The organism is Sphingomonas sp. DC5200-1 (assembly GCF_049897245.1).
Lineage (GTDB): Bacteria > Pseudomonadota > Alphaproteobacteria > Sphingomonadales > Sphingomonadaceae > Sphingomonas > Sphingomonas aquatilis.
Genome location: NZ_JAFCVW010000003.1, coordinates 505,739 through 562,876 on the forward strand (window position 1 = coordinate 505,739; position 57,138 = coordinate 562,876).

Below are 57,138 nucleotides of genomic sequence, written 5' to 3' on the forward strand. Positions count from 1 at the left end.
TCGGCATGGGTTACATCCCGATGGAGCGGATCGAGGGCAAGGCGGTCGTCACCTTCTTCTCGACCAACGGCAACTATCGCTGGTTCAATCCGATCAGCTGGTTCACCGCCGCCCGCTGGAACCGCATCGGAGAAGGCTTCTGACCCCCGATCTCGCCAGCTGGATTGCGCAGACCTTCGGCCGGGCACCCGCCGACCTCGCCCCGTTCGCGCGCGCGCTGACCCATGGCAGCCAGGCGGCGGAGAATTACGAGCGGCTCGAATTTCTCGGCGACCGCGTGCTCGGCCTCATCATGGCGGAATGGCTGTGGGAGCTGTTCCCCAGGGAAACCGAGGGCAGCCTGTCGAAGCGCCTGAACGCGCTGGTGACCGGCGCAGTCTGCGCCGACGTCGCCCGGTCGATCGGCGTCCGCGCGCATCTGAAGCTCGGCAAACAGGCGCGCGATGACGGGGCGTATGAGAGCGACAATATCCTGGGCGACGTGATGGAGGCGCTGATCGGCGCCTGGTATCGCGAAGCCGGCTTGGATGCGGCACGCACCTTCGTCCGCACCGCCTGGGGCGACCGCGTCCGCCGCAGCGACAAGGCGCCGCAGCACCCCAAGTCGGCGCTGCAGGAATGGGCCGCCGCGCATGGTCGCCGGACGCCGGAGTATGTCGTCGTCGACCGCTCCGGCCCGCATCATGCGCCACGGTTCACCGTGCAGGCGAAGATCGGGACGTTCGCGGAAGCCACCGCGACGGGGGCGAACAAGCAGATCGCCGAAACCGCGGCGGCCAAGGCTCTGCTGGCAAAGGTGGCGTCGTAAATTCCTCCCTCGGCGCAGCCGGGGGAGGGGGACCGTTCGCGCCAGCGAATGGTGGAGGGGGCGGTTCCACAAACAACCTCTGTGCCGTATCCTCCCCCTCCGTCGGCGCGGTAGCGCCGCCACCTCCCCCTGGCGGGGGAGGAGTGACTTGCCCAACGCCTGCCACCCAACCAAAAGAAGCCCCATGACCCAGACCCAACATTGCGGCCTCGTCGCCGTCGTCGGCGCGCCCAACGCGGGCAAGTCCACGCTCGTCAACGCGCTCGTCGGCCAGAAGGTCGCCATCGTCAGCCCCAAGGCGCAGACGACGCGCACCAAGCTGCTCGGCGTCGCGATCCAGGACGCGGCGCAGATCCTGCTGGTCGACACGCCCGGTATCTTCGAACCGCAGCGCCGCCTCGACCGCGCGATGGTGTCGGCCGCGTGGAGCGGCACCGAAGGCGCGGACATGATCGCGCTGGTGGTGGACGGCAAGGGCGGCATCGGCCCCAAGGTCGAACGCATCGCCGAGGCGCTGAAGGACCGGCCCGAGCCTAAGATCCTGATCCTCAACAAGGTCGACGTCGCGGACAAGCCCAAGCTGCTGCTCCACGCCGAAAAGCTCAATGCGCTGATGCACTTCGCCGACACGTGGTTCGTGTCGGCGCAGACCGGCGACGGCCTCGCCGAGCTCAAGTCCGCGCTCGCCTCGGCGATGCCGGAGGGGCCGTGGCACTATCCAGAGGATCAGGTCTCCGACGCCACCGAACGCGCACTCGCCAGCGAGGTGACGCGTGAACAGCTCTACCTCCAGCTCCACGCCGAACTGCCCTACGCGAGCACGGTCGAGACGGAAAAGTATAGCGAGCGCGAGGACGGATCGGTCGAAATCCACCAGCAGATCCTGGTCGAACGCCCGACGCAGCGCGCGATCGTGCTGGGCAAGGGCGGCGTGCGCATCCGCGACATCGGCGCCCGCGCGCGCACCGAACTTGCCGGCATCCTCGGCGTGCCGGTCCACCTCTATCTGCACGTCAAGGTCAAGCCCGGCTGGGACGAAGACCGCGAGATCTACCGGGACATCGGTCTCGACTGGGTCGAGTAAAGGCCTCCCTTCGCGCTGCCGGGGACGCGCCCGCAACTTGAGCGGGCGGCGTCCTATCCTCCCCCTCCGTCACCACTGCGCGGTGCCACCTCCCCCTGGCGGGGGAGGAATGAGGAGGACTTGGGGGAGCTATCGCTCAGCCGGGCTGCCAGCCTCCGCCAGCAGCGCATCCACCCATGCCGGCACCAACTCCCCCGCCGGCCCCAGCCGCGTCTCGGCAAAGAAGCCGCTGCCCGCCGATCGCTCCAGGTTCAGCTCCAGCGTGTCGGCGCCATAGGCCTCCGCCATCTGCACGAAGCCGGCGGCGGGATAAACCGCGCCCGACGTGCCGATCGATACGAACAGGTCGCATGCCGCCAGCGCCGCTTCGATCCGGTCCATGTGATAGGGCATCTCGCCGAAGAACACGATGTCGGGGCGTAGCGCCGGCTCGCCGCAATTGGGGCATTCGGTGTCGGGCGGCAGCGCGCCGTCCCAATCCTCGCGAATGCCACAGACCGCGCACAGCGCCGATTTCAGCTCGCCATGCATGTGCAGCAACCGCGTCGCACCGGCACGCTCGTGCAGGTCGTCGACATTCTGCGTCACGATCAGCAGCTCGCCCGTCCACGCGCGATCCAGCCGCGCCAGCGCCATATGCGCGGCATTGGGCGCGACCTCGGCTAATGCCGCCCGCCGCAGGTCGTAGAAGCGATGCACCAGCGCCGGGTCCGCCGCCAGCGCCTCTGGCGTGCAGACGTCTTCGACGCGGTGTCCCTCCCACAGCCCACCCGGCCCGCGGAAGGTGGCGATGCCGGATTCGGCGGAGATGCCGGCGCCGGTCAGGACGACGATGTTGCGGATGGCGGTCATGATCCGCGACGATAGGGCCGGAACCGGGTGGCGGGAAGGTGGCGGCCGGCGGTCGGCGCACCACCATCCCCGCGGTCAGAATTCCGACCAGTCGTCGTTGCTCACCGCCAGCGCGGTATTGCCGACCGCGCGCGGCGGCGCGGGGCGGGCGATACGCTGCGCGGCCGGGGCGGGGCGGTGACGCAGGACGGCGACGGGCACGGCGGCCCCCACCGGGGCCTCGCCCACCCGGAACCGAGCGATCTGGCGGCTCATCTCCTCGACTTCGGATGCCAGGCTGCGTGCGGCGGCGGTCGCCTCTTCCACCATCGCGGCATTCTGCTGGGTCACGCCGTCCATCTCGGACACGGCGGTGTTGATCTGCTGCAGGCCGGTCGCCTGCTGCTCGGCCGACGCCGCGATCGCGGAGACGAGGCCGTTGATCTCGCCGATCTTGCCGATGATGCGGCCGAGCGCGTCGCCCGTTTCGCCGACCAGTTGGACGCCCGCCGTCACCTGAACCGAGGACGCGGTGATCCGCGCCTTCACATCCTTCGCCGCTTCGGCAGAGCGCTGCGCCAGCGCACGCACTTCGGATGCGACCACCGCGAAGCCCTTGCCGGCATCGCCGGCGCGCGCGGCCTCGACGCCGGCGTTCAGCGCCAGCAGGTTCGTCTGGAACGCGATGCCGTCGATGACGCTGATGATCTCGGAGATTTCGTGCGAGGTGCGTTCGATGCCGCCCATCGCATCGACCGCGCGTTGCACGACCTCGCCCGAACGCTCGGCTTCGACGCGGGCGTCGCGCATCGCGGCGTCGGCGCGACCGGCACGCTCCGCCGTCGACCGGACGGTCGATGTGATCTCGTCCATCGCGGCCGCGGTTTCCTCCAGCGATGCCGCCTGTTGCTCGGTCCGCTGCGACAGATCGTCCGAAGCCTGGCGAATGTCGTTGGCGCCGCTGTTGATGCCGCTCGCCGACTCCGTGACCTGCGACAGGGCGCTGCGCAGCGACGCGGCCGCGTCGTTGAAGTCCGACTGCAGCTTGGCATAGGCGGGCGGGAAGCTGCCGTTCAGCTGGCAGGTGAGATCGCCGTCGGCCAGGGCGGCAAGCCCGGTCGCCAGCGCCTCGGTCGCCTGCGCGGCGGCAGCGGCCTTGTCCTGTTCGGCCCTGACGACGGAATCGCGGAAGATGTCGACCGCCCGCGCGATGTCGCCGATCTCGTCCTGCTGATCCAGATGCGGCACGGTGGCCGTGCCGTTCTGTGCGGCCAGCCCGCGGATTGTTCCGGACAGGCGTTTGACCGGCGCGACGACCTTCGACGCGATGATGAACAGCGACACGGCAAGCACCGCGATCCCGGCGAGCACCAGTGCGATCATGATCGTGCGGTTCGTCTGCGCGGTGACGGTCGCGTTGGTGCCGGTTTGCTCCGCGATCTTCAGTTGCAGGTCGACGAGCTTGCCGATCGAGTCGGACACCGGATCGATGGCTCGATACAGAGAGGTGACGACGAAATGGTCGAGCGCGGCGCGATCGCCGCTATCCAAAATCGTCTGGAGTTCGGCGACGCGCTCGTCCGCAATGCGCATGCGCGCCTCCGCCTCGTCGGCCAGCGCGGCTTCGTCGCCGGTGATGCGGGTGGCGCGATAGGCCTTCCAATGCTGATGCAAGGTGCGCAATCCGGCGCGCACTTTTGCCGACGATTGGGCGAAGCTGAGATTGCCGTTGCGCGCCTTGTGCGACGCATCGACGATATCGACGGCATATTTGTCTGCGACCATCTTCAGATCGCGCATCGGAACCACCCGATCCTTCAGGATCGAATCGAGCGCCGTCTTACTGTTGTGCATGCTCCACAGCGACACGCCTGCGAGCAGCACGATCGCCACGGCGAGGGATGCGAGGCAAGAAAAGAGCTTGTTGCGGATAGTCATGCGATCCTCCTGAGAGGACCCGATAAGCAACATGGGTTAATAAAAAGGTTCACTATGGCCGTAAACCAGATGTCGGAAAGTAGCCTAGAAAACCTCCTTAAGGCAGTGGCTTATTGGAGTAGGGCGCTGCGCGGACGTCTCCGCGCACTTGAAAAGATTGAAAAATATCGGCCGTTGCAAACCAGCTTGATCACTGTCCGGCGAACAGCAAGTCTACCTTAATGGCGTTAGTCGGGATCGGAATAAGGAACAGCAGTACAGCGCTGAACACTCCGATCAGGCCCCAGCCATAACGGTGGGCGCGAAGGTCGATGATCCCTCTCACAAGACAGTAGAGCGCGGGGATGGTTATCGCGATGATCGTCAGGACGGTGGTCCACATCAGGGCAGATTAGCTTGCGCGACTTTCGCAGGCAACGGTTGCGGGGGGCGAGGCCATCATGTCCGCGCGTCACGGATGAAGCGATAGTGCCGATTCGGGTCAACCGCATGTTAAGAAACGGTCGATATCGGTTTAACCATGCTGTTCAAACGCCCTTCCGACACGCTCGAAGCGCGCACTGCGCTCGCCGTCTTCCGCCATTCGCCCGACGCGATGATGCTGTTGCGCGATAACCGGTTCGTCGCCTGCAACGCGGCTGCCGAGCAGGTGTATGGCGCGCCGACCGCCGCGATCCTCGGGCAGAATCCCGTGGTCTTCTCGGCGCCGGAACAGGGCGACGGGCGTCCGACGATCGAACATGTCAACGAACGCGTCTCGCAGGCCATCCGTGACGGCCATGCCCGGTTCGAATGGCTCAACATGCGTAACGGCCAGATCGTGCGCATGCTGGTGACGCTGATCCCGGTGGCGATCGACGGCGGGGCGGAGGTTCTGGTGCTGGTGCAGGACATGACCGCGACGTCGCAGGTCGTCGATGCGATCGGCGAGGGCCTGGAACGCCTGGCGGGGGGCGACCTCACCGTGCGGATCGACGCCGCATTCACTCCGGAATTCGAACCGCTGCGCGCCAGCTTCAACAGCGCCGCCGCGACGATGCAGGATTCGCTCCAGACAGTGGTTGCGGTCGGCAACGGCCTCGCGTCGGGTTGCGGCGACATCCGCACTGCGGCGGACGATCTGTCGCTGCGCACCGAGCGTCAGGCGGCGAGCCTCGAAGAAACCGCCGCGGCGATGGACGAGATCACCAGCAACGTCCGCGTCACCGCCGACACCGCCGGCCGGGCCGAGACGATCGTCGCCGGTGCGCACCGCGCGGCGGAGGAATCGAGCGTCGTCGTCGAGCGCGCCATGCAGGCGATGGCGGGAATCGAACGCGCGTCGAACGAGATTTCCGAAATCATCAGCGTCATCGACGGCATCGCCTTCCAGACGAACCTGCTCGCGCTCAATGCCGGGGTCGAGGCGGCGCGCGCGGGCGATGCGGGCAAGGGCTTTGCGGTCGTCGCCTCCGAAGTGCGTGCGCTGGCGCAGCGTTCGGCCGATGCGGCGCGCGACGTAAAGGCGCGGATCACCGCCTCGACGCTACAGGTCGACAATGGCGTCGGCCTCGTCTCCGAAACCGGCGCTGCGCTCCAGCGGATCATCACGCAGATGGCCGACATCAGCAGCTCGGTCGCCAGCATCGCATCCGCCGCGCGCCAGCAGGCCGGCGGGCTCAGCCAGATCAACACGGCGGTCGGCGAGATGGACGCGATGACGCAGCAGAATGCCGCGATGGTCGAGGAAACCACCGCCGCCGCCCGCAATCTGGCGGCGGATGCGGAGCGCCTCGCCGATGCCGTTTGCCGCTTCCGCGTCGGCGAGGCGCGGCACGAGCCGGCGATGACCGGCCGGGTCGTAGCCCTCGCCGGCCGCGCCCGCCGCTGACGCTCGGCGCGCGGCGCTGACCCCGGTCGCGCGCGGGTGGCGTCGGGCGCCGATCAATAATTCCGGCCAAAGCTCCCACCTGTCCTGCGCGCTCGACTTGTGCCAGACGGGCGGCATGACCTGTGACCTGCGCCGCCGTCGCTCTGCGAACCTTGCGTGTTCGTGCGCCCCTCGTGACCTGTCGGGGGCGCTATGACCGCGATCGGCATCTACGGCAGCAGCGGTCGTATGGGCCGCGCGATCGCCGAACAGATCGAGGCGGCGGGCGCGCGGCTGGCGGGCGGCGTCGATGCCGGCGGCGATCCGCGCGCGCTTGCGCAGATATCCGACGTTCTGGTCGATTTCTCCACTCCCGCCGCGCTGGAGGCGCATGTCGCCGCCGCCCGGGCGACGCGCACCCCGATGGTCATCGGCACCACCGGCCTCAGCATCGACCAGCATGCCATGATCGACGCCGCGGCGACTGACATTGCGGTGCTCCAGACCGGCAACACGTCATTGGGCGTCACGTTGCTCGCACAATTGGTCCGCGAGGCGGCAACTCGGCTCGGCACCGACTGGGATATCGAAATCGTAGAGGCGCATCACCGCCACAAGATCGACGCGCCGTCCGGCACCGCGATCCTGCTTGGCGAGGCCGCGGCGAGCGGGCGGGGGACGACGCTGTCCGAATTGCGCGTTGACGGCCGCGCGGGGCTGACGGGCGCGCGGACCGAGGGCACGATCGGGCTGGCCAGCATCCGCGGCGGTTCGATCGTCGGCGATCACAATGTCGTCTTCGCCAGCGAGGGCGAGCGGATCGAACTCGCCCATCTGGCCCAGGATCGCGGCATCTTCGCCAAGGGCGCGGTGCGGGCCGCGCTGTGGCTGGCCGGCCGGCCCGCCGGCCGCTATCGCATGGGCGACGTGCTCGGCCTGTGAAAAAAGCAGACGTCTTCGAATTCTACCGCCGTCTGGCGGAAGCGAACCCGCATCCGGAAACCGAGTTGGAATCGGGCAACGTCTTCCAGCTGCTGGTCGCGGTGGTGCTGTCCGCCCAGGCGACCGATGCCGGCGTCAACAAGGCGACGCGCGTACTCTTCGCCGAGGTGAAGACGCCCGAACAGATGGTGGCGCTGGGCGAGGACGGCCTGAAACAGCACATTAAGACGATCGGCCTGTTCAATACCAAGGCGAAGAACGTCATCGCGCTGTCGGAAGCCCTGATCGCGCAGCACGACAGTAAGGTTCCGAACGACCGCGCGGCGCTGGAAGCGCTGCCCGGTGTTGGCCGCAAGACCGCCAATGTCGTCCTCAACGTCGCCTTCGGCGCCGAAACCTTCGCGGTGGACACGCATATCTTCCGCGTCGGCAACCGCACCGGCCTTACCCGCGGCAAGACGCCGCTCGCGGTCGAGCTGAAGCTCGACAAGGCGACGCCGCAGCCCTTTCGCCTGCACGCGCATCACTGGCTGATCCTGCACGGCCGCTACATCTGCAAGGCGCGCACGCCCGAATGCTGGCGCTGCCCCGTCGCCGACCTGTGTGCCTACAAGCCCAAGACCCCGCCACCCAAGCGTATCAAGGCCCCATAAACCACTGGCGCAACCCCGACGCCTTTGCTAGGCGAGCCACCCAGGCACCCGTAGCTCAGCTGGATAGAGCGCTGCCCTCCGAAGGCAGAGGCCACAGGTTCGAATCCTGTCGGGTGCGCCATTTCAGTACAGAACTGCGAACCGCAGACGCCGCCGTTTCCCCGCTCCAAGCGGCGACGAGGGTTTGAAGCAGGTCCGATTTCGTCCCCATGATCCTCACCTCGTCGTCCGCGACCTCAACGCGCTGGGCGAAGGCGCGCAGGTGATCCCGCCGATAGCCGCCGCCTTCGATCCGCAAGTTCCTGCGCGCGGCTTGCGAAAGGGCGTCGATCATCTCCGGCGTCACAGCCCGATCGCCGGAGCCGTCATCGTCTTGAGGGTTCGTGACAGGCTGGGCTTCGTCCGTCCGGTGATCGGCGACAACTCATCCAGCGCGAGGTGGGAGCCTGGTCGTGGATGACGCGCAGCAGTTCGCGGTTCTCGCTGGATAGGATCTGCGCGAAGGACTCGGTCGAAGCGAGCCGACCGAGAGCAGGGTTGAGCGGCCGGCGGCCTTCGCCAAATATGGGCGCGCCCGGACGCGACAGCCTTCCGCCTGATGATGGCCGGCGGGCGGACGGAGCGCCGTATCCAGGCGGCGGAACGCACAGTCTAGGCCGCATTTTCTTGGAAAGCTCCTTTCGCCCAATGTTTAGAAAGCGGAGCGCTCGCTTTCGCGTGGGCGATGCAATGGAGCAGCTCTTCTCCATTTTGAGGAACGGCAACAGCATACGGCGGCATGTAGGTGGAAAGAGCGTGTTCGATGTTGGCCGCTGATTGCCTTTCAGGACCACGTCCGCCCGACGGGCAGCAGCGGGGGGACTCGTTGACCAGTCTCCCTCTCCTCCGATCAGGCGCCCATGAGCTCATCTCGTTGCATTCGGGAGAAAGCCTCGGCCTGTCCGGGGGGCGCCGCCAACCGAAAACTGACCATGGTTCTGTGCGTTGGAGCTGGATCCGACCCAGATATCGAACGTGCCTGGATCGACCACCCAGCCGCGCTCGGCGGCATTCCAATATTGTACACTGCTCTCGTCGAGCGTGAACGACACCGTGCGCGTTTCGCCGGGCTTCAGCGTCACGCGCTGGAAGCCCTTGAGCTCGCGGACGGGGCGTGAGGCGCGGCCGGCCTGCTGGTGGATGTAGAGCTGTACGACCTCGTCTCCCGCGCGGTCGCCGCTGTTCGTGACGGTGGTCGACACCGTCACCCGACCGCCCGGCTGCAGCACCGGTGTGTCGAGCTTGGGGGCGCCGATGGTAAACCGGGTGTAGCTGAGGCCGTACCCGAATTCGAATTGCGGGGTCGAGGGGATGTCCCAATAGCGCTTGCCCTGGTCCTGGGGCATGTGCGTGGTGTTGTGGGCATAATAGATCGGAACCTGGCCGACGTTGCGCGGCCAGGTGACCGGCAGCTTGCCGCCGGGGTTCACGTCGCCGAACAGGGTACGCGCGATCGCGGTGCCGCCGCGCGTGCCGCCGAACCAGGTGTGGAGGACCGCAGGCGCGCGCTCCAGCACGGATCCCAGCGCCAGCGGCCGCCCGCTCATCGTCACGACGACCACCGGTTTGCCAAGCGCCATCACCGCATCGAACAGCTTCATCTGGTCGCCGGGCAGCGTCAGGTCGGATCGCGATGCGCCTTCGCCGCTCATGTCCTCGGCCTCACCCAGTGTCAGGATGATGAGGTCGGAGCGTTTGGCGAGCGCCACCGCCGCGTCGAACTCGCGCGTGGTGCGGGCCGCGTCCCACCGTGGCTCGGGCTTGGCTTGGCCCGGGATCGTGATGCTTTCGAACATCGAGGGCACGTTGCGCTTCAGCTGGACGCCCGGTGCCGTCTCCACGGTCGCCGCTCGGCCCAGCCGGTCGCGGACGCCTTCGAACACGGTCACCGTTTCGGGCAGATCGTATTGGAAAGCCCACGGTCCCAGCATGTCGCGCTTCGAATTAGCGCTGGCGCCGATCACCGCGACATGCGCGTTCGCGCCCGCTCGCAAGGGCAAGGCGCCATCGTTCTTGAGCAGCACGAACGAGCGCTCGGCCGCCTGTTGTGCAGCATCCCGATGACCAGGGTCTGCGAGCGTGCGTCGGGCCTGTGCTTCATCGACGAAGGGGCGCTCGAACAGGCCCATCGTGAACTTGGCGATCAGGATGCGGCGTACCGCCTGGTCCAGTGTCGCTTCCGCCAGCTTGCCCGCACGCACACTGGCCGCGAGCGTCGCGGCGGAGGCGGCGGGGCCGAACGACATCTCCATATCGTTGCCTGCGGCAATGCTTCGGACCGCGGCATCCGCCTCGTCGCGTGCGAAATGCTGGACGACCTGGTTCCTGGTGCCGTTCGCGTCGGAAACGACCCAGCCCTTGAACCCCATCTGACCGCGCAGCACGTCGGTGAGCAGCCATGTGTTGCCGACCGCGGGTATGTCGTTGAGATCCATGTAAGCGCTCATGACATTGCCCGCGCCTGCTTGCACCGCAGCGGCGAACGGCGGCAGGATCACGTTGTAGAGCTGCGCATCGGACAGGTAGACGCCGTCATAGTCGCGCCCGCCATCGGCGGCGGCATAGCCGGCGAAATGCTTGGGGCCTGCGATGATATGGCCGGGCGTACCGATTGCCGGGCCCTGAAATCCCTTCACCTGCGCGCGGGCGAGGGCGGACGCTAGAAACGGGTCTTCGCCCGGTCCTTCGACGATCCGGCCCCAGCGCGGATCACGCGCCACGTCGAGCATCGGCGCAAACGCCCAGTGAATGCCTGCCGATCGCGCCTCGGCTGCGGCGACCGCCTGCGCGCGCTCGACGCCGGCGGGGTCCCAGGATGCCGCATTGCCCAGCGGCACCGGGAAAATCGTACGGAAGCCGTGGATGACGTCATAGCCGAAGATCAGCGGGATCTTCAGCCGCGTTTCCTCCACCGCCACCTTCTGCAGCCGGTTGATGATCGCAGGATCGGTGACGAACAGCAGCGATCCGACCTTGCCGTCGCGGACGCTCGGCGCGAACTCCTCGAACGTGCCGAACATGAACTGCTGCGAAACCTGACCGGCCTTCTCCTCCAGCGTCATCGCGCGCAGCAGCGCCTCGGCGCGCTGCTCGGGCGATAGGCTGGTGCTCAACCACGTCGGCGCCGTTGGCGCATTACGCCCCGCCGCGATCGATGATGCGGCAAGCCCCGCCGCCACGATCCCGGTCAACGCCAGCGTCGCGAGCCTAGACTTGCGCATCATCAATCTCCTTTACCGTGTTCGTCGACGCTGCGCGTGATCAGAAGGACATGCGCGCACGAATGCCGCCATAGCGGCGGGCGTTGCGCGAGAAGGTCTGCGCGATCAGGCCCGGCGTACCGCCCGACGGTCCACCTAGGGCGCTGGCGAAGTGCGTGTTGAAAATGTTGTTGACGAACAGCGCGACGCGCAGACCGCCCCGGTCCTTCTGATCGATGCCGATGCTACCGTTGACCAGAGCATAGCCCCGCTCGACCGAATAGGGATCGTTGAGCAGCGAGAAGTTGACCGAGCTCTGGTAGCTCAGATCGGCCTGCACGAAGGCGTCGAACGGCATCCGTTCGAGCGCGACGTCATAGGTGGTGCCGACGTTGAACTTCCACCGGGGAGCATTGCTGAGTTGCTTGCCCGACAGGTCCTGGAAGCCGGTCGTGGAGCCCGCCACCGGCAAACATCCCTGCGCCGCCGTCTGCCCGACATAGCATTGCGCGTTGCGGAACTCGCGGATCTTCGCATCGGTATAGCTGATCCCGCCATCGATCAGCAGTGCCTCTACCGGGCGCGCCTGGAATTCGGCCTCGATGCCGCGCGTGCGAACCTTGCCGACGTTGTTCAACTGCAGCTGGATCGTCTGGTCAGGCAATTGCACGCCCGACTGGGCTTGGAAATCGCTGAAGTCGGTCCAGAAGGCGGCGACGTTCAGCTGCACGCGATTGTCGAGGAAACGGCTCTTCAAGCCGAGCTCGTAGGCGTTCGACGTTTCGGGGCGGACGGGCACGGCGGCACGCTGCGGGGTAAAGCCCGTCGCGATGTCATACCCCTGGCCCTTGTAGCCGGTCGAGAACGAGACATAGGCCATGACCCGTTCCGCCAGATCCTGGCGCAGCGCGATCTTGCCGGTCACCACGCTGTCGGATGCTTTGCCGCTGCACAGCGACAGGCAGGTCGCATTGTTGGCCGGGGCCACAGCGGGCACGTTGGTGTTGAGGTAGTTGACCGAAATGTCTTCGTGATTGGCGCGAAGACCGGCGTCGATATGGGTGGTCGCCGCCAGGTCGTAGGTCAGCTGCGCGAAGCTCGCATACGTCTTGGTGCCATTGCTGGAATTCCAGCGTGCGACCACGGGGCCGGACGGGCCGCGATCAAAGGTACGATCGGTCTTGCCGTCGGAATAATAGAGGCCGACGACATAGCTGAACGGGCCGCCGCCCTTCGATGCGACGCGCAATTCCTGCGCGAACTGGCGCGAATGGAAGCCGCTCTGCGCGACGATGCCGCCGGGCAGGCCCAGGATCGTGCCGGGAAGATAATCGAAGTCTTCCGCGAATCGGAAACGCCAATCCTGGTAGCTGGTGATCGACACCAGGTTTGCCACGCCAAGGTCCACCGTCACGCGGCCACTGCCGTTCGTCTGGCGGCTCTTGTTGAACAAGGGGCCGTCGAACGCCGTCTCGAAATTGTCACGGCCCGGCACGATCGATCCCAGTCGCTGCTGGACGGGCGCGCCATAGACGGTCGCGCCCGCGGGCACGCTGCGATAGGTGCGGGCGGTGCCGCGCGCTTGTGCAACCGAGTGGCCGGCGATCAAGTCGATCGTCACGTTGGGTGCTGGATCGATCGCAAGCCGCCCGCGCACGCCGTAGCTCTTGTCGTTGTTGAGGCGGCGGCCGTCGTACGTGTTGCGAATGAAGCCGTCGCGATCGCCGTAGAATCCGTTCAGGCGAAAGCCGACGCCTTCCGTGACCGGACCGGAGATGACGCCATCGATGCGATATTCGTCGTCCGTCGTCGCGGTGCCGGTCACTGCCCCGGTGAAGTTGGCGGTCGGGCCTTGCGACACGATGTTGAGCGCGCCAGCAGAGGCGTTCTTGCCGAACAGCGTGCCTTGCGGCCCGCGCAGTACCTCGATGCGGGCAATGTCGCTGAGGCCGGAAAAGGCCTGCGCCTGCTGGAGCAGCGCGACGTCGTCGACGATGACTGCCACTGACGGTTCGATCGCGGTCGAGAAAGCGACGGTGCCGATGCCGCGCAGGTTGATCGAATTGTTGGTCGGCAGCGCGCCGGTCGTGACCGTCAGGCTGGGCGCCAGCCGCGGCAGATCGGAAATGGTCGACACGTTGCGGTTGACCAGCGTGTCCGCCGTAATGGCGGTGACGGCAACCGGCACGTCCTGCAGGTTCTGTTCGCGCTTCTGCGCGGTGACGACGATGTCCTCCAGGGCGCCGGAGTCGGTGGTCGAGGTGTTGGACCCCTGCTGATCTCCCGGCTGCGACAGTGGGCTGGCGGTGCCGTTGCCCGGCGGTGTCGGCGATGCCGAAATGGCACCTTCCTGCGCGAGCACGGGGCTGGCGAACGCGATCATCGCAGCGCCGGTGAGCAGAGCATAACTCTTTCGCATGGGACATCCCCCCTGATGAAGTCGCAATTGGCTGCGATCTGGTCAGGCCAGTTATGACAATCTGTTCAGTGCGTCAACGGGTAAGTCGATCAGCAGTAAGGATCATCCTTGACAGTGAGACGGGCTATCGGCGTATTGGCCTGACCAAAGGAGGGGCGAATGCGCATCGGTACGCGATGGTGGATCATCAGTCTGGTGACCATCGGCACGGTCTTGAACTACCTCGCGCGATCCTCACTGTCGGTGGCCGCGCCGACGCTGAAAGGCGAGTTTGCGATGACGACGCAGCAGTACAGCTGGGTCGTCGCCTCCTTTCAGGCTGCCTATACGGTGATGCAGCCGGTTGCAGGCTATCTGCTCGACCTGATGGGATTGCGGCTGGGCTTTGCCGTGTTTGCGATCGGCTGGTCTGTCGCCAACTGCTGCCATGCGTTTGCGGCGGGCTGGCCTAGCCTCGCGGTGTTCCGCGGCATGCTGGGGCTAACCGAGGCAGCTGCGATTCCCGCCGGGCTGAAGACGGTCGCCGAATGGTTTCCGCCGCACGAGCGCACGGTCGCGACCGGCTGGTTCAACATCGGCTCGTCCTTGGGCGCCATGATCGCACCGCCGATCGTCGTCACCTGTATCGCCATCTGGGGCTGGCAGTCCGCCTTTGTGGTCACCGGCGCGGTTGGAATTGTGTGGGCGGCGATCTGGTACGTCTTCTATCGCTCGCCTGCCGACCATCCGCGGCTGTCGGCGACCGAGCGCGCGCATATCGAAGCCGGCCGCGACGTGGCGGCGCAGGGCCACCAGGACGGGCCGACCAACTGGCGCGCGCTGCTGCGCACGCGGGACTTCTGGAGCATCGCCATCCCGCGCTTCCTTGCCGATCCGGCGTGGCAGACGTTCAGTTTCTTCATCCCGCTCTATCTGGTCGAGGCCAAAGGGCTTGATCTCAAGGGCGTCGCAGCCTTTGCTTGGCTGCCGTTTCTGGCGGCGGATGCGGGATCGCTGCTCGGCGGTTATTACGCGCCCTTCGTCATGCGTCGGTTCAACGTGTCCCTGCTCACCTCGCGCAAGATCGTGGTGACGACGGGGGCTCTGCTGATGGTCGGGCCCGCGTGCATCGGCTTGACCGTGTCGCCCGCCGCAGCGATCGCGCTGTTCTGTATCGGCGGTTTCGCGCACCAGATGCTGTCGGGCGCGCTGATGACGCTGGCGGCGGATCTGTTCGACCCACGGATCGTCGCAACGGCTGGCGGCATGGCGGGATCGGCAGCCTGGATCGGTGGATTGAGCTTTTCGCTGCTGATTGGCGCGCTGGCCGATACGATCGGCTACAATCCGCTGTTCGCCGCGCTCGCCGTTTTCGACTTCATCGGCGCAGCGGTACTGTGGACACTGCTCCGCCGGCGGCGTGCCGTGCCGCTTGTCGCCTAGCCGAGCAGGCGCGCGTAGACGTCATCCGTGCCGCGCGCCGGCACCGCACCTGCGCGCATCACGACCCATCCGGCCAGCCGGTGCCCGGCCAAGGCGGCGGCACGCGGGTCGGCACCGCGCAAGGTGGCGTGCAGATAACCCGCGTTGAAGGCATCGCCTGCGCCGCTGGTATCGATCGGTATCAAGCGCTGGGGCGGCGGCAGGATCTGACCGTCGGGCAACAGGCACCCGTCCGCACCCAGTTTGACGATGACCGTCGCCGCGCCAGTGGCTCGCCACCGGGCGGCCGTGTCGGTGGCGCTCGCGCTCGCGCCCTCCATCGCGCATTCGTCTTCGAGCGTCGGCAGCCCGATCGAGCAACAGGCGATGGCATGATCGCGCCACTGGCGGGCTTCCGCCGCATCGGCCCACAGCCGCGCCCGGTAGTTGCCGTCGAAGGCGACCTGCTTGCCCTGCGCGCGCATCCGCCCGGCAAGCGACAGCAGCGCGGATCGGCCGGCATCTGGCAGGATGGCCAGCGAGATGAGGGAAAAGACGAGCAGGTCCGCCGCTTCCGCGGTCGCGACCGCCGCCTCTGCGGCGGGCAAGGCGAACATCTGCCGCGCGGCGCTGTCGCCACGCCAATAGCTGAAGGTGCGTTCGCCCTCGGCATCGGTCTGGATTGCGTAAAGCCCCGGCAGGCGGGCAGGATCGGTCAGAATGAGCGAGGTGTCCAATCCCTCGGACGTCCAATCGTCGCGCAGGCCCTCACTGAACGGATCGGCACCCAGCGCGGTCAGATAAGCGACGCGATCGCCGCCGCGCGCCAGGTGGATGGCGGTGTTGAGCGTATCGCCGCCATAGCCGAGCCGCCACGTCGACCCGTCCGGTGCGGCCGCCGTGGCTGTCCGGCCGCGTGACAGTTCCAGCATTCCCTCGCCTGCTACCACGATCTGCACCGGCCACCCCTATCTCGCTTCCCGCGCGGAATGTGATATTGGTCAGTCCGCTGTCAACGAAATGAGTCTGCGCATGCCTCTGCCTCTGCCTCTGTCCGCCGCCGCGGATCCGTTTCCCGCGTCGGGCGATCGGCTGTACCAGCGGCTAGCGCGCGTCCTGTTCGAACAATTGTCGTCAGGGCGCTATGGCATCGGAGACCGCCTGCCGGCGGAACGCGAACTCTCGGTCGAATATAACGTCAGCCGGCCGGCGGTGCGTGAAGCGCTCATCGCTCTGGAGGTGCAGGGCTTCATTGAAGTGCGGATCGGGTCCGGAGCGTTCGTCCGGCGCTTGCCGGGGGACAGCGAGGATCGACCGGACTTCGCCATTACCGCCTTCGAACTGACCGAGGCACGGATGGTGTTCGAAGGTGAAGCGGCTGCACTCGCGGCGATCCACATCACCCCAGAGGAACTGCAGGAGCTGAGGGCACTGGTCGACCGGATCGGCGAGGAAAACCTGCTACCTGACGTGACCGAGGACGCCGACCGGGATTTCCATCGCGCCATCGCCAAGGCGACGCGCAACGCCGCGATCCAGATGACGATCGACGAGTTTTGGCGCGTGCGGACCACGTCGCCCGAATGCGCCTTGCTTCATGACAAGGCGCGGCGTGCCAACGTCCGCCCCGTCGTCGCCGAACACCAGGCGATCTTCGATGCCCTGTGCGCCCACGATCCCGCTGCCGCACGCGCGGCGATGCGTGCGCATCTGTCCGCGGTCATGGACCACCTGCTGTTTGCGACCGAAGAACGGGCGATCGAAGAGGCGCGCCGTACGATCGCCTCGACCCGCGCACGCTATCGCGCGGCCGTGGACGTCTAAATTAACTGGTAAGACCAGTTTGGTGCCGCTATGCAGGTCTCCGTAGCTGGAGAGGCACTATGACAACCAAGGCACTGTGCCTTTTCACGACCGCAAGCGCACTCGCGTCGATCGTTGCGCAACCTGCATATGCGCAGCAGGCAAGCGTGGGGGAGGTGGTGGTGCAGGCTGCGCCGGTGCGTGGTGAAACTGTGCTCCGTCAAGGCTGGCGCTTTCACCTGGGTGCGCCCGCGAGCGATCCCGTGGCTGGGCCGCTGCAAGACGAGACCTGGCAACCGGTGACGGTGCCGCATACGTGGAACCGGGTCGGCTATTACCGGCCAAACGCGGCGTCGCACGTCAACACCGAACAATCGGTCAACAAAATGCAAGGCGTTGGCTGGTACAGCCTGCGTTTCACGCCGGCGGCGGCAGGGACGGCGGCTTCGGGAAAGCGACAGTGGCTCGAATTCGACGCCGCCAGCCGCATCGCCGACGTATGGCTCAACGGGCGTAAGCTCGGCCATCACGCCGGCGGATTCTCGCGCTTCCGTCTCGATGCGACGCAGGCACTGCGCCCCGGTCAGGAAAACGTGCTGCTCGTCCGCGTCGACAACAGTGCGCCCGGCGACAAGGATGCCGCAACGGCCGACGTCCTGCCGCTGACCGGCGATTTCTTCGTCCACGGCGGCCTCTACCGACCGGTACGCCTGGTGACGACCGATGCCATCCACATCGACATGGAGGATCACGGCGGTTCAGGTGTCGCGGCGTCCACGCTCGAGGCGAATGCGACCGCGGCGCGTGTCACGGTGCGGACGCGCGTCGCCACCGACAACAAGGGCCGCACGCCTGTTCGCATCATCGCGCGTCTGATCGACACAACGGGCAAGGTTGCCGCAACGGCGCAGGGCGCGGCGACCCTCATGGCCACCGCGTCGAAAGCGGGCGGGCCGCAATCCGCCATGTCCGAAGTGCCGGTCACGCTCGCAATCGCGAACCCGCATCTGTGGCAGGGTACGAAGGACCCGTATCTGTACACCCTTGTCGTCGATGTCACCGACGCACGCGGGCAGGTGCGCGACCGGGTGTCGCAACCGTTCGGCATTCGCACCATCCGTATCGATCCCGCGAGCGGATTGTACCTGAACGGCGAACATGTCGCACTGCACGGGGTGGGCTATCATCAGGATCGTGAAGGGAAGGGCTGGGCCATCACGCCGCAAGACGTGGAGGACGACGTGGCGATCATACGCGAGATGGGGGTGAACGCCATCCGGCTGACTCACTATCAGCACGGTCAGGCGATCCACGATCTCGCCGACAAATACGGCCTGTTGGTCTGGGACGAAATTCCGCTCGTGTCGGCGTGGACGCGCCGCGGTGAACTGGAACCGCGGTCGGCGCTGGTTGAGAATGCGCGCCAGCAGCTGCGCGAGCTCATCCACCAGAACGGCAATCATCCTTCCGTCGTGACATGGGGGATCGCCAACGAGGTCGATTTCGGCAATTCGTTCCCGGCTTTTCTGACCGGTTATCCCGACGGCAAGTCGCCCGATCCGATGCCGCTCCTGCACAATCTTCAGACGCTTGCGCATGCCGAGGACCCCAGCCGCCCGACCGCGCTTGCGACCTGTTGCGAGGGGCGCTTGTTCGACGAGGGCACCGCCATCCCGACAACCGCGGCGGCGGCTGACCTGGGCGGAGCGAACCGGTATTTCGGCTGGTATTTCGGCAAGCCCGGCGATTTCGGGCCGCATCTCGACATGCTGCGGGCGAAGCGGCCCGACCAGCCGCTGTCCGTGACCGAATATGGGGCCGGCGGTGCGACGACGATCCACACCGACGACGTGCTGGGCGGGCCGATCGATTCGCGCGGTCGCCTGCAGCCGGAAGAATATGAAAGCTATATCCACGAAGAGGCGTGGAAGGCGCTGAAGGCGCGGCCGTACCTTTGGGGCACGTGGTTGTGGAACTCATTCGACTTCGCAACCACCATTCGCGCCGAGGGCGATGCGCAGGACATCAATACCAAGGGACTGGTGACCTACGACCGGGCGATCCGAAAGGATGCCTATTACTTTTACAAGGCTAACTGGACCACCACGCCCACCGTTCACATCAACGGACGCCGCTATGCCGACCGCGCCTATCGAGTCGCCGACGTGCGCGTGTACAGCAATGCGCCCGCTACGGAGTTGACGCTCAACGGGCGCTCGCTCGGCACCCGCAGCGATTGTCCCGACCGCATTTGCGTCTGGCAACAGGTCGCGCTGGACGGCGGCTCTAACGATCTGGTGGCACGCGGCCGCTTCCCGGGCGCACCGGTCGAGGATCGCGTGTCGTGGCAGCTTGGTGCCGACGCGCAGGCCAATGTGCGGATCGACGCCGGCGCGATCGTCGCCGCACCGGCTACGCATCGTTTCGGGTCGGACGCCTTCTTCGCCGGCGGCGAAGCGGGGACGCTCAACAAGCCGGCGGACTATGGCAAGCCTGCCGTCGCCGCCCAGATCGCGGGAACGCCCGATGCTGCGGTCGCCGCGACCTATCGCCACGGGCGCTTCGGCTACAAGGTGCCCCTGCCGGACGGCCGTTATCGGGTGACGCTGACGTTCGTCGAACCGTCATTGGCGCCGGGCGAACGTGTCTTCGGCGTGACCGCGAACGGTAAGACGATCGTCTCCGCTCTGGATATCGCGCGCGAGGCGGGCGGCAGCGGCAAGGCGCTGCAACGTCGTACGCTGGTCTCGGTGCGGGGCGGAACGCTCGACCTCGGTTTCGTGCCGGGCAGGGGAGATGCGATCGTGTCGGCGATCGAGATCGCGGAGGTTGCCCGTGGCGCGCGCTGATCAGCAGCGAGCGGTGCATCGCATGACGCCGACGATGCGGTGGTTCGGGCCGAATGATCCGGTGCCGCTCGCCCATATCAGGCAGGCGGGGGCATCCGAGGTTGTCACCGCGCTCCACGAATTGCCGAACGGCACGATCTGGGAGGCTGATCGCATCGCCGCGCGCAAGGCGATGATCGCGGACGCCGGGCTCGGCTGGACCGTCGTCGAGAGTCTTCCCGTGCATGAGGAGATCAAGACGCGCGGCCCCGGCTGGGAGCGCTGGATCGATGCGTATCGGCGCAGCCTCGCCAATCTGGGCGCGAATGGCATCACGACCGTCACCTATAATTTTATGCCGCTGCTCGACTGGACGCGTACGGACCTTGCCTGGCGGCTGCCCGATGGCGCCCGTGCGCTGCGTTTCGAATGGGAAGCGGTCGCGGTCTACGACATCCACATCCTGCAGCGCGCCAACGCCGCGGATGATTATACCCCCGCGATGCAGCAGCGTGCCGCGCAGCGGTTTGCGACGATGGACGATGCCGCGCGCTACAGGCTCGAACGCACGATCATCGCCGGGCTGCCGGGCAGCGAGGAAAGTTTCAGCTCGCCCGAATTCCTGCAGGCGCTCGCGACCTATCGCGATGTGGATGCGGACCGGCTGCGTGCCAATCAGATCGAGTTCCTCGAAGCGGTCTGCCCGGCGGCGGAAGCGGCTGGCATCCGTCTGGTGGTGCATCCTGACGATCCGCCCTTCCCGATCTTCGGCCTGCCGCGCGTGGTCAGTACTGAGGCGGATGTCGCCATCTTGTTCGCGCGCGTGCCGAGCCGGGCCAACGGACTTTGTTTCTGCACGGGGTCGTTCGGTGCGCGCGCCGATAACGACCTGCCGGGGATGGTGCGCCGCCTGGGCGGTCGTATCGGCTTCCTCCACCTGCGGGCCGTCGCGCATGAGGGTGAGCGCACCTTCCACGAGGCCGCGCATCTGGGCGGCGATGCGCAGATGGCTGCGGTGGTCGCCGAAGTCGTCGCTCTCAGCACGCGCGAGCAGCGTGCTATCCCGATGCGTCCCGACCACGGCCACCAGATGGCCGACGATCTCGAGAAGGTGACCAACCCCGGTTATTCGCTGATCGGGCGGTTGCGCGGACTCGCCGAATTGCGAGGACTGGAACACGGGCTGATCCATGCTCGGCAGAAGACGGAGGCACAGGTGTGAGCCGGCTCCTGGCGCTCCATCCCGACCGGTTGTTCGCAAGCGATCCCGTCCAGCGCGACATCGCACGCGCGCTGTATGCGACCATTGTTGATGCGCCGATCGTCAGCCCGCACGGCCACACCGATCCGCGCTGGTTCGCCGACAACCAGCCCTGGAGCGACGCGACCACGCTGCTGCTCCAACCCGACCATTACATCTTCCGCATGCTCTACAGCCAGGGCGTTCCGCTCGACGCGCTGGCGATCCGGCGGCGCGATGGCGAGCCCGCGACCGATCGTCGCGAGGCGTGGCGTACCTTTGCCGAACGGTATCACCTGTTCCGGGGCACGCCGTCGCGCCTTTGGCTCGACCACGTCTTTGCCGAGGTGTTCGGGTTTGAAGAGGTGCTGGATGGCAGCACCGCCGACCGCTACTTCGATCGTATCGGCGATGCGCTGGCGAGCGATACCTACCGTCCGCGCGCGCTGTTCGACCGCTTCGGCATCGACTTCCTGGCGACGACCGAGGGCGCACACGACGATCTGGATGCCCATCATCGCATCCATGCCTCGGGATGGAAGGGGCGGGTCGTCACCACCTATCGCCCCGACAGCGTAATCGATGTCGAGCATGAACAGTTCGCGGGCGCGATGCAGCGCTTCGGCGAACTCACCGGTGAGGATGTCTTTCAGTGGCAGGGGTATCTGGCCGCGCACCGCCGCCGTCGCGCGGACTTCCGTGCCGCCGGTGCGACGGCAACCGATCATGGTCACCCGACGGTCGCCACCGCCGATCTCACGCCGGCGGAGGCGGAAGCGTTGTTCGCGCGGATCGTCGGCGGCACCTGGACGACGGCAGACGCCGAACTGTTCCGCGCGCAGATGCTGACCGAAATGGCACGCATGTCGCTGGACGATGGCATGGTGATGCAGATCCACCCTGGCAGCTATCGCAACCACAATGCCGGCCTGTTCGGCAGCCATGGCCGCGACAAGGGCGCTGATTTTCCGACGCGGACCGAATTCGTGCAGGCGCTAAAGCCGATGCTGGACGTCGTCGGCAACGCCCCGGGCCTGACGATCATTCTCTTCACACTCGACGAAAGCGTCTATGCGCGCGAACTCGCGCCGCTTGCCGGTCATTATCCCTGCCTGCGGCTCGGCCCCGCCTGGTGGTTCCATGACAGCCCCGAAGGCATGCGCCGTTTTCGCGAAATGACGACGGAAACGGCCGGCTTCTACAATACGGTCGGCTTCAACGATGATACCCGTGCCTTCCTCTCCATTCCGGCCCGCCACGACGTCGCTCGGCGCGTGGATTGCGCGTTCCTCGCCCGCTTGGTCGCCGAACATCGCCTGCAGGACTGGGAGGCCGCCGATCTCGCACAGGAATTGACCAGCGGGCTGGTCCGCCGGTCGTATCGGCTGTGAGGCTGTCCGCCGAGACCGCCGATCAGCTGCCTGCCGCCGTGGCGCGCGGTGACTATGATCGCCAGGAGCAGCGTGCGGGCATCGTTCATTTGGGCATCGGTGCATTCCACCGCGCGCATCAGGCGACCTATACCGATCTGGCGATGGCGGCGGGCGATCGCGACTGGGCAATTACGGGCGTGTCGCTGCGTTCGCAGCAGGTGCGCGACCAGATCGCCCCTCAGAGCTGCCTGTACACCGTGACGGAGAGGCAGGCACGCGGCGCGGCTATACGGCTGGTCCAAGCCGTGACTGACGTGATCGTCGCGCCCGAAGCGCCGGGGCGCGTAAGCGCGGCACTCGCCTCGCCCGAGACGCGGATCGTAACGCTGACCGTGACTGAAAAGGGGTATGCGCAGGATGCAAAGGCAGGCGCTCCCGTGGCCGGCGCGAACCCACGCTCCATCTACGACTATCTTGCCCAGGCGGTCATCGCGCGGCACGATGCCGGACTGGCACCACTGACGCTGATCAGCTGCGATAACCTGTCGAACAATGGTGGCGTGCTGCGGCAGCGGCTGGGCGAACATCTGGATACACTCTCACCGTCGCATCGTCGCTGGTTCGAGCAGACATGGGCTTGCCCCGCCACGATGGTCGATCGGATCGTTCCCGCGACGACGGCGACGGACCTTGATTCCGCGGAAAGCATGCTCCGTCTGCGCGACGAGGGCGCTGTGATTACCGAACCGTACAGCCAGTGGGTGATCGAGGATCGCTTTGCCGGCGACCGGCCGCGCTGGGATCTCGCCGGCGCCGCCTTCGTCGACGATGTGGTGCCCTTTGAAACCGCCAAGCTGCGCATGTTGAACGGCGCACATTCGGCGCTAGCCTACCTAGGGCTGGCGCGTGGGCATGCCTATGTTCACGAGGCCATCGCCGATCCTGCCATCGGGCCGCTCATTGGCCGCCTGATGCGAGATGAGGCCGCGCCTACTATCAGAACGAGTCCGGGGCAGGATCTCAATCGCTACGCCGACCTGCTGCTTGCCCGCTTCCGTAATCCTGCGCTGCCGCATCGACTAATACAAATTGCCGCGGATGGCTCACAGAAGATCGGCGCGCGCTGGCTCGTCACGGTTGCCGACAATCGTGCCGCGGGGCGATCCTCCCCAACTATCCTTCGGGCGATTGCAGCATGGGTCCTGTTCGTACGCGGCGATCGGCAAGCAGTCGACGATCCGAACGCAAAAATGATGGCGCAAACTTGGATGCGCGCGAATCCTGATGGCGTGGTCAACGAGCTCCTTGGACCCTCGGGCATGTTCGGCGAAGGCCTTGCTCTGTCCCGAGACGAACGCGTCGAAGTTCGTAACCTGTTGCCGTAGGTGTTGCCAGAGGAGCGCCTCCAGGACCGCGTCGCAATTGATAGCGGGCACCAGCAGGTGGGCGATTGAGAACGTTGGTAGCTCGTCACCAAGGTTCAACGAGCCATGTTGTATAAGAAGTTTTTGGGAGGAGGGCGGAACGTCTGCACACGGGAACCCCGAAGGCGATAGCCGACATCGCGCGGCACAGCCTTTTCCCGAAAGCGACCGCAGACTGTGCGAAAACTCGCCGGGTGATTCCATAGGCCCGTGGGCAGGCGTATGCTGTGCTCATGGCGTAGATCGAGGGTCATGCGCGCGACCAAGCACTGCTGCTGCCGGCGTCGGTCGAGGATTATGTGGCGGCGGACAGCCCGGTGCGGTTCATCAACGCATTCGTCGATGACCTCGATCTGGGCGATGCTGGCTTTCAGCGTGCACGGCCGAAGGCGACGGGACGACCCGGATATGATCCGGCCGACATGCTCAAGCTGTACCTACACGGCTATCTCAACCGGGTGCGGTCGAGCCGGCGTCTGGAAACCGAGGCAACGCGCAACCTTGAATTGATCTGGCTGCTGCGCGGGTTGCGGCCGGACTACAAGACCATCGCCGACTTCCGCCGCGACAACCGGGGCGCGTTCAAGGCGGTGTTCCGCGCCTTCGTCACCCTGTGCCGCAGGCTCGACCTGTTCGGGCGCGAGTTGCTGGCGGTGGACGGCACGAGACTGAAGGCGGTGAACAATCCGGGACGCAACTTCTCCAGCAGCAAGCTGGCCAGGTATATGGCGGTGGCCGACGAGCGGATCGAGTGATACCTGACCGAGTTGGACGCCATCGACCGCGGCGAGGATGGCCATGGGCCCGGTCGCCGTGAGGCGCTTACCGCGAAGATCGCCAAGGTGCGTGAGCAGCGGCAGGTACAGGCGGCGCTGCTGGAGCAGCTGACCGCCAGCGGCGAGAGCCAGATCTCACTGACCGACTCCGATGCGCGCGCGATGGTGACGGGTAAAAAGACCACGGTCGGCTATAACGCTCAGGTGGCGGTAGATGCGAAGCACAAGCTCATCGTCGAGCAGCACGTCACCAACGCCGCGACCGACATGGGTCTGCTCGCATCCACTGCCGGCGCGGCCAGAATCGTGCTCGACGTCGAGCGCGTCGCTGCCGTGGCCGACATGGGCTATTACAAGGGCGAGGACATCGAGGCCTGCGAGGCGAGCGGACGTCGCCAGGCCCGAGCGGGGCAGCGCGGTCACCAACGGCCGCTTTCCAAGGAGCGGTTCCTCTACAATTCGGCAGCCGACGCCTACCATTGTCCCGGCGGCCGGCTTCTCGACACCCGCTACCGCTCGGTGACGAACGGCCACGTGTCGATCCAGTATTCCAGCCCCGCCGCCTGTGCCGCCTGCACCATCAGGGCGCGCTGCACCGGAGGCCGCTGGCGCCGCATTAACCGCTGGGAGAACGAGGCGGTGCTCGAGCGCATGGCCAAGCGGCGCGCCGAACGGCCCGGCATCCTGAACATTCGCCGGGAAACGGTCGAACACCCGTTCGGCTCGATCAAGCAGTGGATGAACCAAGGCGCGTTCCTCATGCGCGGGCTGGAGAAGGTTCGTGGCGAGTTCAGCCTGACCGCGCTCGTCTATAACCTCAGACGGGCCATCACCCTCATCGGCGTGCCGAGCATGATCCGGGCGGTACGGGTCTGATCCGGGGCGCTATTTGGGTCGACGCTGCGCCAGACATGCCGCCCATGAAGCCATTGCAGCGCCAGCACCGCCGCAAACCCGGATCTGGGTGATCTCTGACCCGTCCAGACGAGAACCATCAGGTGGCAGCCAGCCGATGAGTTTCCGCACGGTCTGCCATCGTTTTCGGGAAAAGGCTGTGCCGCGCGATGTCGGCTATCGCCTTCGGGGTTCCCGTTTGCAGACGTTCCGCCTTCCTCCCAATAGGCGACACACAGTCAGCCCAGCATTTGGGTCTCTGCCTTGGTTTCGCGTGATGAACGAATGGCAGAAAGCGGGAAGCGGTCTGGCAGCTTCGAATGACGGCTATTGGGTCTTCGTGACGGAAGGGTAGGGCGGCCGCTCCCGCCCGATTGTGTTGAAGAAAGGCCGTCTTGCAGTCGTGTCGATGGTCTGATTCAACCTTCGCGAGGTGAGCGAAGACGGGCCGATGAGGGGCGAGCGGACGGTGGCGCAGAGGCGCTGTTCTACAGCTTCAGCCTGGAGCGGCACGTGCTGGCGGACCATCTGCTGCGCTCGATCGACCGGTTCGTCGACCTGTCCGGCATTCGCGAGGAGCTGAAGCCGTTCTACGGCGAGACGGGCCGCCCTTCGATCGATCCGGAGCTGATGATCCGGATGCTCATCATCGGCTATTGCATGGGCATCCCGCCCGAACGGCGATTGTGCGACGAGGTGCACTGGAACCTGGCCTGTCGCTGGTTCTGCCGGTCGGCGCCCGCTTCAAGGGGCTTGGATACGAGGTGACCCCGGACGGCGCGATGTTCCCGGCCGATGCCGGCGCCCGGCTGGACTGTTCAATGGAGCAGGAGGTCGCGGCGGGCGACCACGACATCATCCTCTTACGGCTCCACCGCGCCGCGACCGCAGAAGGGATCATGTCGCTGGTGTTTCATTCCAGCGTTTTTCACACGCTGACACCGATCGGGTAACGCCGGAGCGGGGATCGCAACCGGTTTCTCACCGGCCGCGATCTTCGATCGATCACGCTTGCGGCATGGCCTCGGGAACGATCGTCTTCACGATCGAGGCATCGAGAGCCTCGTAATCGTGCAGTCCGATCACATCGTAGAGTTCGGCCCGTGTCTGCATCCGCTCGACCACGTTGTGCGTGCCGCCATCGCGCTGGATCGCGGCGTATAGCTCTCCTTGCGCCTTGTTGGCGACGCGTAAGGACGAGACCGGCCAGATCACCATCTTGTACCCCATCGCCTCGAACTCGTGTGCCGTAAAGAACGGGGTCTTGCCGAACTCGGTCATGTTGGCGAGCAGCGGCACGCCCGGCATCGCGGCCGCGAACGCCTCGAACATCTCGCGACTGGTCAACCCTTCCGGGAAGATCGCGTCCGCACCTGCCTCGACATAGGCCCGTGCGCGCTCGACCGCGGCATCGAAGCCATCGACCCCGACCGCATCGGTGCGGGCGACGATCACCAGATCCCGCGCCGCCTTCCTCGCGGCTGCGACCTTGGCCGCCATGTCGACGGTCGGGACCAGGCTCTTGCCGTTCAGGTGCCCGCATTTCTTGGGCAGGATCTGGTCCTCGAGATGGACTGCACCGGCCCCAGCATCCTCGAACGTCCGCACCATGTGCATGACGTTCAGCGCCTCGCCATAGCCGGTGTCGCCATCGACCAGCAACGGCAGCGCGGCCGAGCGGGCGATCTGGCGGATGAAAAAGGCGACTTCATCGATGGTGATAATGCCGAGATCGGGGAGGCCCATCGACGCGGTCATCGCCGCCCCCGACAGGTAGAGCCCATCAAACCCGGCGTTGCGGGCCTGGATCGCGGAATGGCCGTTATGGGCGCCTGGCAGACGGTAGATCCCCGGTCGCGACAATGCGGCGCGGAAGCGCTTGCCCGCGGATTCGGTCGGCAGTTCGGCAGAAACGAGATACGGCAAAGCGAGATACTCCTTCAGGCAGCGAGATGGTCACCGCGGGCGGCGAGCGGGACCCAGGCGAGGTCTTCGGGGCCAGTGTAATTGGCGGACGGGCGAATGATCTTGTTGTCGTGGCGCTGCTCGATGACATGCGCCGCCCAACCGCTGGTGCGCGCGATGACGAACAGCGGCGTGAACATCGCGGTCGGCACGCCCATCAGGTTGTAGGAAACGGCCGAGAACCAGTCGAGGTTCGGGAACATCCGCTTGGCGTCCCACATCACCTCCTCGATGCGCGCAGCGACAGCGAACTGGCGCTGGGCACCTGCCTCGTCGGCGAGCGCCTTGGCGACGCGCTTGATGACGACGTTGCGGGGGTCAGCCACGGTATAGACCGGGTGGCCGAAGCCGATCACGACTTCCTTGGCCTCGACGCGGCGACGGATGTCGGCTTCAGCCTCGTCAGGGGTCGCGTACCGCTTCTGGATTTCATAGGCGACCTCGTTCGCGCCGCCATGCTTGGGACCTCGCAGGGCGCCGATCGCGCCGGCGACGGCCGAATACATGTCCGAGCCGGTGCCGGCGATCACGCGGGCGGTGAAGGTCGAGGCGTTGAACTCATGCTCGGCGTAGAGGATGAGCGAGGTGTGCATGGCGCTCACGAAGCTGTCGGATGGTGCCTCGCCGTGCAGCAGATGGAGGAAGTGACCACCGATACTGTCGTCGTCGGTTTCCACCTCGATCCGGCGACCATGGTGCGCGAAATGATACCAGTAGAGCAGGATCGATCCGAGCGAGGCCATCAGCCGGTCGGCGATGTCGCGCGCGTCGGCGACATTGTGATCGTGCGTTTCGGGCAGGACGCAGCCCAGCGCCGACACGCCCGAGCGCATGACGTCCATCGGGTGCGCCGCGGCGGGAATCGCCTCCAACGCCTCCTTCACTGAGCGCGGGAGACCACGTAAGGTCCGCAGCTTCTTCTTGTAGGAAGTGAGCTGCGCCGCGGTCGGCAGCGCACCGTGGACCAGCAAATGGGCGATTTCCTCGAACTCGCTCGTCTCGGCGAAGTCGAGAATGTCATAGCCGCGATAATGCAGGTCGTTGCCGGTACGGCCGACGGTGCATAGCGCGGTGTTTCCCGCCGTCACGCCCGAGAGCGCGACCGATTTCTTCGGCTTGAAGGTGGTTACGTCGTTCATCGGTCTGACTTTCCTCTCAGAAACTGTCGGCGGGGACGTGGACATGACCGTCCATCAGCACCCGCGCGCTGCGGCTCATGACCGCCCTGGTGATGATCCATTGTCCGTTCGCCTGGCTGGCCTCGGCACCGACCCCCAAGCTGCCGGAAGGGTGGCCGAAACGGATCGATGTCCGCTCGCCGCCCCCGGCGGCCTTGTTGACCAGCGTGCCCGGTACAGCCGCTGCGGCGGCGATCGCGACGGAGGCGGTGCCCATCATCGCGTGGTGGAGCTTGCCCATCGACAGCGCGCGGACCAGCAGGTCGACCTCGCCGGCCACCACCGCCCGGCCGCTCGACGTGCAATGGTCGATGGGCGGTGCGACGAAGGCGATGGCCGGTGCCCGCGTCGTCTTGGCGATGCCCATCACCTCAGCGCCGGCCGTGCGCAGCGCCTCGAAGCGGGCGAGCGCGTCCGCGTCGCCATTGATGGCGTCGCGCAGCTCGGCGCCGGTATATCCCAGATCCTCCGCCGCGACGAAGACGGTCGGCACTCCGGCATTGATGAGGGTCGCCAGGATCACACCGCCCGGCACGACGACGTCGTCGACCTTCAGCGTGTCGACCAGATGGCCGGTCGGGAACAGCGCGTCCGACGCATCGGCGGGGTCGACGAACTCCAGAACGATCTCGGCGGCCGGGAAGGCGACCCCGTCGAGCTCGAAATCGCCCGTCTCGATGACTTGCCCATCGGCGACCGGCACATGGGCGACGATCGTCTTGCCGATATTCGCCTGCCAAATGCGAACCGTGCAGAGGCCGTCGACTGCGCGGGCGGCATCGACATAGCCGGCCGCAATCGCGAACGCCCCGACCGCCGTCGACAGATTTCCGCAATTGCTCGACCAGTCGAGCGCACCGCTGTCGATCGCGATCTGCCCATAGAGGTAATCGACGTCATGGCCCGCACGCGTCGCCGGGGAGACGATCACGCATTTCGACGTGCTGGACGTCGCGGCACCCATGCCGTCGATATGCGCGGCATAAGGGTCGGGGCTGCCGATGACGCGGGCGAATAGCCGGTCGCGCGCGGCGCCCGGCGTCTGCGCGCGTTCGGGCAGGTCTTCGAGCCGGAAGAACACGCCCTTGCTGGTGCCGCCACGCATATAGGTGGCCGGGATGCGGAGCTGCGGCGTCATGCTGCCGCACTCGACGCGAGAAAGTCCTGCGCGAAGCGTTGCAGGACGCCGCCCGCCTCGTAGATCGACACCTCTTCGGCGGTGTCGAGACGGCACTGCACCGGCACCTCCGTCCGCAACCCATTGGCCCGGTGGATGACGAGCGTCAGCTCGGCGCGCGCATTGGGCGTCCCCACCACGTCGAAGGTCTCGGTGCCGTCCAGCTTCAGGTTGAGGCGGGTGGTGCCGGGCTGGAACTCCAGCGGCAGCACGCCCATGCCGATGAGGTTGGTGCGGTGGATGCGCTCGAACCCTTCGGCGACGATCGCCTCGACGCCTGCGAGCCGGACGCCCTTCGCAGCCCAGTCGCGCGACGATCCCTGTCCGTAATCGGCACCGGCGATGATGATGAGCGGTTGCCGGCGACCGAGATACGTTTCGATAGCCTCCCACATGCGAACGATTGTGCCGTCGGGCTCGATCCGGGCGAGGCTGCCCTTCTTCACCACGCCGTCGACCACTGCCATTTCGTTGACGAGCTGCGGATTGGCGAAGGTCGCGCGCATCGCCGTCAGGTGATCGCCGCGATGGGTGGCGTAGGAGTTATAGTCCTCCTCCGGCACCCCCATCGCGGTAAGATACTCGCCCGCCGCGCTGGTCGGCAGGATCGCGTTCGATGGCGACAGGTGGTCGGTGGTGACGTTGTCGGGCAGGATCGCGAGCGGGCGCATCTCCGTGAGCGTGCGCGGACTGGCGGCAAGCGCACCCAGACCATCGGTGTCCCAATAGGGCGGCCGGCGGATGTAGGTCGATTGCGGACGCCAGTCGTAGAGTGGGCTGACCGGCGCGCTGCCGTCGCCTGAGCGGGCGAACATCGGCTCGTACACGTCGCGGAACTGCTCTGCCTTCACATGGTCGCGCACGATCGCGTCGATCTCGGCATCGCTCGGCCACAGGTCGGCAAGCCTGACGTCGCGGCCATCCGGTGCGATGCCCAGCACGTCCTTCTCAATATCGAGCCGGATCGTGCCGGCGATGGCATAGGCAACGACCAGCGGCGGTGAAGCGAGGAACGCCTGTTTGGCGTAAGGGTGAATGCGCCCGTCGAAGTTGCGATTTCCCGACAGGACGGCGGTCGTGTACAGATCGCGCTCGACAATCTCGCGCTGGATGACTGGATCGAGCGCGCCCGACATGCCGTTGCAGGTCGTGCAGGCGAAGCCGACGATGCCGAAACCGAGTTGTTCCAACTCGCGCAGCAGATCGGCTTCTTCGAGATAGAGCGCGGGCACCCGCGATCCGGGAGCGAAGCTGGTCTTGACCCACGGCTTGCGCGTCAGGCCGAGCGCATTGGCCCTCTGCGCCACCAGCCCCGCCGCGACGACGTTGCGGGGGTTCGAGGTATTGGTGCAGCTCGTGATCGCGGCGATGATGACGGCGCCGTCCGGGATTAGTCCTTCGCGCTCCTGCGCGACGGCACCTTCGAGATCCTTCGCAACGCCGCGGTCGTGGAGCGCGGCGGTCGGCAGGCGCCGGTGCGGATTCGATGGGCCGGCAAGGTTGCGCTCGACGCCGCCCAGATCGAAGGTCAGCACCCGCTCATACTGCGCGGTCGCCAGCGCATCGCCCCATAGGCCGGTTGCCTTGGCATAGGTCTCGACCAGCGCGACCTGTTCGGGCGCGCGATTGGTCAGCAGCAGATAGTCGAGCGTCTGTCGGTCGATGTAGAACATCGCTGCGGTTGCGCCATATTCCGGGCACATGTTAGAAATGGTCGCGCGATCGCCGATCGACAGGCTGTCGGCACCGGGGCCGAAGAACTCCAGCCAGGCTCCGACGACGCGCTCCTTGCGCAGGAACTCGGTCAGCGCGAGGACGATGTCGGTCGCCGTGATCCCCTCCGGCCGCCGCCCCGTCAGCTTCACCCCGACGATATCGGGGAGGCGCATCATCGACGGGCGGCCGAGCATGACCGTCTCCGCCTCAAGGCCACCGACACCCACCGCGATCACGCCCAGCGCGTCGACATGCGGCGTGTGGCTGTCCGTGCCCACGCAGGTATCCGGGAAGGCGACGCCGTCACGCACCTGGATCACCGGTGACATCTTCTCCAGATTGATCTGGTGCATGATGCCGTTGCCCGCCGGCACCACGTCGACATTGTCGAACGCGCGCTTGGTCCACTCGATGAAGTCGAAACGGTCTTCGTTGCGCCGATCCTCGATCGCGCGGTTCTTGGCGAAGGCGTCGGGATCGAAGCCGCCATGCTCGACCGCCAAGCTGTGGTCGACGATGAGCTGGGTCGGCACGACGGGATTGACCTTGGCGGGGTCGCCGCCCTGATTTGCGATGGCGTCGCGCAGACCCGCGAGATCGACCAGCGCGGTCTGGCCAAGGATGTCGTGGCAGACGACGCGGGCCGGATACCAAGGGAAATCAAGATCACGCCGGCGATCGGCGATCTGGATCAGCGCGTCGTTCAACAGTGCGGGGTCGCACCGGCGGACCAGTTGCTCGGCCAGCACGCGCGCGACGTACGTAAGCGTGTCGTAAGCGCCGGGGCGGATCGCCTCGATCGCGGCACGCGCATCGAAGTAGGTGAGAGCTGTGCCGTCGAGCGGCTTCTGGTAAACAGTGTTCATGGGGCTCCCGGTGTCCATTGGGCGAGCCGCGTGGCGATCGACGCGCTCGGTCGGGTAAAGGTCGAGAAGGTGAAGCGGCCAGCGGCGACCATGCAGTCGCATCCCGCTGCGTCGCGACCGCTGGCGAAGACGGCGACGACGAGGCCATCGTCGCTCTGGCTGACGCATGATGCCTCGAATGCGACCTTATCCAGCACAGTGCGCAGTTCGATGTCGTGGCAGCGATGGAGCGAAACGCTTTCACCCAGGACATCCCGCGCGCGTGCCGTGGCTGCCCCGAGGACGCGGTCGAGAAGGTCGGCACCTTGCGGTTGGGCGGCAGCAAGCATATTCGCATAATCCGCAAACAGTCGCGCTTTCACAGAACTGAAAGCGTGAAATCCTGCGAAGGTCGATTAGCAAATCTGCGAAGGTTGCGAAGTTATGGTGGCGCGCAAGGCATTCATGGGGGTTCGGCTTCGGCGCTTGCGCGAGGAACGCAAGCTGAAGCAGGTCGAGCTTGCCCAGGCGCTCGGCATCTCGCCAAGCTATCTCAACCAGCTCGAACAGAACCAGCGTCCGCTGACCGTCCCGATCCTGCTGAAGCTGAACGCCGCCTTCGGTGTCGACGTTCAAATTTTCTCAGAGGACGATGAGGCACGCCTGATGACCGACATTCGCGATGCGATCGCCGACGTCGAGGAGGCGGTGTCCGTTGCCGAACTGCGCGAGCTGGCGACGAACATGCCCGCAGTCGGGCGCACGCTGGTCGCGCTGCATCGGCGGTATCGCGATGCGATCGAGCGCGGTGACGCGATGGCGGCCGAGCTGGGCGACGAATGGAGCATCGGGGACCGCGCCCGCCAGCCCTTCGAGCAGGTTCGGGACTTCTTCTACGCGCGCCACAACCATGTCGAGTTGCTGGATGAAGCGGCCGAACGCCTCTATCGCGACGCGGGTCTGAGCCCGCGCACGCTTCACGACGGCCTGACGGCATGGTTGAAAGCGCGCCACGGGATCGCGGTGCTGACCGATATTACCACCGCGCCACGCCGCTTCGATCCCGCCGCACAAGCGCTAACGCTGTCCGCCTCGCTGACACCGGGCCAGCGCGTGTTCCAGATGGCGACCCAGCTCGCCTTTCTCGAATTGGGCGAAGTGATCGACGACCTTGCCGACGATCCCGTCCTCGCCGATGCGGAGGCGCGCCGCCTGGGACGGATCGGCCTCGCCAATTATTTTGCAGGCGCGTTGGTCCTCCCCTACGCCGACTTCCTGACTGCCGCCGAAGCCGAGCGGTACGACATTGAGCGCCTTGGGCGGCGCTTCGGTGTGGGGTTCGAGACGATCTGCCACCGCCTGTCGACGCTCCAGCGCGCCGGTGCGCGGGGCGTGCCCTTCTTTTTCGTTCGCGTCGACCGTGCGGGCAACATCTCCAAACGGCAGTCGGCGACCGACTTCCACTTTTCGCGTGTCGGGGGGACCTGCCCGCTCTGGAACGTCTATGAGGCATTCACTCAGCCGGGCCGTGTGCTGCGTCAGGTTGCACAGATGCCCGATGGGCGCAGCTATCTATGGGTCGCGCGGACAGTGGCGAGCGGGTCTGCCGGGTTCGGCGACCCGGAGAAGGTGTTCGCGATTGGGCTCGGCTGCGACCTGCGCCATGCGGGGCAGCTCGTCTATTCGCGGGGGCTCGATCTGGCCGATCCTTCCTTCGCGACGCCCATCGGCGCCGGGTGCAAGGTGTGTGAGCGCCCAGCGTGCCCGCAGCGGGCGTTTCCGCCGATCGGGCGGGCGCTCACCATTGACGAGAACACTGCCGCCCCGGTGCCCTATCCCGTCGCCTGACGCTTGGCGCTGGCATCGGCGCGCCGCCATGCGGCGATGATCGACGGATCGGCCACCAGCTTGGCCTCCAGAAGACGTCGAGGCGATGCTCGCTGCCGGGTTATAGGGGCATCGTTCACGCCATTGAAGAGCGGCTGGGACAGCCAGTTCAAGCAGGAACTGCGCAACGCCTTCGCCCGCACGGCACCATCCCGCCCGCCGACTATCTGGTTGCCGAGCTGTTTTCCCACACGCTCGTCACCCCCAATAGGCGACACACAGTCAGCCCAGCATTTGAGTCACTGCCTCGGTCTCGCGTGATGAACGACTGGCAGAAAGCGGGAAGCGGTCTGGCAGCTTCGAATGACGGCTATTGGGTCTTCGGGTTTGTTTCACAACGCCAGTTTTGACAATGCCTCGACAGTTTCGGTGCGACTGAGATGGCCGTAGTGCCGCTCGATCATCTCCGCGTTCGTGCCGTTGATCTGCGCGACGCTAAGGAGCGGCGACCGGGCGTCGACGAGGTCGGTGATGGTGCTGTGCCGGAGCGTATAGGCGGTAGTCCCCACCGGCAGCTTTGCGGCGGCGACGGCGTCGGCAATCGGCCGCTTCCGCGTTTCTTTCGCCCAAGGCTTGTCGTTCGCGCGGGCTAGGAAGGGAGCGGTGGGTGACCTCCCTTCAGCGCGGGCGCCGAGAAGCTCCGCAGCCTTGCTCGGTATGGGGAGGCGCCGCGGCTTACCGCTCTTGTCATGCCCTATGCTCAATTCCGACGTTCGCGCGTCGAAGTCTGCGACGGTCAGGCGCGCCACAGCGCCCGGACGCAGCGGCAGTAAGCAGAGTGTCCGGACGAACGGCTCCGCTTCGGGATCGATCTTCTGCAACGGCAAACGCCGCTGATTCCGATCGAGATAAAGGGTACGCTGGCGATCGGCATTTCGGATCGCGCGCAGGGCTTCCTGCCACGCGGCCTCCGTCCCAGGCGTTCCTGGCGCCAGCACCTTGTTGAGGGCTGCCCGAAGAGTGGCCAATTCACGATTAATCGATGACGGCGCGCGAGGGCGCGTGACCTGCGGTCCCTTCTTGCGACGTGTCACCAGCGCCGGCTTCTGCTGCGGGCGCTGGCGCCATGCCTGCAAGTGGCTGCGCCGAAGTTTCGTCAGCTTTACGCTGGCGATAGGGTCGGAAAAAATGCCGCATGTGACGCGGCCCACAACGTCGGGGTGGGTTTCAAGGTAGCGTCGGCAAGCATCCTCGACGGTGTCGATCCGCTCCGCAGGCCGGCCGCCTGACTCGACCAACATCGCGAACGCTTCAGCCGCTTTCTTTGCATCAGCGAACCGATCACGACCGGGGAGGGTGCCGAAGTCGCCGAGAGCCTTGAGGTGATAGCGGCGTTGTCCCTCATCGTAGGCGCGCGCGATCCACGTTCCCGCACTTTCACGTGCGGACGGACGGTAACCGAGGAAGCACCCCGGCTGAATGCGTTGCCAAAACGGCTCGCGCTGCGCCCGCAGCGCATCCTGCTCCTTGACCCTGCTCAAGTCGATCGCCATGATCCAATCTTGACGAATTCCTTGCGGAAAAATCACGGAAAACATGGCCGGATAATGTTGTACGCCATGGTGCAACAAATCAAACAAATACAAGCCGGTTATATATTCCAATAAGAATCAAAACAGCACCGCTTTTCGGCGCTCTAAAGGCACGTGCACCAGGTTCGAATCCTGTCGGGTGCGCCAAATCCCGCCGATTGCCCTCTATGGCGCGATATTGCCGCCGATCACCGCCCACCCACCAACCGGGATGCGACACGTCCGATTCCACGCTAAAGCCCGATAAAATCCGACTGCCATAAAACGGCAACTCCAGACCGAGGCTGTGTCAAAACCCAGATATGAGTTAGGCTGCAAGCGTGGCCAGTAGGCCGCCTTGTTATTGAGCGCGGCTTTTCTGGTAGGTGAGTTTGCCGGCGTGACGGCGGATGGCGATGGCGGTGACAGCGCGGCGGGTGAAGGGTTCGTGGATGTCTTCGGCGTTATAGGGGGTGCCATACCATTCACGTAAGGGGTCATGGTCTTCGTGACTGGGGTCGGCCATGGCATCGAGGAACATCTCGAAACCGGGTAAGCCGCCAACATCCTCGGGCGGCAGCGCCGTTCCCCATCGACGAAGCGCGGATATTTGACGTCGGGTTCGCCGGGGCCGACTCTCGATGGTGATGGTGTGCCGCCAGTCGTCGCCCATGTCGTAGGTGTGGACGAGTCCCCGCACGCCCCGGTCGATGAGGGCCGCGAGCTTCACGTTCTTTGCAGCGGTCATGCCGCTCTCCGGCCACATCCGGTCGGGGATGCCGTAGCGCCGGTCGCCGGCCTCGAAATGCCACAGATGGCAGTTCGCCGAGCCTATCGCGGCCTGGACGATGTCGTGTACCACCTTGAGGCTGGCGGTGACCGGCACGTCGACCCGGCGCCAGATGACGGGTTCGATGTCATCGAGTACGATATGCAGGCGGGGGATGGTCTCGGCGCTCATGCCGCCAGTCTGGCCGGTTCGGGGGGGCAGTTCCACGGCATGAGTTCGTTCCAGCGGCTGGCGGGCCAGTCGTCAGCGACCTTGGCGATGACGTCGGTGATATAGGCCTGCGTGTCGACGCCGTTGGCCTTGCACATCTGGATGATGGTGTAGATGGCAGCGGCCCGTTCGCCGCCGGTGCGAGAACCGACGAACAGCCAGTTTCGGCGTCCGACGACGACCCCGCGCAATGCGCGCTCCGCGATGTTGTTTTCGATCTATAGGCGGCCAAGAATCTGTCGTTCCGCGCCGCGACCGATTGCGAGAGGTTAGGCGGCAAGTTCACCGGGACTGTCCAGCTATCCAGCGGCAAGTTCGCCATGGTCGAGCAGAGCCATGAGTTCACGCTTGTCCCATGGCGGCCGGTTATCGACCGACAGCTCGGCAAAGAAGTTAGCGGCATCGTCCAGGCCGGATCGGTGTCATGGCAACTTGGACGGCAGCGGGCACTGGCTTTATGACGGATCTAACAGAAGGTCATCTCATACAGGCCTGTCCCAAAGAGGTTCCGTCAGGAAACGGCCCACTAGCTCGTCAACCACGACACGCACCTTCGGAGCCACATGTCGGGCTTGGGGCCATAGAGCATGAATTGGAAATCCGCGTGTCTTTATCGCCGGCAAGATTTGGATCAGCCGGCCTTCGCGGAGATGATCGGCAATCAACCAAGTCGAAAGCAGCGCGATGCCGCAATCCGCCAAAGCGGCATCGCAAATGGCATCGCTGTTGTTGAACGCGAAACGCCCTTTGACAGACCTAGCAAAAGGAACGCCTTTTTCGTCCACGAACCACCAAGGTAAGGTGTGTCCGCCTCGACCGAAGATGATGCACGCATGATCGCCCAATTCGTCGAGCGAAGAAGGGTATCCATGACGTTCGAGGTATGCTGGGCTGGCGCACAGCACGGACTTCTGTAGGCCCAAGCGTCGTGCAATAAGCGTGGTGCTGTCATCCAGATCGCCAATGCGGACTACGAGGTCGATGCCGTCTTCGACCGGATCAATCCGGCGATCAGTCAGTGAAACTTCAAGCGACAATTCAGGGTAACGCGCGCCGATATCGAGCAGGATCGGCACCACCCAGCGCCTGCCGAACACGACCGGGAGGTCGACGCGCAAACGGCCACGAGGCCGTTGCCGGTGCTCGTTTAAGGCCGCCTCGGCGTTTTCGAGTTCGGTTAAGACTCGCACACAGGTGTCGTAGAACGATTGGCCCTCTGCGGTCAGGGCGAAGCGCCGCGTGGTACGATTGAAGAGCCGTACACCCAGCCGTTCCTCAAGGCGCGACACGCTTTTAGCGATTCCCGACTTCGACAAACCCAGCCGTTCAGCCGCTGCGGTAAAACCGCCGGCGTCGGCCGCCTGCACGAAAGCGGCGATACCCTTGAGGTGTTCGACCGGAACCATTTCACCTTCCAATTGACGAAATTTTGTCAACTCTCTTTGCCGCGAATTGGCATTTTTCTCCAGCGAATTCGCCAATAGACTTGTTCCGGGTGCGGCTGTCCGGCCCCCGTCCCAAGGAGTTGAAGCCATGCCGGAAGAGGCACGATCGAATATCAAAGACGTAGGTGTGCAGGGCAATGCGCCGGATCTTCTCTGGCTAATGGCGATCGGCGCGGGCGTCGGTGTCGCCAACGTCTATTACGTCCAGCCCGTCATTCCGCTGGTACAGGTTTCGTTCGGTATTTCGCCCGAAGCCGCGAGTCTCGTCCCGGCGGCTTCGCAAGCAGGTTACGCGGCGGGAATGCTGTTGCTAGCGCCGCTTGGGGACCTTGTGGATCGCAAACGCCTGATCCTCACGAAATCCGCCCTGCTCATTCTCGTACTGCTGGCGACGGCGAGCGCTCCGGCTCTTTCCGTTCTGCTGGTCGCAAGCGCCGCGTTGGGATTGCTGGGAAGTGTCGGACAGGACTTCATCCCGCTCGCCGCGCAGCACGCGCCGGAAGAGCGGCGCGGACGAACCATCGGGCTTGTCACCACCGGACTGCTGTGCGGCATCCTCTTGTCCCGTACGGTCGGCGGGATCGTCGGGGACTTCCTCGGCTGGCGGGCCATGTTCGGACTTGCGGCTGCGATGGTCGCGATCGTGGCGCTGGCCGTTTGGTGGATGCTCCCGCGCCAATCCGCTCCGGCGGCGGGCACCTATCTCGGCCTGCTGCGAAGTCTGGCCACGCTGACCCTTCGCCATTCGTTGCTTCGCAAGGCGCTCATGACGCAGGCTTTGCTCGCTGCGACCCTTGGCGCATTCTGGTCCACGCTCGCGCTCATGCTGGCCGAACCGCCTTATCAGCTTGGGGCAGGCATAGCGGGAGCATTCGGTCTCGCTGGCGCGGCTGGTGCCCTCGGTGCGCCCATGTTCGGAGGCTTTGTCGATCGCAAAGGGCCGCTTGCAGCCATCCGGTTGGGTTGCCTGCTGGTGGCCGGAGCCTTCGCGCTCATGCTGGTGATGCCGCATTCATTCGTCGCCCTCATCGCCGGCGCAGTTCTGTTCGATCTCGGCGTCATGGCGGGACTCGTGTCGCATCAAACGATCGTGACTGCCATCGATCCCGACGCACGCAGCCGATTGAACGGTCTGCTGATGACCGCCGCGATGACCGGCATGTCCATCGGTGCCGTCGTTGGCGGCTGGGCGTGGAGCCATCACGGCTGGGCCGGTGTGTGCGTGACGGGAGCGACTGCGAGCCTTCTCGCGCTCCTGCGCTCCTTTTTTCCTCCGATCATTCGTCCGGTTTTCAAGGAGACTGACTCATGACCATTGCCGCTGCATCGCCCTCAACGGCCGAAGCCGATGACGGTGCCGCCCCGTTGACCGTGCTCTTTTCGTTTCTAGCGCGGGCAGACTCGACCCCTCTCGACCAGCGCAGCCGCGCGGCGGGCCATATCGTAGGCCGAGACGGCAAGCCTCTCGCCGATCCGGCGGTTGATCCGGCTGCCAATGCGTTCGAACCCGATGCCAATATCAACTTCGAGCACTGGGGCGAATATTGGCGCAAGGTGCATGGGGTCCGGTTCCTACATCCAGACGCGGCCGACGATCAGAAGGCCATCGATCTGCTGTTGCGCTATGATCAGATTCAACGGCTGGCTCCGGGGCCGACGAGCCTGAACCCACCGCCGTATCGGCCCCCGCTGGATGACAGAGGACAACTCTTCGACACCATCATCGGCCATGTCGAGCCTTATCGCCGACCACGATGGGATGGCGTGGCCTATCTCAACTTCGCCAGTCTCGACGATCTTGGGGCAGTGCTCGGCTCCGAGCGGGTCCGTCGAAAAATTTTGCCGGAAGACCAGGCGATCTTTCGCGACCTCGGTCCGCTCCTGACACGCCAGTTCATCATCCTGCCAAACTCAGCCGGAAACGACGCCATAACTCTCGTGAAGACGCACGTCCGGCGTCAGGGGCTTGATCGGGAGACCTTCCACCGTCTTTGGCTGCACGAACATGCCGAATTGGTTTCGAGCCAGCCCGATACCAACCGGTTGGTCAGGCGGTATGTCCAGCTTCACAGCATCGGCCCGGTGGTCGAGGGCGAACCGTTCTTCCATCCAGCCACCAGCCGGATCGACGGGGTGACTGTGATGTCCTTCGCCGCCACGAAAGATTTGGAATCGTTCCTGTTGTCGGACAGCTATCGCCACATCGAGCAAGCCGAGCGTTCCATTACATCACCCGATGCTGGCGAGTATTGGACCGGCGTCACCTTTTCGATTGTCGATCAGCTAGCATCCGAACGGGTGACTCGCATCGAGGCGTAGGCGGCAGAGCATGTGCGACGGCGATGGCACTCAGCACCTATGGTTAATTGCCGAAAGGGCGTGCCGACCCAGCTAGGGGTCGCGCATTCCTCTAGTCTCCCTCATTCAGACAATCGCCGTCGCCGAACATCTGAGCTGTCATCACGCCGCCCATTCGTCTCGGCCGCCCACAGGCGCGGGCAAGAGATCGCGCCCGTTGCTGGATGAGCGTGTCAGGCTCGAAGCGCAACAGGTCTGCCGCTCGGCCCGCGATGCTCCCGGAACGCCGCGGTGATGGCACGCAACGCGCCCTTCGTCCGAGGATCGGACAGCGAGGAGTGGAGCACGATCGACAGCGACGGGAGAGCCACCTGGAGGGGCCGCGTGGTGGTGGCGAACACTGTGCAGGCACATGATCGATAAAGAGACACGCGATAACCGTGCAACACATGATTTTATAGGGTTATGGCGTAGACATAGTCTTCGTCTTCACCCGGCGCGGCGCGCCAAAATTGGGGATTTGATCAAAAATTCAATGACATAGCTTTTCGCCTCTTGGCGGGACGGCAATACCTGCTACACAAACCTGTCCCACATCTGCGCTGAGTGGGCCACGACCCGCCCATGAAGGGCGGCGGGGCGCGGTGTATATCGTGCGGTTCCGCATACCCGCATCGCTCCGCACCCGCGCTGGGGGGGGATGGGTATACTTAGCCGTGCCCTAGAACTACCGATCACTGCGTTGCACGTGCCCGGTGCCTGCGCGCGACTTGCTGGTTTCGCCATACAGTCGATAAGCTGGCCTGGATCACTGCTAACGTCCGATCCGATCTGGAATGTTCCACTACAAGCTTATTCAATGACCTCTGTTGAGACGCCCGCGAGACGCTCAACAATATGCTTGCAGGCGCGCGATGCGGTCCCGCCGGTACGCGTCACGAAGGTCTCGCCCGCCAGGTCAGCCCAAGTGTTGGGCAATCCCTTCGCGATAGAGACCTTTCGCCTGCGGCGCATCAAAGCCCCCGCCGACTCTGATCAGACGGAACGTGTCAGGGCGCCGAGTCGCTCATGCACCGCGTCAGGCTTAAGTTCAATGTTCGCCTCCGCAAGCAACCTGACGATCCATGCGACTGCCTCATCGCTCCGAGCAAATGTCTGTGCCGGCACGCCGAACAGCTTTTCCGCGTTCATGCGGCTCACTTCATTATAGGCTTCGACCGGTACCACCGCCGCCATGCTCATGACCTGAGCCTTGACGCGCTCGGCATTGGCCTGGAGCCAGGCCTTGGCTTCCTTTGCCCCGCCTTCCGGGCGTCGCAGGGCTTCGATATCGGCAAAGACGCGCAGCGTCGCGAAACGCTCGCCCCGGTCGAGCCAGCCGGTCCACGCTGCGAAGAATGCAAGCTGCTCTTCCAGCATCATTGGGCCGCTCATGCTGGAAAGGACCAGCGGCCAAGGCGTGAGATCATGGCGGATCATGTCAACCTCCTCGAATGTCGTGTGGCGCAGTCCCGGAGGGATGGGACGGAATGCCATCACCTGCCGTGCGCAGATCGGGCAAGGCGCGGCGCAGAAGAAGGGTCGCCAGCACGAGGGCAAGACCCGCACCGATGTAGAAGGCAGGCCAACCGATATGGACCACGACCTGAGCGAGCGCGATCAGCAACAGCGTGGCGACAAGGCGACTCGCGCCATAAAGCACGGCGTAGTCCGTGGCGGGCTGCCTGCCTTGCGCCCAGCCGAGCGTGCTGGCGCTGAGAATCACGAAGATGCCGCTGGTACCGGCATTCATCACCGTAGCCCCGATGAGGGCGGGTAGGCTGTCATGCCGCCAAACGCCGAGAAACATCGCAATTGTCGCAACGAGGCAGAGGCTCGCGAAGATGGCGATACCAGCGCGACCGCCGATGCGGCGGACGAGCGGCACAGCCGCGAGTGAGGCGAGAAGGCCGAGCACAGGCGCAGCCGTGCCGACGATTCCCCCAATCGTTTCGACCGGAACGCCGACATCGACCAGCATTACCCGATTGAAGAAGGAGAGCGCCACCATAGCGCAGGTCGTGAGGGTCAGCAGCGCCATCCGGTGCCGGGTTTCGGGACGGCGCAGAATGGCGAGAATATCGGGGCGGCCGCGCTCCGTGCCGGTGGCATTGCGATCCCATGAGCGGTTGAGCAGGATCGGGATCGCGGCGAACACCGAGACCGCCGCGCAGATGTCGAACGTCGCCGCCCAGCCGAGCCGTCCGGCGCAGGCGACGAAGACGCCGCCACCGAGGATAGAGCCCAGCGCCAGCGCCGCGACCTTGAGACCGCCCGCCGCCGTGCGGTGCGGTGGCGGAACGCAGGAGGTCGAAAATGCATCGAGGGCGACATCCATGGTGGCCGCCGCGAAGGCGATGCCGAGTCCAAGCCCAAGCAGCAGGGCGGGCGGGAAGGTTTCGCCTCGCGCCACGATCAGTAGGAGGACGACGATGATCGCCTGCATCGGCACGATCCAGCCGATCCGTGGCGCGGATGGCAGCGGCCGAACGGCGTCGATCAACGGGGCCCACAGGAAGGTCAGGCCGAAGGGCACGAGCACGATGAAGCTCCACCCAATGCTCGCCAGATCGACGCCCCTTGCTCGGAGCAAGGGCGGCAAGCCGCCCTGCATCAACCCGTAGATCAAACCGAAGGCGGCATAGAGGATCGCTGTCGATGCCAGCAGCGGCCAGACGGAGCGGTGGGCAGGGACGGAAGTCACATTAGGCTCCCGAACCGGATGTTCAGTCATGGCGGCACCTCGCCTCAGAACTGGAGCGAGGTGCCGATACCGACGACCCGGCCCTGACCGACGCGGACGGTGGGCAAAGTGCCGAAAGCCTGCCCCCATGCCTCGTAACGCTCATTAAGGAGGTTGTTGGCGAAGGCATAGACGCTGACATCGTTGTGCTGCCACGTCAGCTTCGCATTGACGATGCCATAGGCTTTCAGATCGAAGGTGTTTTTCACGTCCGCCGCGCGGGCATCGACATACTGATAGCTGACACGGCCCGTGAAGTTGCCCGGAAGACCGAAGGGCTCGGCTGCCCAGCGATACTCCATTCCGATATTGGCGGTGACGGCAGGGACGTTGGGGACCTCGTTGCCGGACCGCGCGCCGGTGAAACTGTTCGACGGAACATCGACCAGCGCGGCATGAGTATAGCCGATGCCGCTGAAGACATCGAAATTCGGGGTGACCTTTGCGGTGAGCTCCAGTTCGCCGCCATAGCTCTGATAATTCAGTGCCACTGTCGTGAACAGCGCCTGCGCGGGATCGAAGAAGATCAGGTGCCCGCTTTTCACGTCGTTTAAGAAGGCCGCGCCACTGATGGAAAGCCGGTCGTCGAGCAATTTCGACTTGAAGCCGGTTTCGTAAGTCCAACTGGTCGAGGCCGGGAAGGGGGTCTCGGCCTTGCCGAGAAAGCTGTTTATCGAATAGGCTGGGAATCCGGGGGTGACATAGCCCCGTGCCACCGAGGCATAGGTCATGACGTCCGGTGTCCAGTCGTAGCTGAGCGCAACACGCCCAGTCACGAAATCGTCGCCAAGCGAAGTATTCTGCATGTAGCCACTCGCCACGCGCGGGAAGCCGTTGCCACTGAAGCGGTAATGCGCCTCCTTCTCTTCATGGGTGGCGCGCAGGCCAAATGTCGCCTTGAGACGATCGGTCAGCGGCACGGAGACCTCGCCGAATCCGGCATAGCTGTTGACGAGGAAATCATTGTCCTGAATGCCGTTGAGGGTGGAGAATGTCGCCGTCGAGGCTCGGGAGTTTCGCCCGGCGGTGGATGCTGAGCGAAAATAGTTGATGCCCGCCGTCCAGCCGATCGGACTCTCGGGCAGGGACGAAACGCGGAACTCCTGAAGGAAGCTGTCCTCGCCAAGCGTCAGCCGGGAATTGTCGGCGCCGAAGACGCGGTAGCTCGTGACGTTCGGAAACACTTGATAGAGCTTGCCGAACACGAGCGCGTCGGTCAGATCGAAATCGTTTCGTGAATTGCTGTGCTGATAGGATGTTTGCGTGTTCAGCACGAAGGACTCGAATTCGTGCTTGATCCTCAGATTCGCACCTGTGTTCTCGCCCTCGACGAGCGTGCGCGGGTCGGTCGCGCTCGCAGGAAAATCGGGCGTGTCGCGCAGCAGGAAGCGCGGCGAATGTGTGGTTTCCTTGCCGTAGTTGAAAGTCAGCAGCGCCTCGGTGCGATCGGACGGCGTGAACAGGAGACTGCCGCGGGCCGCCCCGATGTCGAGGCCGCCATCCTTGCCGCCCGCCGCGATATTGGGAATATCGCCGCCGAAGCGGTTCCAGCGCACGGCCAACCGGCCAGCAAGTGTTTCGGGAATGAGCGGGCCGTTGGCGATAAACTCTCCGAGGTCATAGCCGTTTGAGCCGACTTCGCCGGTAAGCGAAAAGGATCGGTTGAAGGTCGGGCGCCTGGAGACAATGTTGACCGCGCCACCCTGGGTGTTGCGGCCGAACAGCGTGCCTTGTGGTCCACGCAAGACTTCGACCCGATCCGTATCAAACAGGTTCGGTGCGATGCTGTAGACTGAAAGGGGCATCTCATCTGCGTAGAAGACGACTGAAGTGTCGTCCGACGATAGAGGCGACATCGAGCCGATACCTCGAATATTGGCGCTGTTGCCGAACAGGCCACCGCCATCGACGAAGGACATGTTGGGAACGGAGCGCGCCAGCCCGGCATTCGAGGCCGAGGGTGTCGGATCGGCCTTTTCGCCGGACAGCACTGTCATACCGATCGGCACATCCTGCGGGTTCTCAGCGCGCTTACGGGCGGTCACGATGATCGTGTCGAGAATGGTTGCCGGAGTAGTCGTGTTCTTCCCGTCTTCCGTCCCAAGCCACGCCCCGGTCGTCTTTCTGGGGCGCTCGTCGGCCGTGACCGTGACCGATCCGAGAACGGTTGTTGCAGCCATTGGCTTCGCCGCGTCTTCCGCCCGAACGGGAGCTGCGATCAACGTCGTCGACAGCGATAGCAAGCTAGCCAGCGCCAAGGCAGGTCGACGATTTTCGCTGCTGCGGAACGCAGTGTCATGGCACGCAGCAAGGTTCGATAAGACCAGGCGATGACCTCCTGGCGCAGGGATCGGGCTTCGATTCATCTTTGGTTCTCAAGCGGCGGGGATGTGCAGCCTTTCCACGCGAAAGGCGCTGGCGCCGCTATTGAGAACTAATCGCACTATACAAGCGTTCAGTCAATTGCCTATTTGTTCAAGCCATTCTAACGTCTTCGTACCGCGCCCGAACGCCTGGAGAGGAAATGCCCGAACTTAAGCCTGTGTTTTCGACCCTCGATGCCCGTGACAAGCTGCTCGAAGCCGCGCTATCGGCCTTTGCCGAACATGGCTTCCATGGCGCGACCGTTCGGGACATTTCCCGGCGCGCAGGCGTATCGCAGGGGCTGATCACCCACCATTTCGGGGACAAAGAACGGCTCTGGAATCTCCTCGGCGACAGGGTCTCGGAGGATTTTCTCGACTACATGACCCCTGTGATCGAGACCGGGGCCGTCGATGCCCGCACCATTCCGGCTCTGCTGTCCGCCTATATGGCCTATTGGCGCAGCCATCCGCTTGCGTTGCGCTTACAGCTCTGGCGCGTGCTTGGCGCGCCCGAAGCAGAGCGGCGCGCGCGCGTCGAGAGACTCAACCGTCAGATCGTGCCGCTCTTCATACAAGCGCAGAAGGCCGGCTTCGTTCGCGCGGATATTTCAGCCGGGCAGGCGATGATTACGACGGGGGCCCTGATCCAGTATCGTCTTCACAGCGAACTCGAAATGGCCAATGCGCTGTCGATCACCGTAAGCCCGATGCCCGATGACGAGGAGTTCCTGCGCTATGTGTGGAGCCTGATCGCGGTCGGGGCTTAGTTGCCACCGGTTGCCATCCTACACAGGTTTGCGATTGAACATGGTCATCGCGCGACACCGTCGAAGAGGTCAGCAGCCAATTGATTACAGTGCGTACCGGCGACGGGCGCAATGTTTTGTTCGACCTGAAGGATTACGACTGCATCGACCACGGCTAACCGGTGACGATCCACAAGTCGCAGGGCATGAAGGTCGACCGCACCCATGTGCTGGCGACACCGGGCTTCTGCAAGCGCTGGCGCAGTGTGTCGAGGTCGCGGACGGCAAGGTCAGGATCTTGGGATCGAAGTTCCGATTGATATAGGTGCTTACCGGAAAAACAGCGTAAATTCAGCGCCCTTTCAGGGGCCGAAATGGCGGGCGCAGAGGCATTCCAACCCTGCTCAAGGTAGGGGTATAGCGTAGACGTAGTTCTCGTCTTCACCCGGCGCGGCGCGCCAAAATCGGCAAGTGCCTTCTTCAATAGCTTTGATCGTCGTCCGGCCATGATGGGCCGGGCTCGTCTGGCGTGCCAAGCGTCGCGCCTGTTCCGGACGCGCTGTCGCTACATTCCATCGTTGCTACGAATAGGGTCGATCACGAGGATCAGGCGCTGTCCGCCCGTGGCCGCGATGGGGGGCGATCGGTGGAGGACGGTCGGGGGATCGAGCAGCATCCGGCCTTTGAAGACGCCGACTGCGCCGGTCGGCACCTCGCAGATCGCATCCGGGGCCGCGGCGCGGCACCATTGCGTTCCCGGCCCGACATAGGTGCACAGCAGCCGCAACGTAACATAGTCGGCGTGGAAGCGCCGGCAGGCATCGGTCTCGATCACCTCGAGCCGCAGGCGCAGGCGATCGTTACCGGTCAGCGCTGCCTGCCGCCGGAGCAGGAGGCCGATGTCCGCAGCAAGCGGGGCGGCGATATCGTCGGGGTAGTCGGCGTCGCGCAGCGCGTCATCGAGCGGCGCGTCCGCGTCGAGGTCCAGCGTGACGTCATCGACCGTGTCGAGGTCCAGCGCGGCCAGTCCGGCCTTCAGTGTATCGGGGAGCGGGCGCCACCAGATCGCCAGCGCTGTTTTCGGGCGGGCGATTGCGTCGAGCGAGGTGCGATCATAACCGAAGGCGACGACGTCCTCCAGCATGGCGGGCGTCATACCGAGGTCTCCAACTGGCGCTCACCCCAGGCCGGGAATGGGTCTGGCAGCGACGTCCACATCGTCGGGGTAAAGGCAGAGGCGGCCACCAAGCATGCGTCGAGCCGGCGCCGAATGGAGGGTTCGTTCATGGTTATGCCTATGAATACGATTTCCTGTCGGCGGTCGCCCCAGATGTCGTCCCAATGCTGGGCGACGAAGTCTTCGAAGCGGCCGTCGTCGGGCCAGTGATGCTTGGGCACCGCGGCCCACCAGCGGCCCATCCGCGAGGTCGTCGTCTGGCTGCCCGCCACCGCCAGTTCGCCGACCCAGTCGGGGCGCGTCGCGAGCCAGAAATGCCCCTTGGCCCGCACGACATTCTCGAGCCCGCCCTCGGTCAGGAACGCATAAAAGCGCGCCGGATCGAACGGCGCGCGGGCGCGATAGACGAAGCTTTCGATCCCATATTCCTCGGTCTCGGGCTGATGGTGGGCATAGCCGTACAGCTCCTTGGCCCACAGCGGGTGGCGCGCCGCTTTCTCTTCGTCGAACATTCCGGTGGCGAGCACGAGGTCGAGGTCGACGCGCCCGTGATCGGCAGTCACGATCACCGCATCGGCATTCAGGCTGGCGACGAGCTTCTTGACCGTGGCCAACTGCTCCGCGGACACCGACGAGGCCTTGTTGACGATGACGACGTCGGCGAACTCGATCTGCTCGACCAGCAGGCCGACGAGGCTGCGCGTATCGTCTTCCCCCATGCTCTCGCCGCGATCGGCGAGGAAATCCTGGCTGGAATAATCGGCCAGCAGGTTGAGCGCGTCGACCACCGTCACCATCGTGTCGAGCCGCGCGACGTCGCCCAGCGACACGCCGTCCTCGTCACGGAAGGAGAAGGTGGTGGCGACCGGCAGGGGTTCGGAAATGCCGGTCGATTCGATCACCAGATAGTCGAACCGCCCGGCCTCGGCGAGCGTGCGCACCTCGGCGAGCAGATCGTCGCGCAAGGTGCAGCAGATGCAGCCGTTGGTCATTTCGACCAGAGCTTCCTCCGATCGTGACAGCGCCGCCTCTCCGCCGCGCACCAGATCGGCGTCGATGTTCACTTCCGACATGTCGTTGACGATCACCGCCACGCGCCGCCCTTCGCGATTGGCGAGGATATGGTTGAGCAGCGTCGTCTTGCCCGCGCCGAGGAAGCCGGACAGGACGGTCACGGGCAGACGGGTGTCGGATGGGGAGAGGGTTGCCATGATGACGGTCCAATGTGATATGTTACAACATGACCTATCCAGAGATGCGCAACGATGTCCAGTGACATCCTGATCATGAAACCGCGTGGACCGATGCAGGTGACGGCAAGCCGTGGTGGCACCGCGGCGAGGCGTGCGGCATGAGCAGCGTTCCAGAGAGGGCGGGCACGCGTATTCCCGTGTCGGTGCTGACCGGCTTTCTCGGCAGCGGCAAGACGACCGTCCTCAACCATCTGGTCCGGTCCCCCGGCATGGCGCGGGCATTGGTCGTCATCAACGAATTCGGCGCGGTCGGGCTGGATCACGAATTGATCGCCCGATCGAACGAGGATCTGGTCGTCGAGATGATGGGCGGCTGCCTGTGCTGCACCATCCGCGGCGACCTGTCGCGCACGCTCCGCGACGCGCCGTGGCGCTTCGCCCGCGACGGCGCGTGCTGGTTCGACCGGGTGGTGATCGAGACCACCGGGCTGGCCGATCCCGCACCGATCCTGCACACGCTGATGACCGATCCGCAGCTGGCGCCGCTCTATCGGCTGGATGCGGTCATCGCGACGGTCGACGGGGCGGCGGGCATGGCAACGCTGGACGCGCAGCCCGAAGCGGTGAAGCAGGCGGCCGTCGCCGACCGGCTGCTGCTGACCAAGACCGACCTTACCGATGCGACGTCACAGCAGGCGATCCGCGACCGGCTGGCGGCGCTGAACCCCGGCGCGCCGATCATCGCGGTGACCAATGGCGCGGTGGACCCGGCATCGCTGTTCGACGTGGGGCTATGGGACCCGGCCAGCAAGAGCGAGGACGTCAATCGCTGGCTGGCGCACGAGGCCGCGCATGCCGGCCATCACCATCATCACCATCATGACGTGAACCGGCACGATGCCGGTATCCGCGCGACCTGCCTGACGTTCGATACGCCGCTGGAGCCGCTCGCCTTCGATCGCTGGCTGGGGCTGCTGACCATGTTCAAGGGCGCCGACCTGCTGCGCGTGAAGGGCATCGTCAACCTCGTCGGGCATGACGCGCCGGTGGTGATTCACGGGGTGCAGCACGTCTTCCACCCGCCGATCGAACTCGATCGCTGGCCGTCGGCGGACCGGCGCACGCGGATGGTGTTCGTCACGCGCAACATCGATCCCGAAGAGTTGCGGGGCACGTTGGCGCTGATGACCGTGGGCCTGAACGGCGTCGACCTGCAGGGACTGATCGATAGCGTGACGCCGTGATGGTCGGCGTGATCCGGGGCGACGACGCTCCGATCTCCGCACACGCGTAGCGACCGCGCGCCACCGTCGGCTGGCGGCGATCCGGCCGCCCATTATTTTCAACGGGAGTGAATGCGATGTTTACCGAAGAGATGGTCCATACGGCCTTGCAGACGTGGTGCGACAATGTCGTGGCGGTCGGCAAGGCGCATGCCGAAGGCGGCGATCCGCGCGCGGTGGCGGAACGGGTGCTGAGCGACAATTACGACTATGACCATGGCAAGGTGCTGTTCAAGCCGACGCTGACCTTCGGCACCCAGACCTACCGCCCGACGAAGGAGGGCGCGCTGGCCTATTTCACGGGCGGGAGCGAGGCCTTTCCCGACGACAAGGGGTTCAAGCTGAAGCCTTGGGTCAAGGTGTGGTACAGCAAGGAAGATTTCATCCTGCATGGCGATCTGGCGATCGTGCAGTGCAACGTGCACTTCATCGGCCAGGACGACAGCCACATCTTCGTGAACAAGAGCTTCGTGTTCAAGGCGTGCGAGGATGGCAAGGTGCGCATCGTCCTGCACCAATCGTCGCTGCCCTATCAGCCCTGATCGTTCCGAACGGCAGCGTTGCCCGCAGCGCTGCCGTTCCTTCGATGACGCGCGTCAGGCGATGCGATGCGTCGCGGGCCGCCGAAGCAGCAGCGCGCCGCCGAGCAGCAGGGCGGCCTCCACCCCCAGACCCGAGACGTCGACGGGACGCATGAGCAGGTAGAAGAGGGCGACCCCGAGGAGCGTACCGCCCACGGCCTGACGCGCGCGGATCGACCCGGCCGCCGCCCCGAACCGTCGGGACAGCGCTGCGGCGAGCAGCAGGGCGAGCGTCAGGGCAAGCCATAGCCATATCAGGGCGTCGCCGAAGGCCGGCAGCGCGAGGGACGCGGCGGCCGTGAGCGCCAGCGCGACGGGCTGGCCCCAGGCGACCGCCGTCCACAGCCGTTCCCATAGCGGCACGGCGCGGCCGCGGTCGCGGCGGCGGGCGAGCCAGATCGTCACGCCGCTCGACGTGACGAGGCAGAGGGCCAGACCCAACAGACCGTAGAGCAGCCGCACCGGCAAGCCGCCGAACCAGCCGAAATGGAGCTGGCCGATTCCGCCCAGCAGCGTCACGCCGACGGGCAGATCGGCGGGATGGCGATCCGTCACCATCCGGCCGCGCGCGTCGAACACCGTCGTGTCCTGCGGCACGAGCAGGCGGTCGCGGCGCGAGGTGATGGCGATGCGCGCATCGGCCCGGCCGGCGCGTTCGATCATCAGTTGCTGCGGGGCGGCGCCGTCGCTGCGGCGGCGGGCGTCCAGCAACAAGGGCGCGAGGGCGGGCAGCGGCTGGGCGGCGGCGTTTGCGGCGGGCGGTGGCTCGAAGAAGAAGCCGTACACGCGCGCGGTGTTGCCGCCGTAGAGCAGCATCGCAAGCACGCCGACGATCAGCGTGGTCAGCCCCAGGATCGCACCCGTCAGCGCGATGGTGACGTGGAACGGCAGCGCCCAGGTGCCGAGGCGGTTGTGCAGATCCGCCTCCTGCAAGCGCCGTGCGCCGCCGCGCCGCAGGCTGAAGGCGTCCTTGAAGACGCGCGGATGCGCGAGGATGCCCGAGATCAGAACGGATAGCAGCGCGACGCCGGTCAGCCCGACGAGCATCGCGCCCCATGTCCGCGGCAGGTGCAGCGCGATGTGGAGATCGATCAGAAATTCGCTGAACGGCGTGTGCTGTTCGGTCAGCGTGCCGTCGCGGGCGATTGCCCAGTCGTGGTGCTCGGTTGGCGTATAGGCGAGGATGCGGGCGCCGTCCTGGGCGGGGGAGGGCAGCGTCAGATAGAGCGTCGCCTGTGCCGGGCCGCCGGTCTGCGCGGCCCTGACCGCGCGATCGAGCGCGCCGGGGGCGAACTGGTTCGCCACGGGTGCGCCGGGCGCTTCCCACCGTGCGATGTCCCCGGCGAAGACGGCGAGCGTGCCGGTGAGGCAGACGAGATAGATGAGCGCGGCGAAGGCGAGGCCGAGGATGCCATGCCCGTTGAGCACGGCGCGCACCGTGCCCGGCGCCAGCGGCCAGCCGCGCGGCGCATCCGTCTTGGCGGCCTTGCTCATACCGGTCCCTGCAAGGCGGCGAGCGCGAAGCCGGTCAGCGTCGTGGTGACGATCATGGCGAGCGACCGCATCAGACGGGGGTCGGCGAGCGTCCAGATCATCGCCAGCGCCCAGACGATGGGGATCGTGAGCCCGCCGATCAGGACACGGGTGGGCGGCGCGCCGGGCACCCAGGCGGCGGCGCAATAGGCGATGGCCACGGCGGCGGCCAGCCCGAGCGGCCCGGCCAGGATCGTCTTCAGCACGCCGCGCCACGCCCTGGACGGTTCGTCGGGCTCGGTCGGCGGGGTGGTGGCGCGGGCGGCGCGCGTGGCCTTTACGGTCCGGCCCCGGATGAGGACGATCAGCGCACCGATGCCGACCGCGACGACGGCGAGCGCGCCGCCCCGGATCCAGCCGATCCAGGCGGCGTCGGCGAGGATCGTGCCGCCGATCACCGCCCAGCCCGCCGCAATCAGGTCGGGGCGCTCGCGTTGGCGCTCGGCCCAGGCGCGGCGCAACAGCGTGGCACCGGCGATGCCGCCTGCGATGGCGAGGAGTGCGGGCAGCGCGATCATGCCAGTCGTCCCATCAGGCCGTGCGGGACGGTGCGGGCAGGCGCATGTACGGTCGGTGTCATCGGTCCCCCTTCCGGACGACGACCTAGTGCGAGCCGTAATGCGAATCAATATCAAATAGGCAGTGGTGGGTGAAGGCTGGTCGAAACGCGCTCGGGGCCGGTCAGGTGCGTGCGTTGCCGCGTGCCAGAAAGTCGCGCACCGTGTGCCATGCCGTCTCTCGCACCGCCTCCGGCGTGTCGTCGGCGTCGATGATCGCATGCCGGTCGGGCGCCGCGGCGGCCTGTGCGAGGAACGAGGCGCGGATGCGCTGGTGGAAGGGGAGGGCGAGGCTTTCGAAGCGGCCTTCATCGATCGCCTCGTCGGACAGGCGTTTGCGGCTGCGGGTGAGGCCGATCGCCGGGTCGAGGTCGAGGACCACAGTCAGGTCGGGCCACAGGTCGTCGAGCATCGTCGCGTGGAGGCCGCGGATCAGCGCTTCGTCCATGCCGCGGCCGGCGCCCTGATAGGCGAGCGTCGAGCCGGCGAAGCGGTCCGAGACGACGATCCGGCCGGCGGCGACGCCGGGGCGGATGACGTGCGCGGCGTGCTGGACGCGGGCGGCGGTCATCAGCAGCAGTTCGGCGCGTGGTTCCCATGCTGCGTCGTCGCCGGCGAGTAGCAGGCCCCGCAGCGTCTCGCCCTGCGGCGTGCCGCCGGGTTCGCGGGTGGCGACGACGTCATGCCCCGCGGCCTGCAACGCGGCGACGAGCGCGCGGACGACGCCGCTCTTGCCCGAGCCGTCGACGCCCTCGACCGCGATGAACGCGCCGCGCGGGGTCATGATTCCCGGCGCCAGATCTGCGATTTGCAGATGAAGCCGCCGATCAGGCAGCCCTTCACGTTCAGCGTGTCGGCATCGATCATCGTGACGGTCGACCCGAAGGCGCGGCCCATGTCGGGGACGTAAATCTGCCCCGCCCAGCGGCCCTTGCCGTTGTTGCGATAGCCCCGCAGCAGCGCGGTGCCGATCAGCGGCGGATAACCCTTGTTCGCGACGTCGGCCTTCGCCTTGTCGGACGCGCGGATGACCCAGCCGCACAGGTTGGGGCCGCACCGCCCGGTGCGCACCGCGACGGTGTTCTTGGGGTTGTGCCAATTGCCGATGATCGGCGCATGCGGGTCCGCCGGCAGCGTGGCGGACTGGAGCGCGAGCGGCAGAGCGGCGAGGAACGAGAGGACGGACACGTCGATCAGATGGTTGGCGCGGGTCAGCCGCGCAACTGTTCGTGGTGGCGGATCACCTCGTCGATGATGAAGCGCAGGAATTTTTCGCTGAATTCGGGATCGAGTTCGGCGTCTTCGGCGAGGCGACGCAGGCGGGCGATCTGGCGTTCCTCACGGCCCGGATCGGCGGCGGGCAGGCCGCTGGTCGCCTTGTGCCGGCCGACCGCCTGCGTCACCTTGAACCGCTCGGCGAGCAGATGGACGAGCGCGGCATCGATATTGTCGATGCTCTTGCGATAGCCTTGCAGCACGTCGTCGCTCACCGGTCGCCCCCTTCGATGGTCAATTCCGACCCCCATGAGCGTTGTTGCGGGCGCGAGCAAGACTTGCGTTCGGGGGCGCCAGCGGCCACAGCGCGTGGCGAGATGACCGCCACCATCCACCGCCTCGATCGTCCCGAACCGTCGCTGGAGCCGATGCTCCAACTGGTCGCGGCCGACATGAACGCCGTCAATGCGGTGATCCTGGATCGCATGCAGTCGCAGATCCCGCTGATCCCCGAACTCGCCGGGCATCTGATCGCGGGCGGCGGCAAGCGCATGCGGCCGATGCTGACGCTCGCGAGCGCGCGGCTGATCGGCTACACCGGCACGCGCCACCACCGACTGGCGGCATCGGTGGAGTTCATCCACACCGCGACGCTGCTCCACGACGACGTGGTCGACGGGTCGGACATGCGGCGCGGCAAGCGGGCGGCGAATTTGATCTGGGGCAATCCGGCGAGCGTGCTGGTCGGCGACTTCCTGTTCAGCCGCAGCTTCGAACTGATGGTCGAGGACGGCAGCCTGAAGGTGCTGAAGATCCTGTCCAACGCCAGCGCCGTCATCGCGGAGGGCGAGGTCAACCAGCTGACCGCGGCGCGGCGGATCGACCTGGGCGAGGACCGTTACCTCGACATCATCAACGCCAAGACCGCGGCGCTGTTCGCGGCCGCCTGCCGGATCGCGGCGGTGGTGGCGGAGCGGAGCGAGGCGGACGAGCTGGCGCTGGATGCCTACGGCCGATACCTGGGCATCGCATTCCAGCTGGTCGACGATGCGATCGACTACGTGTCGGACGCGGGCACGATGGGCAAGGACGCAGGCGACGACTTCCGCGAGGGCAAGATGACGCTGCCCGTCATCCTGGCCTATGCGCGCGGCGACGAGACCGACCGCAAATTCTGGAAGGACGCGGTCGAGGGACGGCGCGCGTCGGACGAGGATTTCGCACACGCCATCGATCTGGTGCGCAAGACGCGCGCGGTCGACGACACGCTGTCGCGGGCGCGGCATTATGGCCAGCGCGCGATCGATGCGATCGGGCATTTCCCGAACGGGAAGGCCAAGGACGCGATGATCGAGGCGGTCGAATTCGCGGTGGCCCGCGCGTACTGACGGGCGCAGGCGCGGCGACGTCCGCGCCGATGCGAAGCAGCGCCCGGCACGGCCGGCGGGTCGGCCTTAGCCGAACCCGTCCGACGTCAGGCCGGCGGCTTCGCCGTCGGCAGGTCGGATGCGCGTTATGGACAAGATGAACACCTTGGCCGAAACGATGTAGGGCTATCGTTCGGAATGGCCGGTAATTCACGGCTGAGACAGAGTGCTGTCAGGGCGGGATTGCGTTGTTTTGTCAGCAGCTTGCGAGAGGTGTCGTCCAACACCGTCCCTCTCACGTCATTCCCGCGCTGGCGAGAATCCACAACCGCTACCGCTCCGCTGGAGTCGACAGGCTAGCCAGTCTGGATCCCCGCCTTCTCGGGGAATGACGGACGTGGGTGGGGCTGACCTGGGCCCTCAACAGCTCGCGCAATCACCGCCCGTTTCGACCTGCAGCGTCGTATGGCCGATGCCGAAGCGGTCGTGGAGCATCGCACGTGCGTCCACGAGGAAGGCGTCGCCCGGATAGCGCCCGGACATGACGAGATGCGCGGTGAGCACGGGTTCGGTGGTCGACATCGGCCAGATGTGGAGGTCGTGGACGCGCGCGACGCCGGGCAGCGCGGCGAGCGCGGCGGTGACCGCGTCATAGTCGATGTGGCGGGGCACGGCGGAGAGGCTCATTTCGACCGTCTCGCGCAGCAGGCCCCAGGTCTGCCAGAAGATCAGGGCGGCGATGACGAGGCTGACGATCGGATCGATCCAGCCCAGGCCGGTCGCCCAGATCGCGAGGCCGGCGAGGACCACCCCCGCGGACACCACTGCGTCGCTGAGCATGTGGAGATAGGCGCCGCGGACGTTGATGTCGTGCTTGCGCCCGCGCGCGAACAGCCAGGCGGTGAAGGCGTTGACCGCGATGCCAATGCCAGCGACGGTCGAGACGGTGAGGCCGGCGAGCACCGGCGGGTCGCCGATCCGCTGCACCGCCTCCAGCACGATCGCCCCCAGCGCGACGAGCAGCAGCAGCGCATTGGCGAGCGCGGCGAGGATCGTCGAGCCTTTGAGGCCATAGGTGAAGCGCTTGGAGGGCGCACTGCGGGCGAGCGCGGCGCCGCCCCAGGCGACGGCGAGGCCGAGGACGTCGGACAGATTGTGGCCCGCGTCGGCGAGCAACGCGACCGATCCCGTCCACAGGCCGGCGCCGCCTTCGGCCAGGACATAAGCGATGTTGAGCGCGATGCCGATCGCGAAGGCGCGGTCGAACGATGCGGGGGCGTGGGAATGGCCGTGGCCGCCGTGGCTGTGTTTGCTGTGGTCGTGCGCGTGGCCGTGGTGGTGATGGGCGCCCAATGATCTCGTCCGGGTGGTTGTGGGGTGGTCGTATCACTGCGGCGGTGCGTGATACTAGCGCATCGATTGTCGGGGGCGTCGTGCCGGCTGGTGCGGGGGACGTTCGCCACAATCCCCCGTCACTCCAGCCGAAGAGCCGGGGTCCCGCTTTTTGAGGCGACTGCGGGAAGAAGCGGGACCCCTGGTCAAGCCCGGGGTGACGGGAGTGTGGGTTTGGCGGGGTGCCCCATCCATCTCGTCACCCCGGACTTGGTCCGGGGTCCACCGGGCCGCGGGGGGAGGCTGGAGCCTCTGGCCGTCCCCCTCGCCGCGGAGTGGACTCCGGACCGAGTCCGGGGTGACGGGGGTGTTTGGGGTGTGCCTCGCGCCCTCATTCGTTCGGGGGATTTGGGGTGGCGGGGCTTCTCCCTCGTCACCCTGGCCGGAGAGCTGGGGGGCGCTTTTTTGGGGTGGCTGCGGAA

The 57,138-nt window shown here is 65.7% G+C and carries 49 protein-coding genes, 1 tRNA gene and 3 pseudogenes (1 of these 53 running past the window's edge); 26 read left to right on the forward strand and 27 right to left on the reverse strand.

What is annotated here, in order from left to right:
• The 3 genes from lepB to era all read left to right on the forward strand — a co-directional run.
• Positions 1 to 143 carry the final stretch of a signal peptidase I gene (lepB, locus tag ACP7A3_RS08560; RefSeq protein WP_063687820.1) on the forward strand. 712 nt of this gene lie to the left of the window's left edge, so 143 of the gene's 855 nt are visible here — the last part of the coding sequence; its start codon lies off the left edge, out of view; it ends in the stop codon at positions 141 to 143.
• Positions 140 to 808, forward strand: coding sequence for a ribonuclease III (gene rnc, locus ACP7A3_RS08565; protein WP_063689891.1), 669 nt, complete (start codon positions 140 to 142; stop codon positions 806 to 808). The genes lepB and rnc overlap by 4 nt, the downstream gene beginning before the upstream one ends.
• Positions 809 to 992: 184 nt before the next feature.
• A complete protein-coding gene (era, locus tag ACP7A3_RS08570) occupies positions 993 to 1,892 on the forward strand; it encodes a GTPase Era (protein ID WP_426256113.1) in 900 nt (299 codons plus the stop codon).
• A gap of 129 nt (positions 1,893 to 2,021) precedes the next feature.
• On the opposite strand, the gene ACP7A3_RS08575 is transcribed toward era, so the two are convergent.
• The 3 genes from ACP7A3_RS08575 to ACP7A3_RS08585 all read right to left on the reverse strand — a co-directional run bounded on the left by ACP7A3_RS08575 (position 2,022) and on the right by ACP7A3_RS08585 (position 5,043).
• Positions 2,022 to 2,744: an NAD-dependent deacylase gene (locus tag ACP7A3_RS08575; RefSeq protein ID WP_426256112.1), complete on the reverse strand. Its 723-nt coding sequence runs from the start codon at positions 2,742 to 2,744 to the stop codon at positions 2,022 to 2,024.
• A 75-nt stretch (positions 2,745 to 2,819) separates the two neighbouring features.
• A complete protein-coding gene (locus ACP7A3_RS08580) occupies positions 2,820 to 4,661 on the reverse strand; it encodes a methyl-accepting chemotaxis protein (protein ID WP_426256111.1) in 1,842 nt (613 codons plus the stop codon).
• A gap of 190 nt (positions 4,662 to 4,851) precedes the next feature.
• Positions 4,852 to 5,043, reverse strand: coding sequence for a hypothetical protein (locus ACP7A3_RS08585; RefSeq protein ID WP_426256110.1), 192 nt, complete (start codon positions 5,041 to 5,043; stop codon positions 4,852 to 4,854).
• Between the two features lie 138 nt (positions 5,044 to 5,181).
• Between ACP7A3_RS08585 and ACP7A3_RS08590 the strand changes: the two genes are divergently transcribed.
• From ACP7A3_RS08590 to ACP7A3_RS08610, 5 genes are all read left to right on the forward strand, one after another.
• Positions 5,182 to 6,531, forward strand: coding sequence for a methyl-accepting chemotaxis protein (locus ACP7A3_RS08590; protein WP_017977728.1), 1,350 nt, complete (start codon positions 5,182 to 5,184; stop codon positions 6,529 to 6,531).
• Positions 6,532 to 6,723: 192 nt separating this feature from the next.
• Positions 6,724 to 7,452, forward strand: coding sequence for a 4-hydroxy-tetrahydrodipicolinate reductase (gene dapB, locus ACP7A3_RS08595; RefSeq protein WP_426256109.1), 729 nt, complete (start codon positions 6,724 to 6,726; stop codon positions 7,450 to 7,452).
• Positions 7,449 to 8,105 carry an endonuclease III gene (nth, locus tag ACP7A3_RS08600; protein ID WP_426256108.1) on the forward strand — a complete coding sequence of 219 codons (657 nt, stop codon included), beginning with the start codon at positions 7,449 to 7,451 and terminating at the stop codon, positions 8,103 to 8,105. The genes dapB and nth overlap by 4 nt, the downstream gene beginning before the upstream one ends.
• A 44-nt stretch (positions 8,106 to 8,149) precedes the next feature.
• Positions 8,150 to 8,226 (forward strand) — tRNA-Arg (locus ACP7A3_RS08605).
• 63 nt (positions 8,227 to 8,289) lie between these two features.
• Positions 8,290 to 8,565, forward strand: coding sequence for a hypothetical protein (locus ACP7A3_RS08610; RefSeq protein WP_426256107.1), 276 nt, complete (start codon positions 8,290 to 8,292; stop codon positions 8,563 to 8,565).
• 445 nt (positions 8,566 to 9,010) lie between these two features.
• Here ACP7A3_RS08610 and bglX read toward each other — a convergent pair whose 3' ends face one another.
• Positions 9,011 to 11,365, reverse strand: coding sequence for a beta-glucosidase BglX (bglX, locus tag ACP7A3_RS08615; protein ID WP_426268129.1), 2,355 nt, complete (start codon positions 11,363 to 11,365; stop codon positions 9,011 to 9,013).
• A 40-nt stretch (positions 11,366 to 11,405) separates the two neighbouring features.
• On the reverse strand, positions 11,406 to 13,763 hold the full coding sequence (locus ACP7A3_RS08620) for a TonB-dependent receptor (RefSeq protein WP_426256105.1): 2,358 nt from the start codon (positions 13,761 to 13,763) through the stop codon (positions 11,406 to 11,408).
• Positions 13,764 to 13,922: 159 nt separating this feature from the next.
• Here ACP7A3_RS08620 and ACP7A3_RS08625 point away from each other — a divergent pair, with 159 nt between their 5' ends.
• Complete coding sequence (locus ACP7A3_RS08625; protein ID WP_426256104.1) at positions 13,923 to 15,185, forward strand: MFS transporter; 1,263 nt, start codon at positions 13,923 to 13,925, stop codon at positions 15,183 to 15,185.
• On the opposite strand, the gene ACP7A3_RS08630 is transcribed toward ACP7A3_RS08625, so the two are convergent.
• Positions 15,182 to 16,096 (reverse strand): sugar kinase, encoded by a 915-nt coding sequence (locus ACP7A3_RS08630; RefSeq protein WP_426256292.1) that lies wholly within the window; start codon positions 16,094 to 16,096, stop codon positions 15,182 to 15,184. The genes ACP7A3_RS08625 and ACP7A3_RS08630 overlap by 4 nt on opposite strands.
• A 100-nt stretch (positions 16,097 to 16,196) precedes the next feature.
• On the opposite strand from ACP7A3_RS08630, the gene ACP7A3_RS08635 reads away from it, so the two are divergent.
• The 9 genes and pseudogenes from ACP7A3_RS08635 to ACP7A3_RS08675 all read left to right on the forward strand — a co-directional run bounded on the left by ACP7A3_RS08635 (position 16,197) and on the right by ACP7A3_RS08675 (position 26,455).
• Positions 16,197 to 16,988: a FadR/GntR family transcriptional regulator gene (locus tag ACP7A3_RS08635; protein WP_426256103.1), complete on the forward strand. Its 792-nt coding sequence runs from the start codon at positions 16,197 to 16,199 to the stop codon at positions 16,986 to 16,988.
• 59 nt (positions 16,989 to 17,047) lie between these two features.
• Positions 17,048 to 19,816 (forward strand): glycoside hydrolase family 2 TIM barrel-domain containing protein, encoded by a 2,769-nt coding sequence (locus tag ACP7A3_RS08640; protein ID WP_426256102.1) that lies wholly within the window; start codon positions 17,048 to 17,050, stop codon positions 19,814 to 19,816.
• The gene (gene uxuA / locus ACP7A3_RS08645) at positions 19,803 to 21,017 is read left to right on the forward strand and encodes a mannonate dehydratase (RefSeq protein ID WP_426256101.1); all 1,215 of its coding nucleotides are present in this window, start codon (positions 19,803 to 19,805) and stop codon (positions 21,015 to 21,017) included. The genes ACP7A3_RS08640 and uxuA overlap by 14 nt, the downstream gene beginning before the upstream one ends.
• Positions 21,014 to 22,426 carry a glucuronate isomerase gene (uxaC, locus tag ACP7A3_RS08650; protein ID WP_426256100.1) on the forward strand — a complete coding sequence of 471 codons (1,413 nt, stop codon included), beginning with the start codon at positions 21,014 to 21,016 and terminating at the stop codon, positions 22,424 to 22,426. The genes uxuA and uxaC overlap by 4 nt, the downstream gene beginning before the upstream one ends.
• Before the next feature lie 38 nt (positions 22,427 to 22,464).
• Positions 22,465 to 23,793, forward strand: a complete 1,329-nt coding sequence (locus tag ACP7A3_RS08655; protein ID WP_426257210.1) for a mannitol dehydrogenase family protein — start codon at positions 22,465 to 22,467, stop codon at positions 23,791 to 23,793.
• Positions 23,794 to 24,131: 338 nt separating this feature from the next.
• The gene (locus ACP7A3_RS08660; protein ID WP_426256098.1) at positions 24,132 to 24,587 is read left to right on the forward strand and encodes a transposase; all 456 of its coding nucleotides are present in this window, start codon (positions 24,132 to 24,134) and stop codon (positions 24,585 to 24,587) included.
• A 12-nt stretch (positions 24,588 to 24,599) separates the two neighbouring features.
• Positions 24,600 to 25,484, forward strand: coding sequence for a transposase (locus tag ACP7A3_RS08665; protein ID WP_426256097.1), 885 nt, complete (start codon positions 24,600 to 24,602; stop codon positions 25,482 to 25,484).
• 469 nt (positions 25,485 to 25,953) lie between these two features.
• A pseudogene (locus ACP7A3_RS08670) lies at positions 25,954 to 26,234 on the forward strand (transposase); the annotation flags it as partial.
• 32 nt (positions 26,235 to 26,266) lie between these two features.
• Positions 26,267 to 26,455, forward strand: a complete 189-nt coding sequence (locus ACP7A3_RS08675; RefSeq protein ID WP_426256096.1) for a flavin reductase family protein — start codon at positions 26,267 to 26,269, stop codon at positions 26,453 to 26,455.
• Between the two features lie 52 nt (positions 26,456 to 26,507).
• On the opposite strand, the gene prpB is transcribed toward ACP7A3_RS08675, so the two are convergent.
• Genes prpB through ACP7A3_RS08700 form a run of 5 tightly spaced genes read right to left on the reverse strand, consistent with a single transcriptional unit; the run spans position 26,508 to position 32,733 of the window.
• Positions 26,508 to 27,428: a methylisocitrate lyase gene (prpB, locus tag ACP7A3_RS08680; protein ID WP_426256095.1), complete on the reverse strand. Its 921-nt coding sequence runs from the start codon at positions 27,426 to 27,428 to the stop codon at positions 26,508 to 26,510.
• Between the two features lie 14 nt (positions 27,429 to 27,442).
• Positions 27,443 to 28,606: a bifunctional 2-methylcitrate synthase/citrate synthase gene (prpC, locus tag ACP7A3_RS08685; protein ID WP_426256094.1), complete on the reverse strand. Its 1,164-nt coding sequence runs from the start codon at positions 28,604 to 28,606 to the stop codon at positions 27,443 to 27,445.
• A 16-nt stretch (positions 28,607 to 28,622) separates the two neighbouring features.
• Positions 28,623 to 29,783 (reverse strand): 2-methylaconitate cis-trans isomerase PrpF, encoded by a 1,161-nt coding sequence (prpF, locus tag ACP7A3_RS08690; RefSeq protein WP_426256093.1) that lies wholly within the window; start codon positions 29,781 to 29,783, stop codon positions 28,623 to 28,625.
• On the reverse strand, positions 29,780 to 32,404 hold the full coding sequence (gene acnD / locus ACP7A3_RS08695; RefSeq protein WP_426256092.1) for a Fe/S-dependent 2-methylisocitrate dehydratase AcnD: 2,625 nt from the start codon (positions 32,402 to 32,404) through the stop codon (positions 29,780 to 29,782). The genes prpF and acnD overlap by 4 nt, the downstream gene beginning before the upstream one ends.
• Positions 32,401 to 32,733, reverse strand: coding sequence for a hypothetical protein (locus ACP7A3_RS08700; RefSeq protein ID WP_426256091.1), 333 nt, complete (start codon positions 32,731 to 32,733; stop codon positions 32,401 to 32,403). The genes acnD and ACP7A3_RS08700 overlap by 4 nt, the downstream gene beginning before the upstream one ends.
• A 115-nt stretch (positions 32,734 to 32,848) precedes the next feature.
• Between ACP7A3_RS08700 and ACP7A3_RS08705 the strand changes: the two genes are divergently transcribed.
• Complete coding sequence (locus ACP7A3_RS08705) at positions 32,849 to 34,231, forward strand: short-chain fatty acyl-CoA regulator family protein (RefSeq protein WP_294285492.1); 1,383 nt, start codon at positions 32,849 to 32,851, stop codon at positions 34,229 to 34,231.
• Here ACP7A3_RS08705 and ACP7A3_RS08710 read toward each other — a convergent pair.
• From ACP7A3_RS08710 to ACP7A3_RS08725, 4 genes and pseudogenes are all read right to left on the reverse strand, one after another.
• Positions 34,216 to 34,461, reverse strand: a complete 246-nt coding sequence (locus ACP7A3_RS08710) for a hypothetical protein (RefSeq protein ID WP_426256090.1) — start codon at positions 34,459 to 34,461, stop codon at positions 34,216 to 34,218. The genes ACP7A3_RS08705 and ACP7A3_RS08710 overlap by 16 nt on opposite strands.
• A gap of 141 nt (positions 34,462 to 34,602) precedes the next feature.
• Entirely contained in the window at positions 34,603 to 35,763 is a 1,161-nt protein-coding gene (locus ACP7A3_RS08715; protein WP_426256089.1) for a tyrosine-type recombinase/integrase, read from the reverse strand.
• A 379-nt stretch (positions 35,764 to 36,142) separates the two neighbouring features.
• Positions 36,143 to 36,742 (reverse strand): plasmid pRiA4b ORF-3 family protein, encoded by a 600-nt coding sequence (locus ACP7A3_RS08720; protein WP_426256088.1) that lies wholly within the window; start codon positions 36,740 to 36,742, stop codon positions 36,143 to 36,145.
• Positions 36,739 to 36,999, reverse strand: a pseudogene (locus ACP7A3_RS08725) (transposase domain-containing protein); the annotation flags it as partial. The pseudogene ACP7A3_RS08725 and the gene ACP7A3_RS08720, both read right to left, overlap by 4 nt.
• Positions 37,000 to 37,011: 12 nt before the next feature.
• Between ACP7A3_RS08725 and ACP7A3_RS08730 the strand changes: the two are divergent.
• A pseudogene (locus ACP7A3_RS08730) lies at positions 37,012 to 37,242 on the forward strand (DUF3363 domain-containing protein); the annotation flags it as partial.
• Between the two features lie 21 nt (positions 37,243 to 37,263).
• Here ACP7A3_RS08730 and ACP7A3_RS08735 read toward each other — a convergent pair.
• Complete coding sequence (locus ACP7A3_RS08735; RefSeq protein WP_426256087.1) at positions 37,264 to 38,262, reverse strand: LysR family transcriptional regulator; 999 nt, start codon at positions 38,260 to 38,262, stop codon at positions 37,264 to 37,266.
• A 52-nt stretch (positions 38,263 to 38,314) separates the two neighbouring features.
• Between ACP7A3_RS08735 and ACP7A3_RS08740 the strand changes: the two genes are divergently transcribed.
• Entirely contained in the window at positions 38,315 to 39,538 is a 1,224-nt protein-coding gene (locus ACP7A3_RS08740) for an MFS transporter (RefSeq protein ID WP_426256086.1), read from the forward strand.
• Entirely contained in the window at positions 39,535 to 40,545 is a 1,011-nt protein-coding gene (locus tag ACP7A3_RS08745) for an EthD domain-containing protein (protein WP_426256085.1), read from the forward strand. The genes ACP7A3_RS08740 and ACP7A3_RS08745 overlap by 4 nt, the downstream gene beginning before the upstream one ends.
• Positions 40,546 to 41,559: 1,014 nt before the next feature.
• Here ACP7A3_RS08745 and ACP7A3_RS08750 read toward each other — a convergent pair.
• The 3 genes from ACP7A3_RS08750 to ACP7A3_RS08760 are packed head-to-tail and all read right to left on the reverse strand — an operon-like array spanning position 41,560 to position 45,486.
• Positions 41,560 to 42,003, reverse strand: coding sequence for a hypothetical protein (locus tag ACP7A3_RS08750; protein ID WP_426256084.1), 444 nt, complete (start codon positions 42,001 to 42,003; stop codon positions 41,560 to 41,562).
• Position 42,004: 1 nt separating this feature from the next.
• On the reverse strand, positions 42,005 to 43,297 hold the full coding sequence (locus ACP7A3_RS08755) for an MFS transporter (RefSeq protein ID WP_426256083.1): 1,293 nt from the start codon (positions 43,295 to 43,297) through the stop codon (positions 42,005 to 42,007).
• 14 nt (positions 43,298 to 43,311) lie between these two features.
• The gene (locus ACP7A3_RS08760) at positions 43,312 to 45,486 is read right to left on the reverse strand and encodes a TonB-dependent receptor (RefSeq protein WP_426257140.1); all 2,175 of its coding nucleotides are present in this window, start codon (positions 45,484 to 45,486) and stop codon (positions 43,312 to 43,314) included.
• Between the two features lie 344 nt (positions 45,487 to 45,830).
• Here ACP7A3_RS08760 and ACP7A3_RS08765 point away from each other — a divergent pair, with 344 nt between their 5' ends.
• Positions 45,831 to 46,439: a TetR/AcrR family transcriptional regulator gene (locus tag ACP7A3_RS08765; RefSeq protein ID WP_426256081.1), complete on the forward strand. Its 609-nt coding sequence runs from the start codon at positions 45,831 to 45,833 to the stop codon at positions 46,437 to 46,439.
• A gap of 544 nt (positions 46,440 to 46,983) precedes the next feature.
• Here the strand turns inward: ACP7A3_RS08765 and ACP7A3_RS08770 are convergent.
• The gene (locus ACP7A3_RS08770; protein WP_426256080.1) at positions 46,984 to 47,574 is read right to left on the reverse strand and encodes a DUF1826 domain-containing protein; all 591 of its coding nucleotides are present in this window, start codon (positions 47,572 to 47,574) and stop codon (positions 46,984 to 46,986) included.
• Positions 47,571 to 48,806, reverse strand: a complete 1,236-nt coding sequence (locus tag ACP7A3_RS08775; RefSeq protein WP_426256079.1) for a GTP-binding protein — start codon at positions 48,804 to 48,806, stop codon at positions 47,571 to 47,573. Before ACP7A3_RS08775 ends, ACP7A3_RS08770 begins: the two co-directional genes overlap by 4 nt.
• Before the next feature lie 140 nt (positions 48,807 to 48,946).
• Between ACP7A3_RS08775 and ACP7A3_RS08780 the strand changes: the two genes are divergently transcribed.
• Together ACP7A3_RS08780 and ACP7A3_RS08785 are read left to right on the forward strand one after the other, a co-directional pair.
• Positions 48,947 to 50,032, forward strand: a complete 1,086-nt coding sequence (locus ACP7A3_RS08780; RefSeq protein ID WP_426256078.1) for a CobW family GTP-binding protein — start codon at positions 48,947 to 48,949, stop codon at positions 50,030 to 50,032.
• Between the two features lie 116 nt (positions 50,033 to 50,148).
• Entirely contained in the window at positions 50,149 to 50,613 is a 465-nt protein-coding gene (locus ACP7A3_RS08785) for a hypothetical protein (RefSeq protein ID WP_020486387.1), read from the forward strand.
• A gap of 54 nt (positions 50,614 to 50,667) precedes the next feature.
• Here ACP7A3_RS08785 and ACP7A3_RS08790 read toward each other — a convergent pair whose 3' ends face one another.
• From ACP7A3_RS08790 to ACP7A3_RS08810, 5 genes are all read right to left on the reverse strand, one after another.
• A complete protein-coding gene (locus ACP7A3_RS08790) occupies positions 50,668 to 52,146 on the reverse strand; it encodes a PepSY-associated TM helix domain-containing protein (protein ID WP_426256077.1) in 1,479 nt (492 codons plus the stop codon).
• The gene (locus ACP7A3_RS08795) at positions 52,143 to 52,703 is read right to left on the reverse strand and encodes a hypothetical protein (protein WP_017977789.1); all 561 of its coding nucleotides are present in this window, start codon (positions 52,701 to 52,703) and stop codon (positions 52,143 to 52,145) included. Before ACP7A3_RS08795 ends, ACP7A3_RS08790 begins: the two co-directional genes overlap by 4 nt.
• Before the next feature lie 163 nt (positions 52,704 to 52,866).
• Positions 52,867 to 53,526: a dTMP kinase gene (gene tmk, locus ACP7A3_RS08800; protein WP_426256076.1), complete on the reverse strand. Its 660-nt coding sequence runs from the start codon at positions 53,524 to 53,526 to the stop codon at positions 52,867 to 52,869.
• A complete protein-coding gene (locus ACP7A3_RS08805; RefSeq protein WP_294285464.1) occupies positions 53,523 to 53,930 on the reverse strand; it encodes a DUF2147 domain-containing protein in 408 nt (135 codons plus the stop codon). Before ACP7A3_RS08805 ends, tmk begins: the two co-directional genes overlap by 4 nt.
• Before the next feature lie 23 nt (positions 53,931 to 53,953).
• Positions 53,954 to 54,268: a chorismate mutase gene (locus ACP7A3_RS08810; RefSeq protein WP_426256075.1), complete on the reverse strand. Its 315-nt coding sequence runs from the start codon at positions 54,266 to 54,268 to the stop codon at positions 53,954 to 53,956.
• A 66-nt stretch (positions 54,269 to 54,334) separates the two neighbouring features.
• Between ACP7A3_RS08810 and ACP7A3_RS08815 the strand changes: the two genes are divergently transcribed.
• A complete protein-coding gene (locus ACP7A3_RS08815; protein ID WP_426256074.1) occupies positions 54,335 to 55,345 on the forward strand; it encodes a polyprenyl synthetase family protein in 1,011 nt (336 codons plus the stop codon).
• A 399-nt stretch (positions 55,346 to 55,744) separates the two neighbouring features.
• On the opposite strand, the gene ACP7A3_RS08820 is transcribed toward ACP7A3_RS08815, so the two are convergent.
• A complete protein-coding gene (locus ACP7A3_RS08820; protein ID WP_426256073.1) occupies positions 55,745 to 56,677 on the reverse strand; it encodes a cation diffusion facilitator family transporter in 933 nt (310 codons plus the stop codon).
• Positions 56,678 to 57,138: the final 461 nt, after the last annotated feature.

What these genes read in the sequence shown, in the direction of transcription:
- dapB (WP_426256109.1), top strand. Translation starts at nt 6,724, where the DNA reads ATGACCGCGATCGGCATCTACGGCAGCAGCGGTCGTATGGGCCGCGCG.
- ACP7A3_RS08635 (WP_426256103.1), top strand. Translation starts at nt 16,197, where the DNA reads ATGCCTCTGCCTCTGCCTCTGTCCGCCGCCGCGGATCCGTTTCCCGCG.
- ACP7A3_RS08815 (WP_426256074.1), top strand. Translation starts at nt 54,335, where the DNA reads ATGACCGCCACCATCCACCGCCTCGATCGTCCCGAACCGTCGCTGGAG.
- ACP7A3_RS08760 (WP_426257140.1), bottom strand. Translation starts at nt 45,486, where the DNA reads ATGGCTGCAACAACCGTTCTCGGATCGGTCACGGTCACGGCCGACGAG.
- ACP7A3_RS08705 (WP_294285492.1), top strand. Translation starts at nt 32,849, where the DNA reads ATGGGGGTTCGGCTTCGGCGCTTGCGCGAGGAACGCAAGCTGAAGCAG.
- bglX (WP_426268129.1), bottom strand. Translation starts at nt 11,365, where the DNA reads ATGCGCAAGTCTAGGCTCGCGACGCTGGCGTTGACCGGGATCGTGGCG.
- ACP7A3_RS08765 (WP_426256081.1), top strand. Translation starts at nt 45,831, where the DNA reads ATGCCCGAACTTAAGCCTGTGTTTTCGACCCTCGATGCCCGTGACAAG.
- acnD (WP_426256092.1), bottom strand. Translation starts at nt 32,404, where the DNA reads ATGAACACTGTTTACCAGAAGCCGCTCGACGGCACAGCTCTCACCTAC.
- ACP7A3_RS08625 (WP_426256104.1), top strand. Translation starts at nt 13,923, where the DNA reads ATGCGCATCGGTACGCGATGGTGGATCATCAGTCTGGTGACCATCGGC.
- ACP7A3_RS08745 (WP_426256085.1), top strand. Translation starts at nt 39,535, where the DNA reads ATGACCATTGCCGCTGCATCGCCCTCAACGGCCGAAGCCGATGACGGT.
- ACP7A3_RS08780 (WP_426256078.1), top strand. Translation starts at nt 48,947, where the DNA reads ATGAGCAGCGTTCCAGAGAGGGCGGGCACGCGTATTCCCGTGTCGGTG.
- ACP7A3_RS08585 (WP_426256110.1), bottom strand. Translation starts at nt 5,043, where the DNA reads ATGTGGACCACCGTCCTGACGATCATCGCGATAACCATCCCCGCGCTC.
- ACP7A3_RS08575 (WP_426256112.1), bottom strand. Translation starts at nt 2,744, where the DNA reads ATGACCGCCATCCGCAACATCGTCGTCCTGACCGGCGCCGGCATCTCC.
- ACP7A3_RS08590 (WP_017977728.1), top strand. Translation starts at nt 5,182, where the DNA reads ATGCTGTTCAAACGCCCTTCCGACACGCTCGAAGCGCGCACTGCGCTC.
- ACP7A3_RS08700 (WP_426256091.1), bottom strand. Translation starts at nt 32,733, where the DNA reads ATGCTTGCTGCCGCCCAACCGCAAGGTGCCGACCTTCTCGACCGCGTC.
- ACP7A3_RS08770 (WP_426256080.1), bottom strand. Translation starts at nt 47,574, where the DNA reads ATGACGCCCGCCATGCTGGAGGACGTCGTCGCCTTCGGTTATGATCGC.
- ACP7A3_RS08740 (WP_426256086.1), top strand. Translation starts at nt 38,315, where the DNA reads ATGCCGGAAGAGGCACGATCGAATATCAAAGACGTAGGTGTGCAGGGC.
- ACP7A3_RS08580 (WP_426256111.1), bottom strand. Translation starts at nt 4,661, where the DNA reads ATGACTATCCGCAACAAGCTCTTTTCTTGCCTCGCATCCCTCGCCGTG.
- ACP7A3_RS08720 (WP_426256088.1), bottom strand. Translation starts at nt 36,742, where the DNA reads ATGAGCGCCGAGACCATCCCCCGCCTGCATATCGTACTCGATGACATC.
- ACP7A3_RS08775 (WP_426256079.1), bottom strand. Translation starts at nt 48,806, where the DNA reads ATGGCAACCCTCTCCCCATCCGACACCCGTCTGCCCGTGACCGTCCTG.
- prpF (WP_426256093.1), bottom strand. Translation starts at nt 29,783, where the DNA reads ATGACGCCGCAGCTCCGCATCCCGGCCACCTATATGCGTGGCGGCACC.
- ACP7A3_RS08630 (WP_426256292.1), bottom strand. Translation starts at nt 16,096, where the DNA reads ATGCTGGAACTGTCACGCGGCCGGACAGCCACGGCGGCCGCACCGGAC.
- ACP7A3_RS08750 (WP_426256084.1), bottom strand. Translation starts at nt 42,003, where the DNA reads ATGATCCGCCATGATCTCACGCCTTGGCCGCTGGTCCTTTCCAGCATG.
- ACP7A3_RS08755 (WP_426256083.1), bottom strand. Translation starts at nt 43,297, where the DNA reads ATGACTGAACATCCGGTTCGGGAGCCTAATGTGACTTCCGTCCCTGCC.
- ACP7A3_RS08795 (WP_017977789.1), bottom strand. Translation starts at nt 52,703, where the DNA reads ATGATCGCGCTGCCCGCACTCCTCGCCATCGCAGGCGGCATCGCCGGT.
- ACP7A3_RS08785 (WP_020486387.1), top strand. Translation starts at nt 50,149, where the DNA reads ATGTTTACCGAAGAGATGGTCCATACGGCCTTGCAGACGTGGTGCGAC.
- ACP7A3_RS08790 (WP_426256077.1), bottom strand. Translation starts at nt 52,146, where the DNA reads ATGAGCAAGGCCGCCAAGACGGATGCGCCGCGCGGCTGGCCGCTGGCG.
- tmk (WP_426256076.1), bottom strand. Translation starts at nt 53,526, where the DNA reads ATGACCCCGCGCGGCGCGTTCATCGCGGTCGAGGGCGTCGACGGCTCG.
- prpC (WP_426256094.1), bottom strand. Translation starts at nt 28,606, where the DNA reads ATGAACGACGTAACCACCTTCAAGCCGAAGAAATCGGTCGCGCTCTCG.
- ACP7A3_RS08640 (WP_426256102.1), top strand. Translation starts at nt 17,048, where the DNA reads ATGACAACCAAGGCACTGTGCCTTTTCACGACCGCAAGCGCACTCGCG.
- ACP7A3_RS08620 (WP_426256105.1), bottom strand. Translation starts at nt 13,763, where the DNA reads ATGCGAAAGAGTTATGCTCTGCTCACCGGCGCTGCGATGATCGCGTTC.
- ACP7A3_RS08810 (WP_426256075.1), bottom strand. Translation starts at nt 54,268, where the DNA reads ATGGGGGTCGGAATTGACCATCGAAGGGGGCGACCGGTGAGCGACGAC.
- era (WP_426256113.1), top strand. Translation starts at nt 993, where the DNA reads ATGACCCAGACCCAACATTGCGGCCTCGTCGCCGTCGTCGGCGCGCCC.
- ACP7A3_RS08715 (WP_426256089.1), bottom strand. Translation starts at nt 35,763, where the DNA reads ATGGCGATCGACTTGAGCAGGGTCAAGGAGCAGGATGCGCTGCGGGCG.